This window comes from Amycolatopsis sp. GA6-003 (genome assembly GCF_046267895.1).
In the GTDB taxonomy this organism is placed as follows: domain Bacteria; phylum Actinomycetota; class Actinomycetes; order Mycobacteriales; family Pseudonocardiaceae; genus Amycolatopsis.
In genome coordinates this window covers 3,698,189-3,755,136 of record NZ_CP176499.1, presented here as the reverse complement: position 1 = coordinate 3,755,136, position 56,948 = coordinate 3,698,189, and the positions used below count along the sequence as shown (strand labels likewise).

General features: G+C 69.9%; 51 protein-coding genes and 1 pseudogene (2 of these 52 running past the window's edge). 36 read left to right on the top strand and 16 right to left on the bottom strand.

The annotated features are described in order from the left end of the window. Positions 1-464, top strand: partial view of a type I polyketide synthase gene (locus tag F9C12_RS16515; protein WP_409466474.1) — the 3' portion only. The gene continues 4,696 nt to the left of window position 1, outside the view; the window shows 464 of its 5,160 coding nt (coding positions 4,697-5,160); its start codon lies off the left edge, out of view; its stop codon occupies positions 462-464. Beyond that, positions 461-1,918 (top strand): FAD-dependent oxidoreductase, encoded by a 1,458-nt coding sequence (locus F9C12_RS16510; protein WP_409466473.1) that lies wholly within the window; start codon positions 461-463, stop codon positions 1,916-1,918. The genes F9C12_RS16515 and F9C12_RS16510 overlap by 4 nt, the downstream gene beginning before the upstream one ends. A 232-nt stretch (positions 1,919-2,150) precedes the next feature. Here F9C12_RS16510 and F9C12_RS16505 read toward each other — a convergent pair whose 3' ends face one another. Beyond that, positions 2,151-2,735 (bottom strand): dihydrofolate reductase family protein, encoded by a 585-nt coding sequence (locus F9C12_RS16505; protein WP_409466472.1) that lies wholly within the window; start codon positions 2,733-2,735, stop codon positions 2,151-2,153. Positions 2,736-2,806: 71 nt separating this feature from the next. Between F9C12_RS16505 and F9C12_RS16500 the strand changes: the two genes are divergently transcribed. From F9C12_RS16500 to F9C12_RS16445, 12 genes and pseudogenes are all read left to right on the top strand, one after another. Beyond that, positions 2,807-3,376, top strand: coding sequence for a TetR/AcrR family transcriptional regulator (locus F9C12_RS16500; RefSeq protein WP_409466471.1), 570 nt, complete (start codon positions 2,807-2,809; stop codon positions 3,374-3,376). Positions 3,377-3,423: 47 nt separating this feature from the next. Next, a complete protein-coding gene (locus F9C12_RS16495) occupies positions 3,424-3,828 on the top strand; it encodes a MerR family transcriptional regulator (protein WP_409466470.1) in 405 nt (134 codons plus the stop codon). 146 nt (positions 3,829-3,974) lie between these two features. Further along, positions 3,975-4,496 carry a YlcI/YnfO family protein gene (locus F9C12_RS16490; RefSeq protein WP_409466469.1) on the top strand — a complete coding sequence of 174 codons (522 nt, stop codon included), beginning with the start codon at positions 3,975-3,977 and terminating at the stop codon, positions 4,494-4,496. A gap of 76 nt (positions 4,497-4,572) precedes the next feature. Further along, complete coding sequence (locus tag F9C12_RS16485; protein ID WP_409466468.1) at positions 4,573-5,418, top strand: DUF4097 family beta strand repeat-containing protein; 846 nt, start codon at positions 4,573-4,575, stop codon at positions 5,416-5,418. A gap of 20 nt (positions 5,419-5,438) precedes the next feature. After that, entirely contained in the window at positions 5,439-6,398 is a 960-nt protein-coding gene (locus F9C12_RS16480; protein WP_409466467.1) for an ATP-binding cassette domain-containing protein, read from the top strand. Continuing rightward, positions 6,395-7,210 carry an ABC transporter permease gene (locus tag F9C12_RS16475; RefSeq protein ID WP_409466466.1) on the top strand — a complete coding sequence of 272 codons (816 nt, stop codon included), beginning with the start codon at positions 6,395-6,397 and terminating at the stop codon, positions 7,208-7,210. The genes F9C12_RS16480 and F9C12_RS16475 overlap by 4 nt, the downstream gene beginning before the upstream one ends. 14 nt (positions 7,211-7,224) lie before the next feature. Continuing rightward, positions 7,225-8,415, top strand: a complete 1,191-nt coding sequence (locus tag F9C12_RS16470; protein ID WP_409466465.1) for a cytochrome P450 — start codon at positions 7,225-7,227, stop codon at positions 8,413-8,415. A gap of 105 nt (positions 8,416-8,520) precedes the next feature. Then, complete coding sequence (locus F9C12_RS16465) at positions 8,521-8,955, top strand: AAC(3) family N-acetyltransferase (protein WP_409466464.1); 435 nt, start codon at positions 8,521-8,523, stop codon at positions 8,953-8,955. After that, positions 8,882-9,229 (top strand): AAC(3) family N-acetyltransferase, encoded by a 348-nt coding sequence (locus tag F9C12_RS16460; protein ID WP_409466463.1) that lies wholly within the window; start codon positions 8,882-8,884, stop codon positions 9,227-9,229. The genes F9C12_RS16465 and F9C12_RS16460 overlap by 74 nt, the downstream gene beginning before the upstream one ends. A gap of 24 nt (positions 9,230-9,253) precedes the next feature. Then, positions 9,254-10,273: pseudogene (locus F9C12_RS16455) on the top strand (type III PLP-dependent enzyme); the annotation flags it as partial. Between the two features lie 189 nt (positions 10,274-10,462). Then, complete coding sequence (speD, locus tag F9C12_RS16450; protein WP_409467020.1) at positions 10,463-10,774, top strand: adenosylmethionine decarboxylase; 312 nt, start codon at positions 10,463-10,465, stop codon at positions 10,772-10,774. Continuing rightward, positions 10,771-11,601, top strand: a complete 831-nt coding sequence (locus F9C12_RS16445) for a spermidine synthase (protein ID WP_409466462.1) — start codon at positions 10,771-10,773, stop codon at positions 11,599-11,601. Before speD ends, F9C12_RS16445 begins: the two co-directional genes overlap by 4 nt. 17 nt (positions 11,602-11,618) lie before the next feature. Here F9C12_RS16445 and F9C12_RS16440 read toward each other — a convergent pair whose 3' ends face one another. Then, positions 11,619-12,089 carry a MarR family winged helix-turn-helix transcriptional regulator gene (locus F9C12_RS16440; protein WP_409466461.1) on the bottom strand — a complete coding sequence of 157 codons (471 nt, stop codon included), beginning with the start codon at positions 12,087-12,089 and terminating at the stop codon, positions 11,619-11,621. A 62-nt stretch (positions 12,090-12,151) separates the two neighbouring features. Between F9C12_RS16440 and F9C12_RS16435 the strand changes: the two genes are divergently transcribed. From F9C12_RS16435 to F9C12_RS16425, 3 genes are all read left to right on the top strand, one after another. Continuing rightward, the gene (locus F9C12_RS16435; RefSeq protein ID WP_409466460.1) at positions 12,152-12,547 is read left to right on the top strand and encodes a cupin domain-containing protein; all 396 of its coding nucleotides are present in this window, start codon (positions 12,152-12,154) and stop codon (positions 12,545-12,547) included. 51 nt (positions 12,548-12,598) lie between these two features. Continuing rightward, on the top strand, positions 12,599-12,724 hold the full coding sequence (locus F9C12_RS16430) for a hypothetical protein (protein ID WP_409182841.1): 126 nt from the start codon (positions 12,599-12,601) through the stop codon (positions 12,722-12,724). Positions 12,725-12,841: 117 nt separating this feature from the next. Continuing rightward, a complete protein-coding gene (locus tag F9C12_RS16425) occupies positions 12,842-13,717 on the top strand; it encodes a nuclease (RefSeq protein ID WP_409182840.1) in 876 nt (291 codons plus the stop codon). On the opposite strand, the gene F9C12_RS16420 is transcribed toward F9C12_RS16425, so the two are convergent. Genes F9C12_RS16420 through F9C12_RS16410 form a run of 3 tightly spaced genes read right to left on the bottom strand, consistent with a single transcriptional unit; the run spans position 13,677 to position 16,184 of the window. Continuing rightward, positions 13,677-14,846 carry a GyrI-like domain-containing protein gene (locus F9C12_RS16420; protein WP_409466459.1) on the bottom strand — a complete coding sequence of 390 codons (1,170 nt, stop codon included), beginning with the start codon at positions 14,844-14,846 and terminating at the stop codon, positions 13,677-13,679. The two genes, F9C12_RS16425 and F9C12_RS16420, sit on opposite strands and share 41 nt — an antisense overlap. A gap of 15 nt (positions 14,847-14,861) precedes the next feature. Continuing rightward, entirely contained in the window at positions 14,862-15,629 is a 768-nt protein-coding gene (locus F9C12_RS16415) for a phosphotransferase family protein (protein ID WP_409466458.1), read from the bottom strand. 18 nt (positions 15,630-15,647) lie between these two features. Continuing rightward, a complete protein-coding gene (locus tag F9C12_RS16410; RefSeq protein WP_409182837.1) occupies positions 15,648-16,184 on the bottom strand; it encodes a M15 family metallopeptidase in 537 nt (178 codons plus the stop codon). Positions 16,185-16,272: 88 nt separating this feature from the next. Between F9C12_RS16410 and F9C12_RS16405 the strand changes: the two genes are divergently transcribed. Together F9C12_RS16405 and F9C12_RS16400 are read left to right on the top strand one after the other, a co-directional pair. Next, positions 16,273-16,947, top strand: coding sequence for a response regulator transcription factor (locus F9C12_RS16405; protein ID WP_409182836.1), 675 nt, complete (start codon positions 16,273-16,275; stop codon positions 16,945-16,947). Continuing rightward, on the top strand, positions 16,944-18,065 hold the full coding sequence (locus tag F9C12_RS16400) for a sensor histidine kinase (RefSeq protein ID WP_409466457.1): 1,122 nt from the start codon (positions 16,944-16,946) through the stop codon (positions 18,063-18,065). The genes F9C12_RS16405 and F9C12_RS16400 overlap by 4 nt, the downstream gene beginning before the upstream one ends. On the opposite strand, the gene F9C12_RS16395 is transcribed toward F9C12_RS16400, so the two are convergent. From F9C12_RS16395 to F9C12_RS16380, 4 genes are read right to left on the bottom strand one after another with little or no spacing between them, the layout of a single operon-like run. Continuing rightward, positions 18,015-19,112 (bottom strand): UDP-N-acetylglucosamine--N-acetylmuramyl-(pentapeptide) pyrophosphoryl-undecaprenol N-acetylglucosamine transferase, encoded by a 1,098-nt coding sequence (locus F9C12_RS16395; protein ID WP_409466456.1) that lies wholly within the window; start codon positions 19,110-19,112, stop codon positions 18,015-18,017. The two genes, F9C12_RS16400 and F9C12_RS16395, sit on opposite strands and share 51 nt — an antisense overlap. Continuing rightward, entirely contained in the window at positions 19,113-19,721 is a 609-nt protein-coding gene (vanX, locus tag F9C12_RS16390; protein ID WP_409466455.1) for a D-Ala-D-Ala dipeptidase VanX, read from the bottom strand. Continuing rightward, positions 19,718-20,755, bottom strand: coding sequence for a D-alanine--(R)-lactate ligase (gene vanA / locus F9C12_RS16385; RefSeq protein ID WP_409466454.1), 1,038 nt, complete (start codon positions 20,753-20,755; stop codon positions 19,718-19,720). Before vanA ends, vanX begins: the two co-directional genes overlap by 4 nt. Continuing rightward, positions 20,748-21,767, bottom strand: coding sequence for a D-isomer specific 2-hydroxyacid dehydrogenase family protein (locus F9C12_RS16380; protein WP_409466453.1), 1,020 nt, complete (start codon positions 21,765-21,767; stop codon positions 20,748-20,750). Before F9C12_RS16380 ends, vanA begins: the two co-directional genes overlap by 8 nt. 343 nt (positions 21,768-22,110) lie before the next feature. On the opposite strand from F9C12_RS16380, the gene F9C12_RS16375 reads away from it, so the two are divergent. Further along, entirely contained in the window at positions 22,111-25,926 is a 3,816-nt protein-coding gene (locus tag F9C12_RS16375) for a tetratricopeptide repeat protein (RefSeq protein WP_409466452.1), read from the top strand. A gap of 227 nt (positions 25,927-26,153) precedes the next feature. Beyond that, the gene (locus F9C12_RS16370; protein WP_409466451.1) at positions 26,154-26,897 is read left to right on the top strand and encodes a hypothetical protein; all 744 of its coding nucleotides are present in this window, start codon (positions 26,154-26,156) and stop codon (positions 26,895-26,897) included. Positions 26,898-26,986: 89 nt separating this feature from the next. Here the strand turns inward: F9C12_RS16370 and F9C12_RS16365 are convergent, their stop codons facing one another. Genes F9C12_RS16365 through F9C12_RS16355 form a run of 3 tightly spaced genes read right to left on the bottom strand, consistent with a single transcriptional unit; the run spans position 26,987 to position 29,399 of the window. Continuing rightward, positions 26,987-27,643, bottom strand: a complete 657-nt coding sequence (locus F9C12_RS16365; RefSeq protein ID WP_409182828.1) for a response regulator — start codon at positions 27,641-27,643, stop codon at positions 26,987-26,989. After that, a complete protein-coding gene (locus F9C12_RS16360; RefSeq protein ID WP_409182827.1) occupies positions 27,640-28,791 on the bottom strand; it encodes a sensor histidine kinase in 1,152 nt (383 codons plus the stop codon). Before F9C12_RS16360 ends, F9C12_RS16365 begins: the two co-directional genes overlap by 4 nt. Continuing rightward, a complete protein-coding gene (locus F9C12_RS16355) occupies positions 28,788-29,399 on the bottom strand; it encodes a DUF1453 domain-containing protein (RefSeq protein WP_409182826.1) in 612 nt (203 codons plus the stop codon). Before F9C12_RS16355 ends, F9C12_RS16360 begins: the two co-directional genes overlap by 4 nt. A gap of 224 nt (positions 29,400-29,623) precedes the next feature. Between F9C12_RS16355 and F9C12_RS16350 the strand changes: the two genes are divergently transcribed. After that, on the top strand, positions 29,624-30,247 hold the full coding sequence (locus tag F9C12_RS16350; RefSeq protein ID WP_409466450.1) for a VC0807 family protein: 624 nt from the start codon (positions 29,624-29,626) through the stop codon (positions 30,245-30,247). On the opposite strand, the gene F9C12_RS16345 is transcribed toward F9C12_RS16350, so the two are convergent. Further along, the gene (locus F9C12_RS16345; protein ID WP_409466449.1) at positions 30,232-30,687 is read right to left on the bottom strand and encodes a MarR family transcriptional regulator; all 456 of its coding nucleotides are present in this window, start codon (positions 30,685-30,687) and stop codon (positions 30,232-30,234) included. The two genes, F9C12_RS16350 and F9C12_RS16345, sit on opposite strands and share 16 nt — an antisense overlap. A 39-nt stretch (positions 30,688-30,726) precedes the next feature. On the opposite strand from F9C12_RS16345, the gene F9C12_RS16340 reads away from it, so the two are divergent. Then, positions 30,727-31,971, top strand: coding sequence for an FAD-dependent oxidoreductase (locus F9C12_RS16340; RefSeq protein ID WP_409466448.1), 1,245 nt, complete (start codon positions 30,727-30,729; stop codon positions 31,969-31,971). Here F9C12_RS16340 and F9C12_RS16335 read toward each other — a convergent pair. Together F9C12_RS16335 and F9C12_RS16330 are read right to left on the bottom strand one after the other, a co-directional pair. Next, entirely contained in the window at positions 31,938-32,546 is a 609-nt protein-coding gene (locus F9C12_RS16335; protein ID WP_409466447.1) for a CPBP family intramembrane glutamic endopeptidase, read from the bottom strand. The genes F9C12_RS16340 and F9C12_RS16335 overlap by 34 nt on opposite strands. Then, positions 32,543-33,439: an NAD(P)H-binding protein gene (locus F9C12_RS16330; protein ID WP_409466446.1), complete on the bottom strand. Its 897-nt coding sequence runs from the start codon at positions 33,437-33,439 to the stop codon at positions 32,543-32,545. Before F9C12_RS16330 ends, F9C12_RS16335 begins: the two co-directional genes overlap by 4 nt. A gap of 226 nt (positions 33,440-33,665) precedes the next feature. Here F9C12_RS16330 and F9C12_RS16325 point away from each other — a divergent pair, with 226 nt between their 5' ends. Genes F9C12_RS16325 through F9C12_RS16310 form a run of 4 tightly spaced genes read left to right on the top strand, consistent with a single transcriptional unit; the run spans position 33,666 to position 37,347 of the window. Beyond that, the gene (locus F9C12_RS16325; RefSeq protein WP_409182820.1) at positions 33,666-34,580 is read left to right on the top strand and encodes a 3-oxoacyl-[acyl-carrier-protein] synthase III C-terminal domain-containing protein; all 915 of its coding nucleotides are present in this window, start codon (positions 33,666-33,668) and stop codon (positions 34,578-34,580) included. Positions 34,581-34,592: 12 nt separating this feature from the next. Then, positions 34,593-35,879 carry a type III PLP-dependent enzyme gene (locus F9C12_RS16320; protein WP_409466445.1) on the top strand — a complete coding sequence of 429 codons (1,287 nt, stop codon included), beginning with the start codon at positions 34,593-34,595 and terminating at the stop codon, positions 35,877-35,879. Then, positions 35,879-36,661, top strand: a complete 783-nt coding sequence (locus F9C12_RS16315; RefSeq protein WP_409466444.1) for a hypothetical protein — start codon at positions 35,879-35,881, stop codon at positions 36,659-36,661. The genes F9C12_RS16320 and F9C12_RS16315 overlap by 1 nt, the downstream gene beginning before the upstream one ends. A gap of 41 nt (positions 36,662-36,702) precedes the next feature. Then, positions 36,703-37,347, top strand: a complete 645-nt coding sequence (locus tag F9C12_RS16310) for a LuxR C-terminal-related transcriptional regulator (RefSeq protein ID WP_409466443.1) — start codon at positions 36,703-36,705, stop codon at positions 37,345-37,347. Positions 37,348-37,598: 251 nt separating this feature from the next. Here F9C12_RS16310 and F9C12_RS16305 read toward each other — a convergent pair whose 3' ends face one another. Then, on the bottom strand, positions 37,599-38,870 hold the full coding sequence (locus tag F9C12_RS16305; protein WP_409182816.1) for a sensor histidine kinase: 1,272 nt from the start codon (positions 38,868-38,870) through the stop codon (positions 37,599-37,601). 138 nt (positions 38,871-39,008) lie between these two features. Between F9C12_RS16305 and F9C12_RS16300 the strand changes: the two genes are divergently transcribed. The 9 genes from F9C12_RS16300 to F9C12_RS16260 all read left to right on the top strand — a co-directional run. Then, positions 39,009-39,806 (top strand): ABC transporter ATP-binding protein, encoded by a 798-nt coding sequence (locus F9C12_RS16300; protein WP_409466442.1) that lies wholly within the window; start codon positions 39,009-39,011, stop codon positions 39,804-39,806. Beyond that, positions 39,806-42,379: an ABC transporter permease gene (locus F9C12_RS16295; RefSeq protein WP_409466441.1), complete on the top strand. Its 2,574-nt coding sequence runs from the start codon at positions 39,806-39,808 to the stop codon at positions 42,377-42,379. The genes F9C12_RS16300 and F9C12_RS16295 overlap by 1 nt, the downstream gene beginning before the upstream one ends. Positions 42,380-42,470: 91 nt before the next feature. Beyond that, positions 42,471-44,147, top strand: a complete 1,677-nt coding sequence (locus F9C12_RS16290; protein ID WP_409466440.1) for a phytoene desaturase family protein — start codon at positions 42,471-42,473, stop codon at positions 44,145-44,147. 26 nt (positions 44,148-44,173) lie between these two features. Further along, a complete protein-coding gene (locus tag F9C12_RS16285; protein ID WP_409182812.1) occupies positions 44,174-44,443 on the top strand; it encodes an acyl carrier protein in 270 nt (89 codons plus the stop codon). After that, on the top strand, positions 44,436-44,996 hold the full coding sequence (locus F9C12_RS16280; RefSeq protein WP_409466439.1) for a DUF2786 domain-containing protein: 561 nt from the start codon (positions 44,436-44,438) through the stop codon (positions 44,994-44,996). Before F9C12_RS16285 ends, F9C12_RS16280 begins: the two co-directional genes overlap by 8 nt. Continuing rightward, positions 44,993-46,213 carry an acyl-CoA dehydrogenase family protein gene (locus tag F9C12_RS16275; protein WP_409466438.1) on the top strand — a complete coding sequence of 407 codons (1,221 nt, stop codon included), beginning with the start codon at positions 44,993-44,995 and terminating at the stop codon, positions 46,211-46,213. Before F9C12_RS16280 ends, F9C12_RS16275 begins: the two co-directional genes overlap by 4 nt. After that, positions 46,204-47,184, top strand: a complete 981-nt coding sequence (sbnA, locus tag F9C12_RS16270) for a 2,3-diaminopropionate biosynthesis protein SbnA (RefSeq protein ID WP_409466437.1) — start codon at positions 46,204-46,206, stop codon at positions 47,182-47,184. Before F9C12_RS16275 ends, sbnA begins: the two co-directional genes overlap by 10 nt. Further along, positions 47,181-56,864, top strand: a complete 9,684-nt coding sequence (locus F9C12_RS16265; RefSeq protein WP_409466436.1) for an amino acid adenylation domain-containing protein — start codon at positions 47,181-47,183, stop codon at positions 56,862-56,864. The genes sbnA and F9C12_RS16265 overlap by 4 nt, the downstream gene beginning before the upstream one ends. A gap of 5 nt (positions 56,865-56,869) precedes the next feature. Then, positions 56,870-56,948: the 5' end (the start) of an ABC transporter permease gene (locus F9C12_RS16260; protein WP_409187095.1), read on the top strand. The gene runs 725 nt beyond the window's last position; 79 of the gene's 804 nt are visible here — the first part of the coding sequence; it begins with the start codon at positions 56,870-56,872; its stop codon lies off the right edge, out of view.

Below are 56,948 nucleotides of genomic sequence, written 5' to 3'. Positions count from 1 at the left end.
TGGTCGAAACGCTGGCCGCAGAGGTGGAGAAGACCGAAGGACCATTCGTCCTGGTCGGCTACTCGTCCGGCGGCCTCCTCGCCAACGCCGTAGCCGCCGCACTCAAGCGAACTCCGCTCGCGGTGGTCTTGCTCGACACCTTCGTCCTCGGCCCGGACCCGGCCGCGTGGTCCGGCGTCCTGGACGGAATGGCGACCCGCCTGGCCGAAACCGACCTGGCCGACGACACCCGGCTCACCGCGATGGGCGCATACCTCGACCTGGTGCGGACGTACTCCCCGGCGGAGATCGACGCCCCGGTCCTCCTGGCCCGGGCCACGACGGGCCCCCGCGCGGAATGGCCTGCCCCGCACCAGACGACGGACCTGGCCGGGGATCACTTCACGATTCTCGAAAACGCGGCCGACGACGCCGCGAAGGCGGTACACGAATGGTTGGAGAAGCTGGCGGTGGAAAAGTCATGACTGAGCGAACGACAGTCCTGGTCATCGGAGCCGGGCCGTGCGGGCTCGCGGTCGCGGCGGAGTTGGCGCGGCTCGACGTGCCGGTGACCGTCGTGGACGCCGCGCCCGAACCGGGTGCCGGATCCCGCGCGATCCTGTTGTGGCCGCCAGTGCTGGAGGTGCTGACCGAACTCGGCGTCGCCGATCGCGCGCGCGAGCAGGGGCTCGGTCCGGCGGCGTTGCACTACCACCTGCCGTCCGGCGTGGGCGCGCGCGTCGCGCTCAACGACGACAACCGGCCGCTCGTGCTTCCGCAGGAGAAGACGACCGCGTTGCTGGAACAGGCCGTGCACGACTTCGGCGGCACCGTCGAACGAGGCGTGCGCGTGACGAAAGTCGTGCCCGGGACGGAATCGGTGCTCGTCGCGGCCACCGCCGACGACGGCACCGCCCGCGAATTCGAGGCCGACTGGGTGATCGGCGCCGACGGTCACCGTAGCGAAGTGCGCAACCAACTCGACATCGCCTTCGACGGCGAGCACATCCCGGTCTCGTTCCTGCTGGCCGAAGGAACCCTCGAAGGCGACCTCCGCCGCGACGAGGTCCACTACTTCCTCAGCGACGCCGGCGTCCTGCTGCTGGCACCTCTGCCCGGTGGCGAATTCCGGATCTCGGGCGCCCTTCCGCCCGGCGCGAAGCCGGACGAACCGCAAGTACAACGCCTCCTGGACGAACGCGGCCCGGGCGGCCTGAAAGTCGCGTCGCTGCGGACCATCACGACTTTCTCCAGCGACGAACGCATCGCCGCCAACCTCCGCGCGGACCGCGTTTTCCTGGTCGGCGACGCCGCGCACGTGCACAGCCCGATCGGTGGGCAAGGCCTGAACCTGGGCATCCCCGACGGCCGCAACCTGGCGTGGAAACTGGCGGGCGTACACCACGGCCGCCTCGCCCCGGCGATCCTCGACACCTACGACCCGGAACGCCGCTCCGCGATCCAGCAAACCCTCCGCGCGACCGGCATGATGGCGCGGCAATCGGTGGCCGGCCCGGTCGCGCGCAAGGTGCGCAACCTGGCCTGGCGACTGGCCCAGTCGAGCGGGGTGCTGGAACGGAAATTCGCCCCCACCCTGGCCGGATGGCGTTCGGAATGCCCGAACCCGTTGCCCGGCAGCGGAAAACTCGCCGCCGCGCGCTCCTGGCCGCGCCCCGGAACCCGCGACCCGCGCTGGCAGCCGAAACCGGACCGGGACCTGGCCGGACAGTTCCAGCTCGTGACGTTCGGCCCGCCGAACAGCGAACTCGCCACCCGAGCCGCAGCCTTGGCGACCCGGATGCCGGGCACGGTGACCCACTTCAGCCTGGGCGGTTCGCGAGAGGGATTCGTGCTGCTGCGCCCAGACGCCTACGTCGCGGCGGCTGGCCCGGCGGAACTGTTCCCGGAGGTGGCTCGGTTGGTGCGGGATTTGGCTTAGTTCTGGCCCGATTGCTCCTGCTTGCCCCGGCCGTGGTGGGTGGTTAGCCGGATTCGTTCCCAGAGGCGGCGCGGCGGTGCGGGATTCCGCTCAACCCGGCTCCGGTTCAGCCCGGACGTCCGGGCGGCTGGCGCTGGTTCGGTGAGGCCGTTTCCGTGGGGCGCGATTGCTATGGGGGGGGCGGTTCTAGCCGAATGGCCTTCCTGCGCCTGGGCCCCGACGCGGCACCCGGCTACTTCCGCACCAGCCGGGTAGCCGTCACCCCATTGGGAAAGGCCGTTCGTTCCGCCACCGAGAACACCGTCGGATCGAACCCGCCCTCCACCATCGGGATTCCCGCGCCCGCCACGACCGGGTAGCTCTTCAGCACGATCTCGTCGATTTCCGGCAGCAGCGCCCCGGCCAGTTTGCCGCCGCCGCACAGCCAGATGTCTTTGCCGGTTTCCTCCTTCTTCAGGTCTCTCACCAGGCCGACCGGGTCGCCGGGGACGACGGTCACCGCTGGGTCGAGGTCCGGTTTCAGAGTGCTCGACACGACGTACTGCCGCAGGTGGGCATACGGACTCGGGATGGCCGGGTCGAGCTGGTGGGTCGCGCGGCCCATCAGGACGGTGTCGAACCGGCGGTTCGGGACGTCCGCGACACCGAAAGCCGCGCGGAAGGCCGTCGGGACGGTTTCCGGGTACAGCGTGTTCATGAATCCCATATAAGCGGCGGTCTGTTCGGCGTCGCCCTGCGGGAAGAAGTCGAACTCGCCCGCGGGGCCGGCGATGCGGCCGTCGAGGGTGACCGCGACGTAGTACACGAGCTTGCGCATCTAGTAACTCCATCTGTAGTACTATGGTTGAAGTAGTTTGAACCGTACAACTACAACTGGAGTGGTGTCAAATGGTGCGGAGGAACGACCAGCGGCGGGCGGCGCTCGTCGACGCGGCGATCGAGGTTCTGGCGCGCGAGGGGGCGCGCGGGCTGACGTTTCGCGCGGTCGACGGGGAGGCCGGCGTGCCCGCGGGCACCGCGTCGAACTACTTCGCCAACCGGGACGAGCTTTTCACCCAGGCCGGTGCTCGGGTGTACGAGCGGCTGCAGCCCGACGACGACTCGATCCCGCCGGCGCGCGGCGATCGGGAGTCGTACGCCCAGTTGATGCGCGAGCTGGTCAGCCGGGTCGCGGCGTTTCGCACGGGATATCTCGCGTTGCTGGAACTCCGGCTCGAGGCCACTCGGCGGCCGGAGTTGCGCAAGGTGCTGACGGAGCGGGTCCGCGCGGATGTCGACGCGAATGTCGCGTACCACGAAGCCTCCGGGCTGCCCGGCGACGCCACGGCGGTCAAGCTGCTGATCCTCGCGTTGAACTGGTTGATCGTCGAACAGCTGACGCTGCCGGATGTTTTCTCCGAGGCGGAGCGGGAGCAATTGATCACCGCGGCCGTCGAACGCATCGTCGCCGTTGAATAGGTTAGCCTAGCCTTGCTTCCGGTGGTCGAGGTGCGGTGCAATGAGGTATGGACCTGTACTCGATCGGCGAGGTGTCGGCGCGCTTCGACGTGCCGGTGTCGACGCTGCACTACTGGGAGAGCTGCGGCCTGATCGAGCCGCACCGCCGCTCCGGCTGGCGGTTCTACGACCAGGACCAGCTCTACCGGATCGCGCTGATCCGCGTCTGGCGCGAAACCGGCCACCTGAGTCTCGACGACATCGCGGTGCTGCTCAACGCACCCGGCCAGACCGGCGACTGGCGGAGCACGGTCGCCGCCCGGATCGAGGCGATCCAGGAGCAGGTGACGCGGCTGCTCGACGCGCAGTCGTACCTGCAGCACCTCGTGCGGTGCCAGCACGACGGGCCGCTGGACGAGTGCCCGCATTTCCGGGCCGGAATCGACCTGCCGGTCGCGAAGGCGGTCAAGTAGACCGGCAGTGGTGCCGTCTCGTGGCACCGGATTTCCTCCGTGGCACCACGCTATGACCTGGCCTTTTACTGTAGTCGGTGCCGAAGTGATGCCAAACTGAGCCACCATGGCTTGTGATGGTGCCAAGCGTGTGCCATAGTGGTGCCATGGACTTGACCACGTACGTAAGCAACCTCGGGCGGGAATTCGCGACGCTGGCCGAGGCCGGCGGCGAAGAGGGACGCGCGCTGGTCGAGCGGCTCACCGGATCGCTCGAATCGGCGATCCGGATGACCCTCCTGGACACCCTGTCCGGCGCCGTCGACGAGATCACCCGGGACCTCGCGCCCGGCTCGGTCGAACTGCGCCTGCGCGGCCGCGACCCGAACTTCGTCGTGACCGCGCCGCCCGCCGAACCCGCTCAGTCCGCCGCGCCCGCGGCCGAACCGGCGGCGGAGGCCGAACCGCTGTTCTCCGAGGACGGCCCGTCCGCGCGGATCAACGTGCGGCTGCCCGAACAGCTCAAGGCCGCGGTCGAGGAGGCCGCCGCCAAGGAGGGCCGTTCGGTCAACGCCTGGCTCGTCCGGGCGGCCACCGCGGCGCTGCAGCAGCGGCCCGAACGCGAACAGCGGTTCGAGACCCCCGGCGGCACGTTTTCCAAGCAGAGCTTTACCGGCTGGGTCCGGTAGCCCCGTTTTCCGCTAATTCCTTCACCCGTCTCTGACCTGCGGAGACGGCACACCCAATACCGATGTGGGGACAACCATGCCTGAATTCGCTACGCCCGACCCGATTTCCGTCACGCTCGAGCTCGGCGTCGGCCAGGTCCGGTTCGCCGCGAGCGACCGCGCCGACACGGTCGTCGACGTCCGCCCGACCGACGAGACGGACTCCTCCGACGTGAAGACCGCCAAGCAGGTCCGCGTCGACTACAGCAACGGCACGCTGCACATCACCGGCCCGAAGATGCGGGCGTTCGACTTCTCCCGCAAGACCCGTTCGGTCGACGTGACGGTCGAACTGCCTACCGGCTCGCGGATTTCCGCCGAGGTGCAGGCGGGGGCGTTCCAGAGCACCGGACAGCTCGGGCAGTCCCGGTTCAAGACCGCCGCCGGGAACGTCAGCCTCGACCGCACCGGCCCGCTGCGCGTCGACACCTCGGTCGGCCATGTCACGGTCGAGGGCGTCGCGGGCGACGCCGAGGTCGCCACCTCGTCCGGCAAGGTCCGGCTCGGCCCGGTCGACGGGACCGCCGTGGTCAAGAACTCCAACGGGGACACCACGATCGAGTCCGCGGCCGGTGACGTGCGGGTGCGCGCGGCCAACGGCGACATCACCGTCGAACACGCCGGCGCCGGGGTCGACGCGAAAACGTCCAACGGCGCCATCCGGCTCGGCGAGGTCGTCCGCGGTTCGGTCCTGCTCGAGAGCGCGATCGGCGACCTGCGGATCGGGATCGCCGAGGGCACCGCGGCCTGGCTCGACGTGAAGACCAACTTCGGCCACGTGCGCAACCAGCTCGAGACGTCGGCCAGCCCGGGCGAGTCCAAGGAGACCGTCGAGGTCCGCGGGCACACCGCGTTCGGCGAGATCGTCATCCACCGCTCCTGATCCCAGTTTTGGAGAAACCCATGTCCAGCAACCATTCCCGGCCTGCCATCGCCGCGACCGGACTCCGCAAATCCTTCGGGGACCACGTCGTGCTCGACGGCATCGACCTCACCGTCGCCCGCGGCACGGTCTTCTCGCTGCTCGGCGCGAACGGCGCGGGCAAGACCACCACGGTGAAGATTCTGTCCACATTGATCAATGCCGACGCCGGCGCGGCGCAGGTCGCCGGATACGACCTGGCCGCGGAGGCGGACGGGGTGCGCGCCTCGATCGGCGTCACCGGGCAGTTCTCCGCCGTCGACAATCTGCTGACCGGCGAGGAAAACCTGCTCCTGATGGCCGATCTGCACCACCTCGACCGGACCGCCCGGCGGCAGCGCACGGACGAACTGCTCGAACAGTTCGATCTCGTCGAAGCGGCCAAGAAACCGGTGTCGACCTACTCCGGCGGCATGCGGCGTCGTCTCGACCTCGCGCTGACGCTGGTCGGCAGCCCGCAGGTGATTTTCCTCGACGAGCCGACCACCGGCCTCGACCCGCGCAGCCGCCGGGCGATGTGGGAAATCGTGCGCAAGCTGGTGTCCGGCGGGGTCACGATTTTCCTTACTACGCAATACCTCGAAGAGGCCGACGAACTGGCCGACCGGATCGCGGTGCTCGACCACGGGCGGATTGTCGCCGAAGGCACCGCGGAAGAACTGAAGCGGCAAATTCCGGGCGGGCACGTTCAATTGCGTTTCGCAGAAGAGGCCGACCTCGTGGACGCCCAGCGTGCGCTGAGCGAGTCGTCGCGGCAGAACGACGCGCTGGTGCTGCGCGTGCCGAGCGACGGCAGTCTGCAGTCGCTCAAGGCGTTGATCGACCAGCTCGACGCGTTGTCGGTGAAGGTCGGCGAACTGTCCGTGCACACTCCCGATCTCGACGACGTTTTCCTTGCCCTCACTGGCAACTCGACTGACGAAAAGGTGACTTCCCGATGACTGCCCCCGCTCTCGCCCGACCGGACCTGCGCTTCCACCCGGTGCGCGATTCGCTGACCATGCTGCGCCGGAACCTCAAGCACATGCTCCGGTATCCGTCGCTGACGATCATGCTCGTCGGAATGCCGGTGGTGTTCCTGCTGCTGTTCGTTTATGTTTTCGGCGGCACCCTAGGCGCCGGACTAGGCGGGGCAGGCGGCGGCAGAGCCGAATACGCCAACTTCGTCGCGCCGACGATTCTGCTGATGACCATTACCGCCACCGTGCAGGGAACGGCGATTTCGGTGGCGATGGACTTGACCGAAGGGGTCATCGCCCGGTTCCGGACCATGCACATCGCGCGGGTTTCGGTGCTGACCGGGCACGTGCTCGGCAGTGTGCTGCAAGCGTTGTTCGGGCTCGTGGTGGTCACCGGGGTCGCGTTGCTGGTCGGGTTCCGGCCCGCCGCCGGGGTCGGTTCGTGGTTCGCCGCGGTCGGGTTCCTCGTGGTGGTGGCGCTCGCGCTGGTGTGGCTGTGCGTCGCGCTCGGACAGGTGAGCAAGAGCGTCGAATCGGCCAGCAACACGCCGATGCCGTTGCTGCTCCTGCCTTTCCTCGGCAGCGGATTCGTGCCGGCCGATTCGATGCCGGGCGCGCTGCGGTGGTTCGCCGAATACCAGCCGTTCACGCCGATCATCGAAACCCTGCGCGCGCTGCTGCTCGACCGGCCGCTCGGCAATCACCTGTGGTTCGCGCTCGGCTGGTGCGCCGTCATGGGCATCGGCGGCTATCTCTGGTCCAAGAAGCTTTTCAATCGCGAATACGCGCGCTGAAAGGGGTATGGGGGATGATGGACGAGGAGATCGTGCAAGGGGTTCCGACGGGGCGGGCGCCGGGTTGCCCGTTCGATCCGCCGCCTTCGCTGACCGCGGTGCGGGAGCGGGCCCCGCTGACGCGGATGGCGTTCCCGGACGGCCACGTCGGCTGGCTGGCCACCGGGCACGCGGAGGTCCGGGCGATTCTGGGGGACCAGCGGTTCAGCAACCGGTACGAATTGTGGCACTATCCGTTTCCCGGAATGGAGGAATACCCGGAACTGCCGCCGGCTCCGGTCGGGGACATGACGGGGATCGACGCGCCGGAGCACACGCGGTTCCGGAAGCTGCTGACGGGGAAGTTCACGGTCCGGCGGATGCGGTTGCTCAGCGATCGCGTGGCCGAGGTCGCGGAAGAGTACCTGGACGCGATGGAGAAAACCGGGCCCGGGGTCGATCTTCTCGAGGCCTATGCGTATCCGGTGCCCGCGGTGATGATTTGCGAATTGCTCGGGGTGCCTTATTCGGATCGGGCTTCTTTTCTCGGCGACGCGGCGGCGATCAGCGATGTTGATCTTTCCGAAGAGGAGAGGATGACTGCTTATGGACAGCTGCAGGAGTATGTGGCTTCGCTGGTGCCGGCTAAGCGGGCCACGCCCACGGACGACCTCTTCAGCGACCTGACCAGCAGCGATCTGACCGACGAGGAACTGGCCGGGCTGGGGACGTTCCTGCTGGCGGCCGGGCTCGACACGACGGCGAACATGCTGGCGCTGGGGACTTATGCGCTGTTGTGCCATCCCGAGCAGTGGGCGGTGGTCCGGGACGAACCGGCGGCCGCCGGCGGGGCGGTCGAGGAGCTGATGCGGTACCTGTCCGTCGCGCATACCGGAGTGCGGGCCGCGCTGGAGGACGTCGAGGTCGGCGGGCAGGTGATCCGGGCCGGGGAGACGGTGGTGCTGTCGGTGCAGGCGGCCAACCGGGATCCGCGGAAGTTCGCACGGCCGGACGAGCTGGACGTGCGGCGGTCGGCGGTGGGGCATGTCGGGTTTGGGCATGGGATTCATCAGTGTCTGGGGCAGCAGTTGGCGCGGGTGGAGATGACGGTGGCGTTGCCTGCGTTGGTACGGAGGTTTCCTCGGTTGCGGGTGGACGGGGAGGTGCGTTTGCGGCCTGAGTTGCAGAATATTTACGGGGTGCAGAGGTTGCCGGTTGCGTGGTGATTGTGGGTTGCGTTGTGGGTTGCTTGTGGTTCAGGGGACTCCCTCGCTTTTGATTGTTTAGCACTGGCTCGGCGCTATCAAGGGCGCCTTCGGCGTCGCTGCGCGATGGCCGCTGGCGCGTCCACCCTTGACAGCGCCGAGCCAGTGCTAACTGCGGCGGGGGCGAGGGGCGGGGGTGGAGTGGTCGTTTGTGGTGCGTTGGGTGGGAGGGTGGCGGTCGTGGGTGTGGTGGATGCGGATGTGGTGGGTGCGGGGGTTCGGGAGCTGGGGGTTTCTGGTGGGGTGGTGATTGTGCATTCGTCGTTGTCTGCGTTGGGGAGAGTTGAGGGTGGCGCGGATGCGGTGGTTCGGGGGTTGTTGAGGGCTGCGGGGACCGTCGTGGTGCCTGCGTTTACGCCGCAGGTGGCGGATCCGTTTCCGGACTACGTGGGGGCGGGGGACGCGTCGGCAGCCGCTGGCGTATGCGGTGGGGCCCGGGTCTCCGTTCGAGTGGCTGTATCGGGAGGAGGCGCTGATCGTGCTGCTCGGGGTCGGGCATGACCGGAACTCGTTCCTGCACTACGCCGAATCGCTCGTGCCGCGTCATCGGCGGAAGGTCCGGCGGTTTCCGTACCTGGTGGACGGCGAGCGGGTGTGGGTGCGGACCGACGACGTGGGGGACGACAACGGGCGCTTCTTTCCTCAGGTCGGGGCGGAATTCGAGGAGACGGGCGGGGTGCGGCGCGGGAAGATCGGCGGCGCGGACTGTCAGGTAATGGACTGTGTACCGTTCGTAGGGTTCGCGCGGCGGAGGCTGGCAGAGCTGCTGCGGTGAAACCGGCACCTATACTCGGGCGTTGTGACTGAAGGGTTCTCGCAGGTGCTAGGGCGCTGCCAGGCGTTCCTGGAGGAACGGCAGCCGCCGACGCCGTGTCTGGTCGTGGACCTCGACGTCGTGCGCGGGAATTGCGAGCGGCTCCGGCGGGTGCTGCCGGAAGCGCGGATGTACTACGCGGTCAAGGCCAATCCGGCGCCGGAGGTGGTGCGGGTCCTTCGGCAGGCTGGGGCGGGGTTCGATGTCGCGGGGCGCGAGGAGATCGAGTTGTGTCTCGCGCAAGGGGTGCGGCCGGAGTTGCTGTCCTATGGCAACACGGTGAAGAAGGCACGGGACATCGAATTCGCCCACCGGGCCGGGGTTCGGCGGTTTGCCTTTGACAGCTTGGCGGAGCTGGAGAAGATCGCGGAGTTCGCGCCGGGGGCGACTGTTTCGTGCCGGATCCTCGTGGACAGTCCTGGGTCGCAGACGCCGTTCGGGCGCAAGTTCGGATGCGACCCCGCGATGGCGGTCGAGTTGCTCGTGCGGGCCGCGGAGCTGGGGCTGGATCCGGAGGGGGTCGCGTTTCACGTGGGGTCGCAGCATGTCGACCCGCGGGCTTGGGAAGTCGGGATCGCGGCCGCGGGTGAGGTGACGCGTGCGGTGGCGGAGCGCGGGGTTTCCCTGCGGGGATTGAATATCGGCGGCGGGTTTCCGGTGGGCTATCGGACCGAGCCGCCGCCGTTGGCGGAGTATGCGGCGGTTATTCGCGAATCGGTGGGGCGGCATTTCGCGGTGGCGCCCGAGTTGTCGTACGAGCCGGGGCGGGCGGTGGTTGCCTCGGCGGGGGTGATTCGCAGCGAGGTGGTGCTGGTTTCGCGCAAAGCCGAGGCGGACGAGAAACGCTGGGTGTACCTCGACATCGGCCGGTACGGCGGGCTGGCCGAGACAGAAAACGAGGCGATCGCGTACCGGCTGGTCACCGCGCATGACGGCGGTCCGGACGGGCCGGTCGTGGTCGCGGGGCCGACCTGCGACGGGGACGACGTGCTTTATCAGCGCACGCCGTATCGGTTGCCGTTGGCGTTGCGGGCCGGGGATTACGTCGACATTCCGGACACCGGCGCGTATACGCAAAGTTATTCTTCGGTGTCGTTCAACGGGTTTTCGCCGTTGCGGTCGTACTTCGTCGGCGGGGAGGCCGGCGGGGTCGGGGAATTCGCCGGCCGGCACGTGCTGGCCGAGTTTTCCGGGATGTCCGCGGAGTTGCTCGACGATCCGGCGGTGTTGTGCGAGAGCCTGGAACGTGCGCTGGACAAGGCCGGCGCGACGGTGTGCGAAGTGACGTACAAGCAGTTCGAACCGCACGGGGTGACGGCGATGGCGTTGCTGTCGGAGTCGCACGCTTCGATTCACACGTATCCGGAGCGCGGGGCGGCGTTCGTGGACGTGTTCACCTGCGGGCGCAAGGCGGATCCGGAGCTGGCGGTTCAGATGCTGCGGGATTTGCTCGGCGCGAGCGTTTCCCGGGTCACCACTATCCACAGAGGACAGGAAGACAGTTGAACATCGAGGAACCGGTCGGCGCGGGGTTGCTGCGGCAGTGGCACGTTTCGGACGTGCTGGTCGACACGCGGACCGCCTACCAGCACCTGGTGATCGGCAAAACGGCGCAGGGGATTTCGCTGTTCTGCGACGACGAGCGGCAAAGCACCGAGTTCAGCCAGTTGGTATATCACGAGGCGTTGCTGGTCCCGGCACTGCTGCTGGCGTCCACTGTGGACCGCGTGCTGGTGGTCGGGTCCAGCGAAGGCGTGGTATGTCAGATCGCGGCCGAGGCGGGGGCTTCGGTCGACCACGTGGACATCGACGCCGAGGCGGTCCGGCTTTGCGCGGAACATCTTCCCTACGGGTACACGCCGGCTGAGCTGGCCCGGGCGGAGCGCGGCGAGGGGCCGGTCGGGGTGCACTATGCCGATGGGTGGGAGTACGTCCACGCTTGCGCCGAGAAGTACGACGTGGTGCTGGTGGATCTGCCGGACGAGCAGGACGACGTTGACGCGCAGCACAATCGGTTGTACGGCAAGGAATTCCTGGCGCGGTGCCGGTCGTTGCTGACGCCCGGGGGAGTAGTGGCGTACCAGGGCGGATGCCCGACGTTGTGGCGGAACTCCACGCTGGTGAAGTGCTGGCGGCGGTTCGAGGAAGTCTTCCCGGCGCCGGTCTACTTCGGGTCGCCGGAGCATGAGTGGGCGTTCTTCTTCGGCACGAACGGGGAAGCGTCGGTGGAGACGATGGTGGAGCGGCTGCCGAGGTTGGCATATCAACCGGTGTCGATTGACGCACCAACCCTGCGCGGGGCGACGGTGCCGCCGATCAGTCTTCGCCGATGAGGGCGCACCGCGGATGATCAGTGGCCGGAGAACCACCCCGGCAGGTCCAGGCGCGCGGACTCCGGGGAGGTGACCTTCCGCAGGTCGTCCTCCAGCGCGCGAAGCCGTCCGGCGCCCAGCGTTTCCGCCCATTCGGCCCGCAGCCGGTCGAAGATCCGGGCCGAGGCGGCCAGGCAGTCCAGGCCCCGGTCGGTCAGCCGCACCAGCATGCGGCGGCCGTCGCCGGGGTCGCGTTCCCGGTGGACGTACCCGAGCCGTTCCAAGGTATCGATCGTCTTGCCCGCGGCTTGTTTCGTGACCCCGAGCGTGCGGCCCAGTTCCACGGCGGTCGTGCCAGACGGGCCGATCGCCTGGAAGACGAAGCCGTGCATCGGACGCACGTCGGGGTGACCCTGCTTCGCCAGTTCGGCGTGCAGGCTGTCGATCAGGCTGCGGAAGCCGAACAGCAGGCGCAGCGGCAGCTCGTATCCGGGCGGATCGCTTGACATGGGTAGACAACCTCGTTGACTATATGGACAACCTGATTGTCTACCTTAACGGGGAGCGCAGCATGCCGGTAATCCGGGAGAGCCGTCGGACGGAGACGTCCAACGCGGTGATGACGACGCTGGCGTCGCCGACGCAAGGCGGCAGCCAGCAGGCGGTCTGGAGAGTGGAGATGGCGCCCGGCGCGGTCGGGCCGGTGCACACGTTCGACACCGAGCAGGTGTGGACGATTCTCGACGGCGGTGCGGAGGTCACGGTGAGCGGCGTCGTCGAGACTGTGGAGAAGGGGGAGACGGTGGTGCTGCCCGCCGACGCGGAGCGGCAGGTGCGGGCGGACGCGCGCAGCGGCATGGTGGCGATCGTGTGCGCGCCGGGGAGCACGCGGGTGTATCGGACGGGCGTGGTGCCTGCCTGCGCGACCGCCGACGGGGACAAGATTCTTCCGGACTGGGTGGCCTGAGCTGTGGCGGGCGTCACGGAATGTTCCGCGATCTTGAGCGCTACAACGGATATGTCTGCTCCCACCACGCCAGAAGAGTCCGCCTCGGTCGTTCCCGTTCTGGACGACTTCGACTTCCCGCTCGTCGACGGCGCCGCCTGCCGGATCGACGACCCGGACTGCGAAGCCTGCCAGTAACCGCGCACGCACGGAGGAATCCGGTGCGTGACAAGTGGTAACAACACGAGTGACCGGTCGGTGACGGCTCGGGAAACACGGTAACCGCCGGCCGGTCCGGCGGTTACCGTCGTTCTCGTGCCGTTGACATTGATCAAAGGTCAATTCCGGGTCGTCGGGGCCTCGCCGGACGGGGATTCGGTGCGGTTCTATCCCGATCGCGCCGACGCGTTTTCCGCCGCGCACCTGAGGGTGCGGACGAATTCCCGCGGCGGGGTGCAGTTGCGCCTCGACGGGATCGACGCGCTCGAAACGCATTACCGGCCGCGGGTCGCCGGGGCCGAGTTGTGGCGGCAGCCCCGGGAGCTGGCCGACGCCGCCGGGGCGGAACTGTTGCGGTACCTCGGTTTCACGAAGGTCGAGCGCGACGAAGGCGGCCGCGTTTCCACCAGCACGCCGGGGGAGACGAGCGGGCACATCCTGACCCGGTTCGCCGACAAGTACGGCCGCGCGGTCGCGTTCGCGTTTCCCGGGCAGCGCGCGGGGCGTTCCACGGACGGCGGATCCGTGCATCTTGATCCGAAAGCGCTGAAGGCGTCGGCGAATTTCCGTCTGCTCGAAACCGGGCTGGCATATCCGACGTTCTACTCCAAGCTGTACCCGGATCTCCGGCAGGCGATGGCCGACGCGGCGGTCGCGGCGCGCACCGCGGGCAAGGGCGTGTGGGAGCACGACGTGACCACCAGCGGGTTCCGGCTGACCAGCCGCGCTCAATTGCGCGACCAGGTGGTGCTGTTGCCGAAACTGTTCCGCCGGCTGGCCGATTACCTGAGCCTGGACGAGACCGGCGGGGTTTCGCTCGCCGGGTTCGCGGACTACGTCGACACCCGCGACGACCGGCTTTTCACCATTCCCGACGGGCACGCCACGGAACTCAGCACGCTCCTGTCGGTCCGGCGGCAGACCTTGAAGCTCACGATTCCGCCGGAGCAGATCGTGTTCCAAGAGGCTTGACCGGCTGCCGCAGGACGGTCTTCAGCTTGTCCGGCGCGGTGCGGCGCGGGTCGCTTAAATAAATCTCGTGATGGTCGCCGTTGAAGGTCAGGCCGTGCTCGGGAAGATATTCGTCGTGGAGCCGGTGCAGCGTCGGCGTTTCGTCGTCGTATGAGCCGAGGTGCAGAATCTGGACGCTGGCGCCTTCGGTCAACGTGCGCAGCCGGACTTCGGCGAGCGCCGGATTGTCCTTCTTCTTCGCGACGCTTTCGGCGGCTTCCCGGACCATCTCCTCGGTGACCCAGTCCGGCTGATTGATCAGCATCGTCCAGTCCCACTTCGCTTTGTCCCGGGCAACGAAGACGGCCGGGTCGTCGGCTCGCCACAGCCCTTCGAGAGGTCCGACGACGAAGTCCCGGCCGAGGTTTTTCTTGCTGGCGAACTTGATCGAGTACGCGATTCCGTACAGCGCTTCGACGGCGTTCTGGTACTCCGGCGCGGTGTTCGGGTCTCCGTGCCCGTCGACGGCGAGGTACTGCAGCGCGGGGACGTCCACGACGGTGAAGTCCTTGGACGACGGCGAGTACAGCGCGCGGTGGGCCTTCTTGACGTCGTACTTCTCCATCGCGGTCTCCTTGGCGAGGACGGTTTCGGTCCAGGTGAGGTCGGCCGTGAGCATCGCTTCGCTGTAGTCGAAGATCGCTGCCGCGGCGTCGGGGAGGGGTTCTTGGCGGGCGCGCGTCGCCTGGACTTCGGCGAGTTGTTCGCGGACCGCGGCTAATCGCGCGGTCAATCCGGAACGCACTTCCGCGTCCGGCAGGACCGGGCTGTTGGCCATGGCGATGAGGACGCGCGCGTGGACCGGCGTGAGTGCGGCGAGTGCTTCGCGGGTGGCGTCCGCGCAGAGTTCGACGCCGGCCGGGGTGGCTTGGAAGGTCGCCCGCGATTTTCCGGAGCGGGGAGCGCCGGTGGTTTCGATCAGGCCGCGCTTGGCCAGTTTGTCGAGGATGTAATAGATCGAGGAGAAGCCGAGCGCGGTCCACGCGCGGATGCCGCGGTCTTCGATCACCCGCTCCAGCTCGTAGCCGTGCCGGGGCTGCTCGACAAGCAGGCCGAGGACGGTCAGTTCGGCGTCGGTGAGGGCGGGCACCTCGCTATTCTAGTACTAGAATAGTTGGGCCTCCAAGACCGCGACCTCCGGCGCCGGGTCGAAGCCGTGTCCGACCAGCCAGTGGACGACCCGCAGGCTGCGCAGCGACCACCAGGCCCGGAGGACGTCGAGGTCGACGTCGGCACCGTAGCCGGCCAGGACGTCGGGGAGGTGTTCCTGGTGGGCGAGCGTCAGGGCGGCGAGGTCGAACAGCGCGTCGCCCTGGGCGGCTTCGGACCAGTCGAGGACGCCGGTCACCTCGTCGTTCTCGACGAAGATGTGCGCGACCTGAAAGTCGCCGTGGGTGAACGCCGGGGTCCACGGGCGCAGCGCGGCCTTGGCGATCTTGTGGTTGCGGGTGACCAGGTCGGCGGGGAGGACGTCGTTCGCGATCAGCCGCGCGCATTCGCGGTCGACGTTCTCGGCGAGTTCGTCGGGGTCCCAGCCAGGCGACGGCGGCAGCGGCGCCTCGTGCAGTTTCCGGGCGGCGGCGCCCGCGGCGGCCCAGGCCTCCGGCGACGCGGTCGACGGCTTGCCGGGGCGGCCGAGTTCGCGTCCGGGCAGGGCGGCGAGCGCGAGCACGGGCGGGTTGCGCCAGAGGATTTCCGGAGTCGGCACCGGGGCCAGCGCCATCGCCGCGACCTCGGCGTCGGCGCGCGCCTGATCGGTGTCGACCTTCAGGAACACGTCGCCGACGCGCAGGGTCGCGCGCTCGTGGTGGGCGACGATGATCTCGATCTCCTCCATGGCCGCGATTGTCACGAAGACGATCACGGAAGTCACCGGGTTTTCCGGCCCGGCTCACCCCCGCAGCCTCGGATCGTGCGAAGGGTCCGCGTACATCGGCGGACAGCCCTGGAGAACGGCTTCCGGCCGCAGTTCGTAATGCCACGGTTCGTTCCGGTAGATCTGGCACAGTCCATACGCGGCACCGTGTTCGGCAAGCCAGGCCGTGGCTTCGGAGGGGCCGAGGTCGATCGCGTTCCCCAAGACGTGCGCGGACCGGTCCGCGGTCGCTACCCAGCGAGCGGCTTCCCGCTCCGAGCCGTACTTGGCGATCGCTTTGCGGCGAAGCTGATTCTGATACTCCGGGGAACGCCAGCCGCTGTTGACGCGGAACTCGATGCCGTCCTCGGCGGCGTCCTTCGCCGCTCGGCGCAGCGCCTCCAGGAACACCGGGTCGAGATTGGCCACGGCCGGAATCTCGGCGAACACCGTCGTGCCGTGGGGGACGGCACCGTCCGCTTCGCTCAGTGCGCCACGACGGCGAAGCACCTGGCGGACGGTTCGCCGGAAGCCGGCGAGAGCCGGACGTCGTGCTGATTCGCTGCGGGTCATGGCGTTCAGCCAAGGCGAACCGGTGTTGCCAGCGCGTACGCGGTTTCGAATATGCCAGCGATACGCGCCTGCTCGTAGCATCGAGCCCATGCGGGTGCTGATCGTCGAGGACGAGCCCTACCTGGCCGAGGCCATCCGGGACGGGTTGCGGCTGGAAGCGATCGCGGCCGACCTCGCCGGGGACGGCGACACCGCGCTGGAAATGCTGAGCGTCAACGCGTACGACATGGCGGTGCTGGACCGGGACATCCCCGGTCCGTCGGGCGACGAGATCGCGAAACGCGTCGTCGCGTCCGGCAGCGGCATGCCGATCCTGATGCTGACCGCCGCCGACCGGCTCGACGACAAGGTCTCCGGGTTCGAACTCGGGGCCGACGACTACCTCACCAAACCGTTCGAGATGCGGGAACTGGTGCTCCGGCTGCGTGCGCTCGACCGCAGGCGCGCGTACAACCGGCCGCCGGTGCGGGAAATCGCGGGGCTGAAGCTGGACCCGTTCCGCCGCGAGGTCTACCGGGACGGCCGGTACGTCGCGCTGACCCGGAAGCAGTTCGCCGTGCTGGAGGTGCTCGTCGCGGCCGAGGGAGGGGTGGTCAGCGCCGAGGAACTGCTCGAGCGGGCCTGGGACGAGAACGCGGACCCGTTCACCAACGCCGTCCGCATCACGGTCTCGGCGCTGCGCAAACGGCTCGGCGAACCGTGGCTGGTCGCGACCGTGCCGGGGGTCGGCTACCGCATCGACGACGGATCGGACGGCGGATGATCCGCGAGCCCGGGATGAGCGTCCGGCTCAAACTGACCCTCAGCTACGCCGGATTTCTCCTGCTCGCCGGGACGCTGCTGCTCGGCGCGGTGGCCGTGTTCCTGCTGGACTACCAGAACCGGGCGCTGGAAGTGATGCCGGTGGTGATGGCGCCGTCCGGCCGCGACCTGATCAAGGACTTCGCGCCGGACGCGGCCGTCGTGATGCTGTTCCTGCTGGTCTTCGGCCTGCTGGGCGGCTGGGTCCTCGCCGGGCGCATGCTCGCCCCGCTGAACCGGATCACCGCCGCGACCCGGCGGGCCGCGACCGGGTCGCTGGCGCACCGGATCGAATTGGAAGGCCGCGACGACGAGTTCCGCGAACTCGCCGACAGCTTCGACGCCATGCTCGCCCGCCTCGACGCGCACGTCGCCGAACAGCGGAGATTCGCCGCCAACGCCTCCCACGAACTGCGCACCCCGCTGGCGATCACGCAGAGCCTGCTCGAAGTCGCCCGCGACGATCCGGACCGCGACGTCGGCGAACTCCACGAGCGGCTCCGCGTCGTGAACGCCCGGGCGATCGAACTCACCGAAGCGTTGCTGCTGCTCAGCCGCGCGGATCAGCGGTCGTTCACCCGGGAGCCGGTCGACCTGTCGCTGCTGGCGGAAGAAGCCGCCGAGACGCTGTTGCCGCTGGCCGAGAAGCACGGCGTGACCATCGAGACCTCGGGCGACATCACCGCCGTGCGCGGGTCTCGGGCGCTGTTGCTGCAGCTGACCACGAACCTGCTGCACAACGCCATCGTGCACAACCTGCCGGAAGGCGGGACCGTGCGGGTCCGCACCACCGCCAGCGCGACGTCGAGCACGCTCGTCGTGGAAAACACCGGCGAGGAAGTCAGCCCGGAGCGGATCTGGACGTTCACCGAGCCGTTCCAGCGCGGCACCGAGCGGGTCCGCCGGGACCACTCTGACCACGCGGGGGTCGGGCTCGGCCTGGCGATCGTGAAGAGCATCGCGCAGGCGCACGACGGGACGCTTTCGCTGGCGCCGGGCGCGACTGGCGGCCTTCGGGTGACGGTGCGGCTACCTGGCGGGTCGATGTCGTTCGGCGATGGCCAGGACGTGGCGCGCTAGGACGGTTCCGGCGTTGGGTGCTCCGGTCGCGGAGGCGCGGGCGGACATCGCCGTGATGCGGGCCGGGTCGGCGAGGATCGGGAGCAGGGCGGATTCGATCCAGGCCGGGGTGAGGTCGGCGTCGTGGACCAGCAGCGCGCCGCCGGCCGCGACGACCGGGCCGGCGTTCAGGCGTTGTTCGCCGCCGCGGTCGGGCAGCGGGACGAACGCGGCGGGGAGCCCGACGGCGGCCAGCTCGGCGCAGGTCATCGCGCCGGAACGGCAGAGCGCGAAATCGGCCGCGGCGTAGGCGTACTGCATTTCGTCGACGAACGGCAGGACCGCATACGACGGGTCGTCGGCTTCGACGGTGTGCTGCGGGCCGGTGAGGTGCAGGACTTGCACCCCGGCCGCCAGCAGCGCGGCAGCCGCGCCGGACGCGGCGGCGTTGATCGATTTGGCGCCTTGCGAACCGCCGGTGACCAGCAGCACCGGACCGTCGGGGCGGAGGCCGAACCGGCGGCGGGCTGCTTCGCGGGCTGCGGGACGGTCGAGTCCGGTGATCGCCGGACGCAGCGGGATCCCGATCGCGGTGCCGTGTTTCAACCGGACGTCCGGGGAGGCGGTGTACACGTGCGGGGTCAAAAGCGCGGCCAGGCGATTGGCCGCGCCGGGCCGGACGTTCGCCTCGTGGACGACGATCGGCAGCCGGCGTTGGCGGGCGGCCAGGTAGGCCGGGGCGGCGACGTAGCCGCCGAAGCCCACTACGACGTCCGCGCGGACCCGGTCGAGCACCGTCCCGGCGGCCCGGATCGCCTGGCGCAGCCGGGACGGGGTGTGCAGCAGGGCCCGGGTTGCCTTGCGCGGCAACGGGACCGGCGGGATGAGTTCGAGCGGGTAGCCGCGGGCCGGGATCAGCGTCGTGTCCAGGCCGCGGACGGTGCCGAGCGCGGTGATCTCGGCGGCGGGAGCCAGCTGTCGCAGTGCGTCGGCGAAGTTCAGCGCGGGTTCGATGTGCCCGGCTGAATGGCCTCCGGCGACGACGACGCGTGGTGGTTGAGCGTCCATTTAGGCGACGGGGAAATCGAAGTAGGTGTCTGGGTAGGGCTCGTCCTTCAGCGTGTAGTGCCACCACTCGGCTTCGTAGGCGGCGAAACCGCAGTCCTCCATGACGGAACGGAGATGCTGCCGGTTCGCTGCCTCGGCCGAGGGGAGGCCGGGCGCGCCGTGGTGGGAGACGACGTCCATCAGGTCGAAGCCGCCGCCCATGGGAACGAGTTCGCCGGTGTCCAGGTAGTACAGCGTCAAATCCACTGTGCTGCCACGGGTGTGCCCGGATTTGGCTGCCACGTAACCGTTTTCGAACATCTCCGTGCGATTGAGGTTCGGGTAGTGCTGACGCTTTGTCCGGCCGTCCTCCGGTTGTTTCGCCCAGCGGAGGAAGCAGTCCACGGCGCGCTGCGGCCGGTAGCCGTCCCAGATCAGCAGGCCGAAGCCCAGCGTCGCGGCCTTGTCCTGCGCGCTTTGCAGTGCGGCGCACAAGGCTTCGGTGCCGATGATCCGGTTCGCCAGGTAGCCGTCGACCGGTTTGCCGGTGAAGTTGTCCCAGGTGGCGTACTTGGCGTCCCAGCGGATCCCGGGCGCGGCCTCGTCGAGGTAGGCGAACCCGGGCTTCATCGGGGCGTCCCGGCCAACGCGAGCGACACCATCCGGTCGAGCAGTTCGGGGAACGACAGCCCAGCCGCCGCCATCATCCGCGGATAGCGGCTGTAGGAAGTCAGCCCGGGGAAGGTGTTGACCTCGTTGAGCATGGCGGTGCCGTCTTCCAGCAGGAACAGGTCGACGCGGGCGAGTCCTCGGCAGCCCAGCGCGCGGTAGATGGTCCGCGCGGTCGCCTGGACCCGGGCGCGGGCCTCGGCCGAGATGTCCGCGGGGACGAGGATGGTCGAGTTCTCGGAGCCGCTTTCCGGGTTGTCCTCCTGGTGGATCTTGAAGAACCCGTGCGACAGCCGGATCTGGTCCGGTTCGCCGACGATCAGGTCCGCGCCGTTGCCCAAGACCGCGCAGCCGACCTCGCTGCCTTCGACCGCTTCCTCGATCAGCACCTTGGAGTCGAACCGCGCCGCGTCCGCGATCGCGGCCGGCAGGTCCTCCTCGCGCGAGACCTTGGTGACCCCGAACGACGAACCGGACCGGGCCGGTTTCACGAAGACGGGGTAGGCGAACTTGCCCGCGTCGAGGTCCTCGTCCGCCCGGCCGGCCCAGAAGTTCGGCGTGGCGATGCCCGCGCTGTCGACCACCAGGTAGGCGAGGGATTTGTCCATGCACAGCGCGGAACTCTGCACGTCGCAGCCCGCGTACGGGATTCCGGACAGCTCCAGCAGGCCCTGCATCGCGCCGTCCTCGCCGAGTTTGCCGTGCAGCACCGGCAGCACCACGTCCAGCCGGACCGGTTCGTATCCGCCCCGGCCCTCGACCAGCAGCCCGTGGACGCTCCGGTCCGGCGACAGCATCGCCGGGCGGCCGCCGGCCTCCCACGCTTCGCCGGGGCCGTCGCACAGCTTCCAGGAACCGTCCTTGGCGATCCCGATCCAGTACGGCTCGTACTTTTCCGGGTCGAGGTGCTTCGCGACCTCGCGCGCGGATTTGACCGAGACGGGGTGTTCCTCGGAAATTCCGCCGAAGACGACGCCGACCTTGAGCTTAACCATGGTTTGTCCAGCTTTCGAAATTCAGGCAGTTGAGGAGACTGTTTTCGACCGCGTCGCGCAGTGCGTGGTCGGTGTAGTACGCGGTGTGCGGACTGATCAGCACGTTCGGCATTTTCTGCAGCCGCGCCAGTACGGTGTTTTCGATCGGTTTCCGGCGGCAGTCGGAGTAGAACATCCCTTCCTCGCCTTCGAGGACGTCCAAGGCCGCGCCGCCCAGCCTGCCGCTTTCCAGCGCGGACACCAGCGCTTCGGTGTCGATCAATCCGCCGCGCCCGGTGTTGACGACGATCGCCCCGGGTTTCATCTGCTCGATCCGCCGCCGGTCCAGGAGATGCCGGGTTTCCGGGGTGAGCGGCGGGTGCAGGGTGACGATGTCGCTCTGCCGCAGCAAATCGTCGAGGGAAACGTAATCGGCCGACGTCCGGGGGCGAAGGTCGTAAGCCAGCTTCTGCCCGCCGAAACCCCGCAGCCGGTCGATGACCGCCGCGCCGATCCGGCCGGTTCCGATGACGCCCACGGTGAGGTCTCGCAGTTCTTTTCCGGGACGATCGCTCAACCGGTAATCGTGGGCGTCGGTCCGCCGGATGAGGGATTTAGCGTTGCGGATCGCCATCAGCATCAGCATGAGCGTGAAGTCGGCGACGCTGTCCGGCGAGTACGCGACGTTTTCCACCGAAATCCCGATTTTCTCGGCGTATCCGACGTCGAGATGATTGCACCCGATGCTGCGCGTGGAGAGATACTCGACGCCGATCTCGCCGAGTGCGCGCAGGGTGGCGTTGGTGATCCGGGTTTTGTGGCTGACGCTGACGCACCGGCTCCCGGCGGCGAGTTCGACGGTGTCCTCGGACAGGGCCGCCGCGGTGACAGTCGGTGTCACCCCCAGGCGGGACACCGCCTCGCGGACCAGGGCGGCTTCGTCGGGCCCGCAGCCGTAGACGGTGATCCCGGGCGCCGGAACCAGCGAGCGGACCCGAAGGCCGGTGGTGCGTGCCGGTTCGCGGTAGGTCATGTCCGCCAGTCAAGGCCGCGGGATGTTGCCAGCACGTATGCGGTTTCCGATACACGGACGATATCTCCGCCCTCGGGAACGCGGAAAACCGCAGTGGCGGCGGCACTTCTCGGCGCGATAGCGACAAATCCGCGAGAACCACGACTGTTTTCGCAGCTTGGCCCCGGTCGGCCCGGCTCAGCCCGGCCCGATCGCGGTACCGGGCGGCTCTTGTCCATCGACAACGAGCCGTGCGACCGTTGAACCGACGGAGCGGCCTGCCCGGATTCTGCCGGTCGCTCGCGAAGGCGGGCCGGTGGCGGCTATGGGGGCGTGAAGGGCGGACGCGCAGGGGAGATCGGCAGTGACGGCGGTCGTGGCAGTGCATGTCCCGCGTCCGGCGGTTCTGGACGTCGTGTTCGTCCACGGGCTGGACGGCGATGCCCGCGCGTCGTGGCGCCGCGGCGGCGACGGGACGTTCTGGCCCAGGTGGCTGGCCGCCGATCTCGCCGGGGTCGCGGTGTGGACCGTGGGGTACGACGCCTGGTCGAGCGGATGGCGCGGCCGGTCGATGCCGGTGCCGGACCGGGCGGTCAACCTGATGGCGCAGCTGCAGAACGCCGGTCTCGGCGAGCGTCCGCTGTGCTTCGTCACGCACAGCATGGGCGGCCTGCTGGTGAAGGAGATCCTGCTGCACGCCGCCGAGAGCCGGACCGATTTCGCGTGCTTCGCGAAGGCGGCGAAGGGCGTCGTGTTCCTGGGCACGCCGCACACCGGTTCCGGGCTGACCAGGGCGGTGGACGCGCTGGGCGTGCTGTACCGGGGCACGCCCGCGGTCGAAGACCTGCGCCGCAACAGCGCGTATCTGCGGCAGCTCAACGACCGGTACCGGGATTGGGCCGACGAGACCGGGATCGCCAACCTGGTGTTCTTCGAAACGCGGCTGACCCGCCGGGTCCGGGTGGTGGACGAGGCGTCGGCCAATCCGGGCCTGCCGAGGGTCCGGCCGATTCCGGTCGATGCGGACCACGTGGGCATCTGCAAGCCCGCGGACCGCGATTCGCTCGTCTACGGGCAGGTCAAGCGGTTCGTCCTCGGCCTGCTGCCCGGACACGGGAACGGCCAGTCCCGCGCCGCGGCGGTGCACCGGACGATCCTCGTCGCCGACGTCGAAGGGTTCAGCGACCGGAGCCGGACGAACGGGAACCAGCTTTCCGTCCGCGACACGATGTACCAGACGCTGCGCCGGGCGTTCCGGCAAGCGGGCATCCCCTGGGAGGCGTGCTACCACGAGGACCGCGGCGACGGGGTGCTCGTGCTCGCTCCGCCGGAGGTGCCGAAAGCGGTCTTCACGGAAACGCTTCCCGGCGCGATCGTCGAGACGCTGGAGGTGCACAACCGGGTCGCCGACGCGGCAGAACAGCTCCGGCTGCGGCTCGCCGTGCACGGCGGCGAGGTGCATTACGACCAGCACGGCGTGACGTCGAACGCGGTCGTCCTCGCGTTTCGGCTGGTCGACTCGACCGCGTTGAAGTCCGCGCTGGCCGGGTCTTCGAGCGTTCTCGCGATGATGGTTTCGGAGTGGTTCTTCGACGAGGTCGTGCGGCACAGCCACGACAGCCGCGCGGAGACGTGGCGGCCCCTTCCGGTGTCGCTCAAGGGAAGCGAGACGACCGGCTGGGCGAGCCTGCCCGGCGACCCCTTCGGCGAACCGCCGTCCGTGGTCCCTCCGCCCGCCGACCCGCCGGTTCCGGCGCCGCGGCGCGAGCGGGAGAGCGCGAACGGCCGGCTGGCGAAACGCACGCTTCCCCGGGACGCGCCCGCGTTCACCGGCCGGACCGCGGAACTGAAGAAGGTGCTCAAGGAGATCGCCGACACGGTGCACACCGGCCGGATGGTCGCGATCCACGCGATCGACGGCATGGCCGGAGTCGGGAAAACCGCGCTCGCCGTGCACGCCGGGCACCTTCTCGCGGACCGGTTCCCGGACGGTCAGCTGTTCCTGCGGCTGCACGGGCACACCCCGGGGGAACGGCCGGTGGAAGCGGTGGACGCGCTCGCGTCGCTGCTGACCATGATCGGGGTGACCGCGCGGCAGATGCCGGCCGGGCTCGACGCCAGGGCGGCGCTGTGGCGCGACCGGCTGGCGGACAAGCGGGTGCTGCTGATCCTGGACGACGCGCTGAGCCACCAGCAGGTCGAACCGCTGCTTCCGGCGGCGAGCGGCTCGCTGGTGATCACCACCAGCCGCCGCCGGCTCACCGCGCTCGACGGGGCGGTTTCGGTGGCGCTGGACGTGCTGCCCGCCGAGGAGGCGTCCGCGTTGTTCGTGCGGTTGTCCGGCCGCGCGATCCGGCCCGAGGAGAGCGAAGCGGTCGAGCGCGTGGTGCGGTTGTGCGGATGGCTGCCGCTGGCGGTGACCCTGCTGGCCGGAAGGCTCCGTAGCCGTCCACAGTGGACTGTCAAGGACCTGGCGGACGAACTGGATTCGACGCACGACCGGCTCGGCCGGCTGCGGGCGGAGGACATCGAGGTGGCCGCCGCCTTCGACCTGTCCTACCGCGAACTCGGCCCCGGCCAGCAGCAGTTCTTCCGGCGCATCGGCCTGCACCCCGGCCCGGAACTGGACGCGCACGCGACCGCGGCGATGGCGGACCTTCCGGTGGCCGAGGCCGGCGCGCACCTCGGCGCCCTCTACGACGACCACATGCTCGAGGAGCCCGCTTTCGACCGCTACCGGCTGCACGACCTGATCCGCGAGTACTCCCGGAACCTCAGCGACGCCGACGACCCGCAGGAGAACGAGCGAGCCGTCAGCAGGCTTTTCGACTACTACTGCGACACCGCCGCCGACGCGGCCGTGCACATCGCCAAGGACGTGACCACCGACGGACTCCGCGAAAGCCGCCCGCCCCGGCGTCGCGGCGCACGCGGCACCCGGATGGGCAGCAGCGTCGAGGCGTGGCGGTGGATGCGGGTCGAGGCCGTCAACCTGCTCGCCTGCGCGGACCACGCCATCCGGCACGGCTGGCAGCACCAGGTCGTCGATCTGTCGGCGTGCCTGGCCAAGTTTCTTTACGTCGCCGGGCCTTGGGACCGGGCGTTGCGGCTGCATGATTCCGCGGTGCGCGCGGCGGAGCACCTCGGCGACGAGGCGGCGCGGGCGCATGCCCTGAACCACCTGGGGAGCGTGCAACGGCGGATCGGCGACTACCCGGCCGCCGCGGTCTCGCACGCCTCCGCGCTGGAGAGCTACACCAGGCTGCGGGACGAGGCAGGGCAGGCCTCCGCGCTCAGCCAACTCGGCGCGGTGCGGCGCTGTCTCGACAACTATCCCGGCGCGATCGAAATTTTCCAGCGGGTGCTCGAGATGGCGATCAAACTCGGCGACCGCAGCGGGGAAGCGCACGCCCGCAACGAACTCGGCATCCTGTACCTGGTCGGCGGCGATTACCGGGCCGCGGTCGGCTCGAACGAGCACGCGCTGAGCATTTACGAGGAACTGGGCGATCTCCTGGGACAGGCGGACGCCTGGAACGAACTGGGAGTCGCGCGGCGGGCACTCGGCGATTTCCCCGGCGCGGTCGAGGCGAACACCCGCGCCGTGAGCGGTTTCCGCAGACTCGGTGACGGCTTCCACGAATCGTTCGCGCTGAACAGCCTGGCCGTGGCCTGGCGGATGATCGGCGAACCGGGGAAGGCGGTCGAGGCGCATCACGAGGCGCTGGCGATCTCCCGCGCGCTGGGCGACCGGCTGGGCGAAGGATTCGGGCTGAACGAACTCGGTGCGGCACAACGTCTTCTCGGGCAGGTCGAGGCCGCGGAGAAGTGCCACGCCGAGGCGTTGGCCATCTTCACCGAACTGGGCAACCAGCTGGGCAAGGCCGAGACGCTCAACCACATGGGCGCGCTGCTGCTGGCGACCGGACAGGTGGAGGAGGCGGGCGCGCGGTACCGGAGGGCGCTGCCGCTGGCCCGGGAGGTGAACAGCCCGCTGGAGCAGGCCCAAGCATTGGCCGGGCTCGGCAGGTACGCGGTTTCGCGAGGCGATCGGGACGCGGCGCGGGAGCATTTGACCGCGGCGCTGGAGATCTTCGACCGCATCGGCTCGTCGGAAGCGGAGTCGGTTCGCGAATATTTGCGGTCGGCGGTGGATCGCCTTGACCTCAGCCCGAGTTGAGTTGCCGAGGTGGTATCCGTGACCGCGCGGGGCTGGCGGGGAAATGCGGTGGAGCCAGCGGAGGTCGGTGTGGTCGGATATCTCGATGGGGGAGCGGAGGGATTCGGCGCGCCGGGCGGAAGTCTTGGCTTTGCCGACGGTTCCCGCTTGGCATCACGCGCGGATCGTGCCGCCGCGGCGGGGGGGACGCGCGGATCTCGGAGTCCATCGGCCCGCTGGGCGAGTTGATGGCCGTGTGGTCGGACCGCGCGGCGGCGGTTTCGGGCGTGCGGGTGACGGTGCACGTTCCGGAGATGGCGGTCGCCGCGCGGATTCCGGATCTTCGGCTGGCACATCCGATGGTGCAACCGCTGCCGGGCGGTCGCGTCTTGGTTGCCGGGGCTCGGTGCGATTGGCGGCCGGAGCGCAACGCGATTGTCTACGACGCCGAGGGCGAAGCGGTGGCCGAGCAGACTTTCGGCGACGGAATCGGCCACGTGCAGGCCACCGGCAGCGGCGAGATCTGGGTCGGCTGCTTCGAGCGGAGCGGGCCGGTCCGGTTCTCGGCCGACTTGACTGAGGAATGGCGCTACCCCTGGTCTGCACAGATGGCGTGGGGCTATGTTCCGGACTGCTACGCGCTCAACGTCGACGGCGACACCGCGTGGGCGTGCTTCTACCCCGACTGGCCCATCGTCCGGATCCGCGCCGGTGGCGTGACCGGATGGCACAACGAAATCCGCAGCGCCACTGCTTTGGCAATACGGGGCTCCCGGATCGCGTTGTACGGCGGTTACGGGCCGGACCGGGATCGGCTGGTCGCCGGGGTCCTGGACGGCGACCGGCTCCGGGCGACCGGCGAGTACCGGCTCGTCCTCCCCGACGGGCAAGAAGTGCCGCGCGAGGCCCGGGTTTTCGGGCGGGGCGCGGATTTGCACGTCGTGACCCGGGACGACTGGTTCCGGCTCAGCCTCGAAGACCTGCCCGGGTAAGAAAATCCCGCCACCGCCGGAATGCCACCGACCCAGCACCAGCCAGTGGTCGATCGGGCTGGCTCTGGTCCGGGTGCTCGCGGCTTCGGTTAACGCGAGCGCAAGCCGTCCTGATGGTTCAACGCATAACGCACAGCGTCGGCACGGGAGTGGAACCCAGCCTTGGCGAAAAGATTGTTGATATGGGTCTTCACCGTAGCCTCGCTGATGACCAACCTCGCGGCGATTTCCGGATTCCGCAGGCCGTCGCCGATCAGGCCCAGGATTTCCCGTTCGCGGGCGGTCAGCCCGAGATCCGGTTCGGCGGGCCGGGCCGGTTTCGCGGCCAGTGCGAGCAGTCGTCGCTGCACCTCGGGCGAGAGCACGGTCTGGCCCTGTGCCGCGGTGCGCACCGCGTGCAGGATCGTGGTGCGGTCCGCTTCCTTGGTCAGATACCCGCTGGCCCCCGCCTGCAGGGCGGCCAGGATCGATTCGTCGTCGTCGAACGTGGTGAGCACGAGAACCGTGGTGTCCGGCTGGTTTTCGCGGATTCGCCCGGTCGCGCCGACCCCGTCCAGCACCGGCATGTTGAGGTCCATCAGCACCACGTCCGGGCTGTGCTCCCGCGCCGCCTGGACGGCTTCCGCGCCGTTGGTCGCGGTCGCGACGACGTCGACGTCCTCGGCGAGATCGAGCATGACCGCGAGCGCTTCGCGGACAGTCGCCTGGTCGTCGACGACAACGAGGGTGATCGGGCGGTCGGTCATCGGGGCAGCTCCAGTTCCACGGTCCAGCCGTCGCCGGCCGGGCCTGCTCGCAGGGTGCCGCCGAGCAGGGCGGCGCGTTCGCGCATGCCGACGAGCCCGACGCCGGAGCCGCCGGCCAGTTCGGCGCGGAGGGGTTCGGTCGCGGGCCCGTTGCGCACGGTCAGCTTTACCCGATCGGCGGTGAAGGCCAGCCGGAGGCTCCGGGACGCGCCCGGCGCGTGCTTCGCCGCGTTGGTCATCGCCTCCTGTGCCGCCCGGACCACGGTGTGCGTGGTTTCCGGGCCGACCTCGCCGGCCTCGCCTTCGATCGAGAACTCGGCTGAGGCGTGTTCGGCCAGCTGGCGCAACGTCTCGGGCAACGGCAAGGTGTCCTCGCGCAGCGCCTGCACCGCACGGCGGGTCTCGCTGATCGAGTCGACGGCGATGGCGCGTGCCTTGCGGACCGCGGCGGCTGCTTCCTCGTCGCGGCCGCTGTCGCGCAGGGCGTCGGCCAGGTCCAGCTGCAACGCGATCCCGGAAAGCGAATGGCCGAGGACGTCGTGGATCTCGCGCGCGATCCGGCCTCGTTCGACGAGCGCTGCCTCGCGGGCTTCGGACTCGCGGGCGCGCTGGGCCGATTCGGCGGCGCGCTGTGCGCTGCGGATGGCGTCGGCGCGGTCGCGATGCGAGATGCCGAAGGCGACCGGGAGGGCCACGGTCAGCGTCAGCCACACCGGCCATTGCACGAAGTCCGGCGAAAGCTGCCCGACCACCCAGGTCGTCCCGGCCGCGACGACGGCTCCGCAGGACGCGATGGTCACCGCGGCCCGGCGGGACGCCAGCTTGATCCCCGCGGCGGACGCGGCGACGAACGGGAACATCGCCGCGAACGTCGGATGCACCAGCGGCATGAGCAGCGAGCTGAACAGCAGGTACAGGCTCATCAGGGCGATCTGCAGGTTCCCGGCCAGCCGGGACCAGGGCAGCAGCGAGCCGAGCGCGGCGAGCGAGGTGAGAACGAACAGCGGCAAGGCCAATGGCCGGTACGCGATGGACGCGTCCGGCCACTGAACCGCGGTGCAGGCGATCGCGGTGAGGACGAGGACGGGCTGGATCAGCTCGTCCCGGTACTGCCCGAGAAGCGCGGGCGTCCGCTCCAGCGTCCTCATGGGACCAGGTTCCTCCTCGTCGGCCGGGCGTCGTCGGCGGCGGACTGAGTGTTCCATCCGGCCGGACGGCCGGTGAGGTTGCGCTGGAGGTTGTCCAGCAGCGGCGAGGTCTGCGCGGGCGCGCCGTCGCTGCCCTGGGCCCACATGACCTGGTGTCCGGCGCGCAGCGCGCGGTAGAGCACGACCAGCCCTTCGGCGAGGATGCCGACGCCCAGGGTGAGCAGCAGGCTGTTGGAGACACCGCCGGCGTCCTGCGGGTCGAACGCGTCGAGCGCGAGGTTCACGCCGACCTTGACCACGATGTTCGCCACCCACAGCCCGACGGTCACCGCGGTGTAGCGGACGAACGCGACCCCGTCGCGCTGAGAAATCCGCACCGTCGCTCCGCGCAGCGCGCCGAGGACGACGCTGATCGCCGCGGTCCCGACGAGGAACACCAGCGAGGCCGCGGTTTTCACCTCGCCGGACAGCGTGCTGAGCCCGACGATCGTCAGCACCGCGGGCAGGATGAGCATCTGCTTGGCCTGCGCGGGTTCGCCGATCACCCGCCGCACCATCAGGTAGCCGATCGCCGCCGCGATCAGGACGATTTCCACGGGTCCGCTCATGGGTGGTTCCTGCCTTTCGCTTGTGCTCCGATGCCGAGAAAACTACGGAGGAACGGCTTCGAAGTCGTGCGGTGCGCGGCGTATCCCCGGGTGGAGAAATCCCTCCACCCGAGCCCGGATTTCTCCACCCGGGATACGCCCGCGGCGGCAAGACGCCCGGTGAGGGCGACCGTAGCGTTTCTCCTCGAATCCCAGCAGCCGAGCCAAAAATCGGGGAGTACGGCATGACCACGCACGCCCGCACGATGATCACCACGCTGTTCCTGGACGTCGGCCTCTCCGTCGTCGCCTACTACGCGGCCAACCTGCTCGGCGCGAGCGCCTACGTGTCCCTGCTGATCGGCACGATCGTCGCCGGAGCGCGGACGGTCTGGGTCGCGGTGGCGCAGCGGCGGCTCGATCTGTTCTCGTCGTTCCTCATGCTGCTTTTCGGTCTGGGGCTCGGGTTGAGCTTCCTCACCGGCGATCCGCGCCTGTTGCTGGCGAAGGAATCGGTGACCACCTTCTGCGCCGGCGTGGCCTTGGTTGGCAGCTGCGTTCTCAACCGTCCGCTCGCGTACTACGCGGCGCGGCGCTTCGCGCATTCGGCGGGCGGCGAGCAACAGCGGGAATTCGAGGCCACCGCACATGATGCGACGTTGCGGCGGCGCTGGTACCAGCTCTCGCTGGTGTGGGGTCTTGGGCTGACCGCCGATTCCGTGCTTCGCATCGTGGGCGTGTACACGCTGCCGTTCGATACCGCGGCGGCTTGTTCGCAGGCGTTGCTGGTCGTCGCGTTCGCGGGGCTGATCGGGTGGACGCTGTTGACCCGGAAGCGGGGCGCGCAGCCGGTTCAGCGCCGGTCGTAGGCGCGCATCGCGGCCGCGACGTCGTCCAGGAAGGACAGGACAACCGGCACGTGCTCGGGTTCCAGCCGCTCGGTGATGGCTTCGAGGTCGGCGAGCAGCGGGCCCAGCGCGGTCCGGACGTCCTCGCGGGCGTGGCCGGTGGCCTCGAGGTGGACCCGCCGCCGGTCGGCCGGGTCGGCGCGGCGGGCCAGGTGCCCGGCGGCGGCGAGCCGGTCGACCAGCACGGTCGCCGACGCCGAGGTGATGCCGAGCCGGGCGCCCAGTTCGCCCGGCCCGATCGGCTCCGGGCTGGACACGACCTGGTCGAGCGCCTGCACGTCGGTGACCCGCAGCGACAGCCTGCGCGCCAGCGCCGCCTGCATGCCGCGGCCCGCTTGCAGCAGCCGCCGCACCGCCAGGGAGATCTCCCGCGCCGCCTGCTTGTCCGCCACGGGGCGCATAGTAGCTAGAAATTCTAACGGTGGGCTACACTGGGGCATATGGCTAGAAAATCTAGCGAACTCGCCCAGGGCAGTCCCGCTGGCGGAAGGACGGCCGGGGCGCCCGTGGTCGTCGTCGGCGGCGGTCCGGGCGGAATGGTGCTCGCCTACCTGCTCGGGCGGGCCGGAATCCCGGTCACGCTGCTGGAAGCGCACCAGGACTTCGACCGAGACTTCCGCGGCGATTCGCTGCACCCCTACACCCTCGAGTTGCTCGACTGGCTCGGCCTCGCCGACCGGCTGCTCGCGCTGCCGCACCACAAAGCCCGCTTCTTCCGGCTCCACACCCCGGCCGGGTCGATTACCACCGCCGACTACGGCAAGCTTTCCACTCCGTACAACTACGTCGCCCTCATGCCGCAGGCGCGTTTCCTCGATTTCCTCGCGACCGAAACCGCTGCGTTGCCCGCTGCGCACGTGCGCACCGGAGCCAAAGTCGTCGACCTGATCCGCGACGGCGACGGTCGCGTCACCGGCGTCCGCTACCGCGACGACACCGGAACCCACGACCAGCCCGCGACGCTCGTGGTGGGCGCGGACGGCCGGTTTTCCCGCATCCGCCGTCTCGCGGACGCTCCGGCCCGCTCGCTCGGCGCCACCACCGACCTGCTGTGGTTCCGGCTGCCGCACCGTCCCGAAGACCCGCCGGACGCCGACGTGGACCTTTTCTTCGGACGGGACCACTACGTCGGCCTGCTCGCCGGGACCAGCGGCTGGCAGGTCGGCTACAGCCTGCCCAAGGGCGGCTACGCCGAAGCCCGGGAGCAGGGCGTCGGTCCGATGAGGACATTCCTCGCCGAGCACGTGCCGTGGCTGGCCGACCGCGCCGATCTGCTGACCGACTTCGGCCAGGCGACCCTGCTGTCGGTCGACATTTCCCAGGTGGAGCGCTGGTGGCGGCCGGGGCTGCTGCTGATCGGCGACGCCGCGCACGTCATCTCGCCGGTCGGCGGCAACGGGATCCTCATGGCGGTCCAGGACGCCGTCGCCGCGGCCAACCATCTCGGGCGGGAGTTGTCCGACGCCGCGCTCGCGCGGATCCAAGCCGAACGCGAACCCGCGATCCGGCAGGTGCAGGCCCAGCAGGTCCGGCTCGAACAGCGGGCTGCCCGGGCGAGGGAACGCGGTCGTCCCGCCGCCCCGCCGTATCGGCTGCTGCGCCTGCTCACCGGCATCCCGGGGGCCCGCGCCCGGGCCGCCCGCGCCAATGCTTACGGACCGACTCCGCCGCTGCTGGAATCCTGAGGCGGGAACAGCCGCGGCAGGAAGCCGATCATCAAGGCGGACCAGGTCACGTGCGTCAGCATCGGCGCTCGCGCTCCGCCGCCCCAACGGCGTTGCAGCGTGAAGAGCGTTCCCATGGTCGCGGACGCCAGCACCAAAGCCGGATTCCGCGTCGCTGTCGTGGACAGCACGTACAGCACGGTCGAGTCTCGCGCGCCGAACGCGTCGTAAAGCGCGCCGCGGAAGAAAACCTCTTCCGCGACACCGGTTACGAGCGCCGTCGTCACCACGGTAGGCGTCGAGCCGTGGTGGGCATGGCCGAGCACGCCGGTGATTGCCCGGCGCAGCACCGGAATCCGGCGGGCGACCAGCGCACAGCCGTAAAACACCCCGAACGCGCCCGCGCCCACGAGCACTGGCTGCACGACGTCCGGCCGACCTCGGGACACCGGTCCGGCAGTGCGTGCTCCGGCGAACCAGGTCGCCGCCACCGAAGCGGTCAATGCGTGAAACCGGCGGGAACCCGGTTTGCTGGCCAAGGACGCGCCCAGCAGCCCGGACCCCGCCGCGGTCACCGCCGTCAGGAACGCTTTCACCTGGCCCGCCGCTGTCTCGCTCGTTCGCCGAGCGCCTGCAGCACGGCGTCGTCGTAGCCCATCGGCTCGAATTCGACGATCCGGCGGATCGCGTCGTCGCGGACGACGACCTCGTTGCCCATCGAATCGATCAGCGCGCGCCCGGTCGTGGCGTCGATGTCGGCGACCAGCGAAAGCCAGTAGGACGACAGCCGGGGCGTGAGCAGCGGGACCGGCACGATCGCCAGCATCCTGCCCTCCATGACCGCGACGCGCTGCAGCATGTCCCGGTAGGTCAGCACTTCCGGGCCGCCGATGTCGAACGTCGCGCCCGCGGTCTCCGGATGCTCCAGCACGCCGGTCAGGTAGCGGACGACGTCGGCGAGCGCGATCGGCTGGGTGCGCGTGCCGACCCAGCGCGGGGTGATCATCACCGGCAGGCGCTCGACGAGCTGGCGGGTGAGTTCCCACGACGTGCCGCCGTGCCCGATGACGATCCCCGCGCGCAGCACGGTCACCGGCACGCCGGTTTCGGCCAGCAGCCGTTCGACCTCGCGCCTGCTGGCCAGATGCTCCGACAGCGAGTCGCCGTCGTCGCCGAGCCCGCCGAGGTAGACGATCCGCCGCACGCCCGCGTCCGCCGAGGCCCGCGCGAAGGCCCGGGCGGCGGCGGCGTCGCGCTGCTGGAAATCGGTGCTGTCCAGGGAATGCACGAGGTAGTAGGCGACGTCGACGTTCTTGAGCGCGTCCCGCAGCGAACCGATGTCGGCGACGTCGCCGTAGACCGGCTCGCCCGCGCCGCGATAGTGGTCGGGGCGGCGGGTCATGGCGAGCACGTCGTGCCCGGCGTCTTTCAGCGCCGGGCACAACCGTCTGCCGACGAACCCGGAAGCTCCGGCGACGAGTACGCGCATGCTTTCGACGGTAGCCGGACGAGCGGAATCCCGCTGATCACCGCCGTCCGGGACGCTGCCGCTTGCCCCTCAGCCGGGTGAGCGACTGGCCCGGCTCGCCGCCGAGCCGGGCGTCCATTTCGGCGTCGACGGCCGCCGCGGTCGTGCGGGGGTGCGCGACCGGGTGAAAGCCGCGCGTCAGCGGCGCGTCAGTGCCGGTTGGGACGCTGTCGGGGTGACGTGCCTGATGTCTGTGTCCAGTTACCTGCCCGCCGCGGTGCCGATCGCGGCGCTGCAGGGCGCGCTTGGCCTCACCGACGCCCAGTTGCGCAGGCTGCATCGGATTTACGGGTTGTCCGAGGTCTGCCGGTCGCCCGAGTCCGAGGCCGAGATGCTGCTCGGCGCGGTCGCGAAGCTCGACGGGTTCGCCGGGGTCGAGGAGCGCGTCCGGTACGTGCTGCGGCCGAAGACCGTGCCCGCGGCGTCGCCGTATCCGTTCGATCCGCTGGCCGAGGTGCAGCAGCGGCTGGGATTGCGGCACGCGCTCGCCTTCACCGTCACCGACCACGCGTGCGCGTCCGGGTTGCTGGCGCTCGACCTCGCCGGCGCGCTGCTCGAACAGGACGGCGACCCGGACGCGCTGGCGCTGATTCTCGCCGGGGAGAAGGCATTCACCCCGGCCGCGCAGATCATCCCGGACGTCGCGATCATGGGCGAGGGGACCGCCGCGGTGCTGGTCGCCCCTGGCGGGCAACGGGATCGGCTGCTCGGGTACGCCACGACGACGCTCGGCGGTCCCGGCGGCGAGGTGATCACGAACGAAGAGCAGAACAAGGTCTTCCGGCAGATCTATCCGGACGCGCTGGGCGACGTCACCCGCGCCGCGCTCGAGGCCGCCGGGTGCGCGGCGGGCGAGCTCGCGCTCGTGCTTCCGCACAACGTCAACAAGGTTTCGTGGATCCGCGCGGCGGAGGCGATGGCCGTGCCGCGCAAACGGATCTTCCTCGGCAACGTCCCGCGCACCGGCCATTGCTTCTGCGCGGACCCGTTTCTCAACTACCACACCGCGATCCGGCTCGGGCTGCTGAACCCGGGCGAGCGCTACCTGATGGTTTCGGTCGGCCTCGGCTCGACGTTTTCCGCGATGGTCTTCGAACACTAGGAGCAGAACCTGATGAGTACGGAACTGGAGATCGAGGGCGTCGGGATCACCGAACTGGCGGACCGCTACGGCACTCCGCTGTTCGTCTACGACGGCGGCGAGCTGTCCGGCCGGATGGCCCGGCTGCGGCGGGAACTGCACGACCGGATGGAGGTCTTCTTCTCGCTCAAGTCGAATCCGAACGTGTCGATTCTGGCTGTGCTGCACGACAACGGGGCCCGCGCCGAGGTGTCGAGCCTCGCCGAACTGCGCACCGCGCGCCGGGCCGGAGTCGAGCCGGGGGACATCATTTTCCTCGGTCCCGGCAAGAGCCAGGCGGAACTCGAAGCCTGTCTGGACGAGGACATCGCCGCGATCGTCTGCGAATCCTTCGGGGAACTGGCGTTGATCGACCGGCTCGCCGCGGCGCGCGGAGTGCGGGCGCGGGTGGCGTTGCGGGTCAATCCGAGCTTCGCGGTCAAGGGCTCCGGGCTGACCATGGGCGGAAAGCCGCGGCAGTTCGGCATCGACGAGGAACAGCTGTTCGCCGCCGAAGACCTGGTTTCCCGGCACGCGCACGTGCGGATCATGGGTGTGCAGGTGTACATGGGCACGCGCATTCTCAGCGAGGAATCGGTGGTGGAGAACACCACTCGCATCTTCGCACTCGCCGAGCAGCTGTCCGCGCGGCTGGGCTTCGGGCTCGACCTGGTCGACGTCGGCGGCGGGCTCGGCGTGGCGTATTTCGACGGCGAACGCGACCTCGACCTCGAGCTGCTGACCTCGCGGCTCAACCCGGTGATCGACGAGTTCGCCACCCGGCATCCCGGCACCCGGCTGGTGATGGAGCTGGGCCGCTACCTCACCGCGATGAGCGGCACGTACGTCGTGCGGGTCCGCTACGTCAAAACCTCGCTGGGGCAGAACTTCGCGGTCGCCGACGGCGGCACCAACCACCACATGGCGGCGGTCGGCGTCGGCTCCTACGTCAAACGCGATTTCCCGATGCGGCTGCTCAACCGGATCGACGAACCGGCCACCGAAACCTGGCAGATCACCGGACCGCTGTGCACCCCGAACGACGTGCTGGGCAAGAAAATCCCGCTGCCGCCGGTGCGGCCCGGCGACCTGATCGGCGTGGAACGCTCCGGTGCCTACGGCCCGAGCGCCTCGCCGGTGCTGTTCCTCAGCCACGGCTATCCCGCCGAGGTGCTGGTCCACGATGGACAGTCCTATGTGATCAGCGAGCGGGACCAGCCGGAGGACCTGTTGCGCCGCCAGCACCTGCACCGATTGCCGGTTCCCGCGGTGGAGGGCTGATGTTCAGTGCCGGCGCTCCCGTCGCGGCCACGCGCACCTCGCCGTTCGCCGTGCTGCCGATGGGGTTGAAAATCGCGCTGCACCGGCGATTCGAGTCCGGCGCCGATCGGCTCGACGGTCCGATCATGACGCGGTACTTCACCGATCTGGCCGCCGGACACGACGTCGGCTACTCGCCGGACCTGGTCGCCACCGCACGTGGCAACACGTTCCTCACCCTGGCCCGGGAATTGCTGCACGGTCAGGTGAACGAGCCGATCGACCTGGTCGTCGTCGCCCACGACGGACCCGATTTCGACCCGCGCCTGTCCGCTCCGGTCAACCTGACCGCGGTGCTGCCGGGCGGCCCGATGACGTACTCGGTTTCCGGACAAGGCCCGCTCGCCGGTTTCCTCGCTCTGCGGGTCGCGGCCGGATACGTGCGCCGAAAGCCGATGCGGCGCGTGCTGATCCTCATCATGGAGCAGCGCGGAATGCCGTACGCCGGAGTACGGCCGCCAGCCGACGCGGCGGCCGCGCTGCTGTTCGAGACCGGAGCGGGCAGCACCCGGGTCGCGCTGCTGCCCGGAATCGACCCAGCCGACGCGCGGAGCGAGGCTGATCGGCTCGCCCCAGCGGACCGTTATGGACCCGGCCTGACCGGCGGACCGGTCGCGGAAGGACGTTCCGCCACCGCGCTGTGGGCCGGCCCGCCCGCGGTGCTCGCCGATTACGACCCGATGCGCGGAACTTTGGGAATGTGCGCCTTCGCCGGAGAAAACGAGCCGTCCGCGCCCCTATAATCGGGAGCGGAACTGCCGCGGCGAAGAAAAGGTGAAGCTCTGTGCGCGTGGTCATCGGCGAAGACCAGTTCCTGCTCCGCGACGGGCTGGTCCGGTTGCTCGAAGCGCACGGGATGACGATCGTCGCGGCGCTCGACAACGGCCCGGATCTGCTCGCCGCGCTGGTCACGGAGAAGCCGGACGTCGGCGTGGTCGACATCCGGCTTCCGCCGTCGTTCACCGACGAGGGCCTGCGCGCCGCGATCGAGGCGCGCCGCCAGGTGCCCGGGCTTCCGGTGCTGGTGCTGTCGCAGTACGTCGAACGCTTGTACGTCAACGAATTGCTGGCCGACGGCGCGGGCGCGGTCGGCTACCAGCTCAAGGACCGGGTGCTCGACGGCGACCACTTCGTCGACGTGCTGCGCGGGGTCGCCGCGGGCAACACGATGATGGACCCCGAGGTGGTGTCGCGGCTGTTCACGCACAACACGCGCGACCAGGCGCTGGAAAGCCTCACCCCGAGGGAGAACGAGGTGCTCCGGCTGATCGCCGAGGGCCGGTCCAACAGCAACATCGCCACCGAGCTGTACGTCACCGAAAAGGCGGTGTCCAAGCACATCAACAACATCCTGGCGAAACTGCAGCTGCCGGTGTCCGAGGACAGCAACCGCCGGGTGCAGGCGGTGCTCGCGTACCTGCGCCGCTGAGGCTCCGCCCCCATCGCCATGGTCCGTGGGGCGACGGGCGGGACCCGCAGCTGCTGCTGGGCGTGGCCGGTGCAGGACCGGCCCGGAGCCCGCCGCATCCTGGGACGGGATCCGGGCACGGTTTCCCTTGCTGGGGCTGGTGAACCCCACGGCCCATCGAAACCGAAGCAGCCCGCCGCCTAGCCCAAGACACCGACGAAACCACCCAGGTTCCACCACACCTTGTCCGAGTTCCCCTGCAAGCCCGGCGGTCAGCCGACCGGCAGGCAGGGGATTTCGATGACCACCGAGGTCGGTCCGCCGAGCGGGCTGAGCACGGTGAGGAATCCGTCCAGCGGCGCGAGCCTGCGTTCGAGTTCCCGCAGGCCGGTGCCCTTCGCCGGGTCCGCGCCGCCCTTGCCGTAGTCGGTGACCGTGATGGACAGCCGTCCGGCGGAATGGTGCACGTCGATTTTCCCGGAATCCGCGCCGGAATGCTTCATCGCGTTGTTGAGCACCTCGGAAACGGTGAAATACGCGGCCGTCTCGACGGCGGGCGCGAACCGGCCGGGGAGGTCGACGGTGGTCTCCATCTCGAGCGTCGCTTCCATCCCGAGTTCGCGGACCGCGTCGGCGAGCCCGCGGTCGACCAGCACCGGCGGCTGGATCCCGCGCACCAGGGCGCGCAGTTCCTGCAGGGCTTTCACCGAACTCGCCTTGGCCTCTTCCAGCAGGCTCTTCGCCGCTTCCGGCTGCCGTTCGGCGAGTTTCGCCGCCGCGTCGAGCGTCATGCCCATCGCGACCAGCCGGGCTTGCGCGCCGTCGTGCAGATTGCGTTCGATCCGGCGCAGTTCCAGCGCCTGGTGACCGACCGCGTCGTCCCGGGTGGTGGTGAGGTGCTGCACGCGCTGGGCGAGGACGGTGCTTTCGGACGGGGAAAGGAATTTGGCCGCCAGCGCCGCGTGCAGCTTCACCAGGTGCGGGGCGGCCCAGAGCGCGAGCGGGAAATGCAGCAGGCCCAGCACGACGGCGATCCAGGCGACCGCCGGATTGTCCACGGGCAGCGCGACATACCAATCGCCGAGCCACAGATCGTCCAGAACCGGGTAGAGCAGCGGCATCAGCAGCCCGCGCACGCCGTCGACGACGAGGGCCAGCGGGGCCAGCGTGAGCAGGCAGCCGATCGTGCAGTCGACCAGCAGCCAGGCGGTGTCCCGCCAGGTGGCGCGGTCGGCCAGCAACCGCGCGAACACCTGAAAGAACCGGGTGCCCTCGGGCAGCGGGAGATACGGTTCCGGCACCTCCCGTCCGGTCCAGGAACCGTGCAGTTTCCGCTGCAGATTGGCGACCGCGCGGACGGCGTAGACCACCGGGGGAATCAGGAACACCCCGACTCCCAGGCCCAGCAGCGAAGCAGCGCAGGCGAGGAGTGCGAAAAGCGCCACTTCGACCGGTGCGAGCAGGCCCAGCGCGGTGCTGTGCAGGACCGCGAGGCCGCCCCTCGCGAACCAGGGCGCCGGCTCGCGGGCATCGGTGGTGGGCATATCCCGATTATGTGCTGTTCCGGGCTTTCCCGGCAGGGGTGCTAGGACCCGTCCGGATCGAAGAGCTAGCACTATCGGAATCGGCCCCCGGCGCTCGTAGCTTTCTTCCATAGCCCGACGCGCCTGGGAGAGTGACCGATGTACCAGTCCGGACAGCCAAGCACGGATGCGGTGACGCTCCGCTCCGTCACCAAGTTCTACGGAGGGAACCGGGCCCGCGTCGTCGCACTCGACGGGATTTCCGTTTCGTTCTCCCGCGGCAGTTTCACCGCGGTGATGGGGCCGTCCGGTTCGGGCAAGAGCACGCTGCTGCACTGCGCGGCGGGTCTCGACCAGCCCGATTCCGGCACGGTCGTGCTGGCCGGCCAGGACCTCGGACGGCTCGACGAGGCGCAGCTGACCCGGATGCGCCGCGACCGCATCGGGTTCATTTTCCAGCAGTTCAACCTGCTGCCGTCGCTCGACGTGATCGACAACGTCACCCTTCCGCTGCGGCTGGCGGGCAAACGGGCGGATCCAGCGCTGGTGAACCGGGTCGTCGAGCAGGTCGGGCTCGGCGGACGGCGCGGGCACCGCCCCGGTGAATTGTCCGGCGGCCAACAACAGCGCGTGGCGATCGCCCGCGCGCTGGTCAGCCGTCCGCACGTGACGTTCGCCGACGAGCCGACCGGCGCGCTGGACACGACGTCGGCGAGCGAGATCCTGGACCTGCTGCGCACCGCGGTGCGGGCCGAGGGGCAGACCATCGTGATGGTGACGCACGATCCGGTCGCCGCTTCCTACGCCGACCGGGTGCTGTTCCTCGCCGACGGGCAGTTCGCCGGCGAGTTGCACGAACCGACCGTGGACGAGGTCGCGCGCGGGCTGACCGCGTTGAGCGCACGCACGGCGCGGCTCGGCCGCGACGGCCGGAACACTGTCGGGACGGTGCGCTGATGCTGCGCCTGGCTCTGAGCACGCTCCGGTTCCGCAAGGCCGGATTCACCGCGACGTTCGTCGCGCTGCTCGTCGGCACCGCGATCGTGATGGCGTGCGGCGGGCTCATGCAGACCGGGATCTCGCCGCGGGTGCCGCCGCAGCGGCTGGCCGAGGCCCCGGTGGTCGTCGCGGGCGACCAGCACTACAACCTGCCGCCGACGAACCCGGGCACCGAGGACGAGGACCACGAATCCGCGACACTGCCCGAACGGGTGCGCCTGGACGCGTCGCTCGGGGCCGCGATCGCGGCTGTGCCGGGCGTCGCGAAGGTCATTCCCGACGTGTCGATTCCGGCGACGCTGCCCGCCGATCCGGACGTGAAGCTGGTGCGCGGCACCGCGTTGGGGCACGACTGGGCGACCGCCGAGCTGGCCCCGTATTCGCTGACCGGCGGCCGGGCTCCGCAGCGCGGCGGCGAAGTCGTGCTCGACCAGCCGACGGCCGCGGCCACCGGGGTCGCGCCGGGCGGTGCGGTGCAGATTGCCGTGCGCGGCGGAGTCCGGTCCTTCCAGGTCGTCGGAATCGCGGCGGCGAGCGGGAAAATGGCTTCCGACGCGGTGTTCTTCTCCCACGAAGACGCGCTCGCGCTGACGCCCGCGACCGGCCAGGTCGACGCGTTCGCCGTGCTTCCCACGGCGGGCACCGACCCAGCCGCGCTGAGCACCCAGATCGCGAACGCGGTGCGAGACCAGCACGCGGTCGCGCTGACCGGCGTGGCCCGGGGGACGGCCGAGTTCGCCCAGGCGAGCGACGGCGGGGAAATCCTGGTGATCCTGGCCGGGGTGTTCGGCGGGCTGGCCGTGCAGGTGGCGTTGTTCGTGGTGGCCAGCACGCTGGGCCTGTCGGTGCAGCAGCGGCGGCGCGAGGTCGCGCTGCTGCGTGCGGTCGGCGCGACGCCTCAGCAGGTCAGCCGCATGATCACCGCGGAATCCATGGTGATCGGGGTGCTTGCGACGGTTTTGGCGGCCTTCCCGGGGGAATTGCTGGGGAATTGGCTGTTCGACCGGCTGTCCGGGTTCGGCGTCTTCGAACCGGTGCTGGCGTATCACCAGGACTGGATTCCGACCGCGGCGGGCGTGCTCGTCGGCCTGCTGTCCGCGTGGGGCGCGGGGTTCGTCGCGGCGCGGTACGCCGGGCGGACGCGTCCGGTGGAGGCGATGCAGGAAGCGGTCTCGCCGAAGCGCTGGCTGACGTCGTTCCGGCTCTGGTGGGGCATCGGCAGCCTGGTCGGCGGGGTGGCGCTGGCGTATCTGACGATCACCGTGATGGACGGGCCGCTCGCGGCCAGCACGGCCGGGCCGGCGGTCACGCTCGTCGCGGCGGCGGTCGCGCTGTTCGCGCCGGGGATCACCCGGGCGATGGTCGCGGTGCTGCGGGTTCCGGTGCGCGCGGTGAGCGGGCTGTCCGGCTATCTCGCGATGGCCAACGCCCGGGTGCGCTGGCTGCCGATGTCCGGTGCGGTCGTGCCGGTCATGCTCGCCACGACGCTGGCCGTGTTCATGCTCTACTTCCAGACCACGCAGGTGGAATCGGCGAAGCAGAAGTACGCGTCGAACCTGTCGGCAGACGCGGTGGTCACCTCGTCGACCGGCGACGTCAGCACGGGGTTGCTCGACAAGGTCCGCTCGCTGCCCGGGGTCGGCACCGCTTCGGCGTACGTGACCAGCAAGGGCTACAACGAGAAACCGTCCGACCCTGGCCAGGACGAGGACGGGCTCGCGCTGACCGGGGTCACCGGCGATGCGGTCGCGAAGACCCGGGCGGCGGAGGTCGCTGCCGGCTCGCTGGACGCCTTGCGGGGCAACACCATCGCGCTTCCGCTCGACCACGCGGATCGGCTGCGCGTCAAGGTCGGCGACGAGATCGGGCTGCGGCTCGGCGACGGGGCACAGGTGCGCCTGCGGGTAGTGGCGACGCTGCGGTCCGCGCCAGCGTTCGCGACCGCGTTGCTGCCCGCCGGCACGCTGGCTCCGCACACGACCGACGGGATCGCGTCGCAGGTGCTCGTCACCGCGGCGGCGGGAACGAGCGTCTCGCAGCTGATGAGCACGCTCGACGGGCTGGCGCAGTCCTCGCCCGGCGTGCAGGTCGCGAACCGGGACACGCTCACCGCGAAGTTCGTGCAGGAACAGGAAGCGAACGCCTGGGTCAACTACCTCGTGGTCGGCATGATCCTGCTCTACGCGGCGATCTCGGTGGTGAACACGCTCGTGCTCTCGACCGCGCACCGGCGGCGCGAGTTCGGGCTGCAGCGCCTCGCCGGGTCGAGCCGGGCGCAGGTGCTGGGCGTGATGGCCGTGGAGGGCATGGTCGTCGCGATCATCGGCGTGGTCCTCGGCACCGCCGTGGCGCTCGCCATGCTGGTCCCGTTCAGCCAGGCGGTGTCCGACAGCTGGCTGCCATTTGGTCCATTGTGGATTTATGCCGTGGTGGTCTTGCTCGCGGTCGTGGTAAGCATGGTCGCCACGCTCTTCCCGACGTGGCTCGCGGTGCGCGGAAAGACCTCGATCGCCATGCTCTCTCCTGAATAGGTGACCCCTGGGCGACCGCCCGCCGCTGACTGCCCCCAGCTGTCAGCGCGCGGTCAGCCCGGGGTCACCGCCCCGCCGTAGCGTCACCGGCATGAGTCCGAACGAGGCGGGAAGCCCTTCCTGGGACGCGATCGTGATCGGGTCCGGGATCGGCGGCCTCGTCTGCGCCGGCTACCTCGCCGCCTTCGGCCGCCGGGTCCTGGTGCTCGAACAGCACGACGTGGCGGGCGGCAACTGCCACATGTTCCGGCGGCGGCGCTCCTACGAGTTCGACATCGGCGTGCACTACCTCGGCGACTGCGGTCCCGGCGGGCTGCTCCCGTCGCTGCTGGCCGGGCTCGGCGTCGGGGACCGGGTGCGGTTCCGCCGCCTCGACCCGGACGGCTTCGACCGGATCGTGCTGCCGGGCGTGCGGCTCGACGTGCCGGAAGGCTGGTCCCGATACGGGGATCGGCTGCGGGCGGCGTTTCCGGCGGAGGCTCCGGGACTTCAGGAGTATCTGGCGATCTGCGGCGAGATCGCCGCGTCGGCCCGGTATCCGGCGAGCGCTCAGCCGGTATTGGGCGGTTCGGCCGCGGTGGTGCGCTGGAGCCGCCGCAGCCTGAGCCGGTTGTTCGACCATTGTGGACTCTCGACCGCCGCGCGCACCGTGCTGGCCGCGCAGTCCGGCAACTACGCGTCCTCCCCGGCGAACACCGTTGTCGCCGCGCACATTCGCATGCTTGACGACTACCTGACCGGCGGCGCGTACTACCCGGTGGGCGGGGGTCAGATGCTGGCCGCCGCGCTGGTGGAGCAACTCGAAACGCACGGCGGCCAGCTGCGCACCAAAGCTCGCGCCGCGCGGATTCTGATCGAGCACGGGCGCGCGGCCGGTGTCGAGCTGACGGACGGCGAAGTGCTGCGCGCGCCGCTGGTGGTGTCCAATGCGGACTATCGGCGCACGGTGCTGGAGTTGTGCGGTGGCCGGGAAAACCTCCCCGAAGGCGTCGTCCGCCGTACCGAGGACGCGGTCATGCGGCTGCCGCTGGTCACCAGTTATGCGGTGGTGGCCGCGGAATTGCCTGAAGCGTCCGAGGCCAACATCTGGTACTGGCCGAGCGGCGACGTCGAAAGTGCTTACGCCCGAACGGAAGCGGGCCAGTTCGACGAGCTGCCGTTCGTGTTCATCTCGTCCGCCTCGCACAAGGATCCCGGCAACCCCGCGGTCTGCCCGCCTGGGCACACGAACCTCCAGATCATGACCGCGTGCCCGCCCGGCTACGCGCAGTGGGGCGTGAGCGACGGGCCGGCGTCCGGGTTCCGCTACCGGCGTGTGGCCGAATATCACGCGGCTAAAGAGAAACTCGCCGCCCGCCTGCTCGACCGTGCCGAAGAGGTGCTCGGCCCGTTCCGGGACCGCATCGTCTACCTCGAATCGGCTACCCCGCTCACGCAGGAGCGCTACACCCTGGCCACCGGCGGAGCTGCGTACGGACTGCAGTCCTGGGGCCCGCACGGGCGGCGGCCGGATGTGCGGACCGCGGTCGAAGGACTGTTCGTCGCCGGACAGGACATCCACGGCGGGGGAGTCGTCGGTGCCGCGGTCGGCGGTGCGCAGTGCGCCGAAGCGATTCTCGACCGGCCGGTGCTGGCCGAAGCCTACGACGGCGCGGTCTTCGCCGACCGAGCCCTGCTGCCCGAACGCGGCCGCGACTGGGATCCGCTGCGGATTTCCCGCGGCCAGGCCCGCCGCGAGGCCCGCGGATTCGCGCCGACGGCGCGCTGAACCCTGTGGAAGGAAAAAGGAGAGCCATGACTGAGATCGCGCAGACCCTGACCGAGGACCGGGTCGTCGAGGGCATCACCGGCGCGCTGGGCACGGTGCTCGAACGGGACGTCGCCGACCTGTCCGCGGACACCCGGCTGTCCGACGCCGGCCTCGATTCGACCGGCGTGCTGGAGCTGCTGATGCAGCTCGAGGACACGTTCGGCATCGAGTTCGACACCGAGAACCTGGAAATGCAGCACTTCGAATCGGTGCGTTCGCTCGCCGCGTTCGTCATCGCGGAAATCCGTGCCTGACCCGGTGCGGTGGCAGGAGTGCCGGCGGGTCGCCCGGGAGCAGGGTGTCGCGCCCGCGCTCAAACTGCTGCCGACGGCGCAGCGGGCCGGCGCGATCGCGGCGGTCCCGGCGGGAGAACTGCCCGCCGGGACGGAAATCCTGCGGGAAGCCGATCTTCCCGGCGGCGCGGTCGTGTTCGCCCGGGGTCTGGCGGGAGCGCCCGCGGGCCCGGACCTGGTGTGGGTGCGGCTGGGGCTTTCGCAGTGGCTGCTCGACGAGTGCCTGCAGTACTTGGGCGAGCGGCGTTCGGGGGAGGAGTCCTTGCTGCGCAAGCAGATGATCCAGGACTGCCTCGCGACCGCGTTGACCGGGCAACTGGCGGTAGAAGCGGATCTGCTGGCGGACGGGAACCTGGCTCCCGCGCGAGTGCGGTATCTGCACCAGTGTCTGTCCGATGTGGATCGGAAACTGCTCGGATTGCTGGGAGCGAAGGGTTTCCTCGCGGGCGGGCCGGGCGAGGTCGCCGACGTCTCGGAGCTGCTCGCGAGCGTGCACGAAATGGGGACAACGTGACGGGCACGGTACTGACCGAACCCTTGCTGGCGCTACGGGAGCTGGCCGCGGAATGGGCAACCGACCTCCGTGCGGCCGGTGCGGTGCTCGACCGCGATCCCGAGGCCATCACCCAGTTCGCCGACCTGCCCGCGGTGCGCTGCATGGCGCAGCTGCTGGTCCCGGGGGAGTACGGTTCGGAGGGCATCAACGTCGCCGGGCACCGGTTCCACGGGATGACCGCGCTGGAACGGACGGTGCTGCTGGAGGAGTTCGCCCGGGGCGACGCGGGCGCGACACTCGCCGCACCGGGCGCGTCGATGTCCGGCGTCCTGATCGACGTGCTCGCCGACGACGAGCAGAAAGCCTGGTTCTACGGCAGGCTCCTCGACCGTCCAACGTGGACTTTCTTCGCGCTCACCGAACCCGACGTCGGCTCCGACGCGAACGCGCTCACCACCAGTCTCACGCCCGGACCGGACGGCGACTTCGTCCTGAATGGACGCAAGCGGTATGTCGGCAACGCTTCCCGGGCAGGCCTGGGCGTGGTTTTCGCCCGCACCGCGCCCGGCCCGCTCGGCGTACGGGCGGTCCTGCTGGACACCGCTTCCGCCGGCTTCCACGCCGAACCACTGGGCATGCTCGGCTTGCGCGGCGCCCGGTTCTGCGCGGTGGAGTTCGACGAGGTGCGGATCCCGGCGGACCGCGTGCTGGGCCGCCATCTTTCCCCGACCCGACGCGGAATGTGGGCCGCCACGTTGACGTTCAACCGGCTCCGGCCCGGTGTCGCGGCTATCGCGATCGGCATCGCGCGAGCCGCGCACGAGTACGTCCGCGCCGAAGGCGGCCTGCTCGCCGGCGGCGCGGCGGCCGAATGGGATCAGCTGGGCTACCGGATCGAGAGCGTCCGGAACCTCGTGCACCTCGCGGCGATGGAGGTGGACGCGGGCGGCAGCCGCGGCGGGCACCTGGCCTCGTCGGCCAAAGCCGAGGCGAGCCGGCTCGCCGAGGACGCGACCAGAGCGGCCTGCCGGTTCTTCGGACCGAGCGCGCGCTGGACGCATCCCTTGCTGGACAAGCTGATTCGCGACGCCCGCGGCGTCGAGTTCATGGAAGGCGCCGCGAACATCCAGAAACTCATCGTCTTCACCGGGCTGCTCGCCGGAAAAGCCGGCCGGGGCGAGTCGTTCCCGGCGCTGAGCGCCCCCTCGCGCACCGGAGGTTCGCCGTGCGGGTGATATCCGCCCCTCAGGAGTTCACCGTCCCGGATCTGTACGTCGACCTGCGCCGGTTCGTCGGCCGCGACCTGTTCGTCAAGTGCGAGGGGTTCAACTTCGCCGGGTCGATCAAGCTCAAGGCCGCGCTGGAAATCGTCGAACGCGCCGAACGGGACGGCACGCTGCGTCCCGGCCGGACGATCGTCGAGAGTTCCTCCGGGAACATCGGCGTGGCGCTCGCGATGGTCGCGGCCAGCCGGGGATACCGGTTCATCTGCGTCACCGACGACCACTGCACGCTGTCCGCGCGGCAGCTGATGCAGAACTACGGCGCCGAGGTGCGGGTGCTGACCGAACCGCATCCGGTCGACGGCCTGGTCGGCGCGCGGCAGCGGCTGGTGGAGAGCTTGTGCGCGGAGCACGAGGATTACGTCTGGCTCGACCAGCACACCAACCCGGGCAACTGGACCGCGCACTACCGGACCACCGGCCCGGAGATCCTGCGCATGTTCCCCGGCCTCGACGTGCTGTTCGTCGGCACCGGCACGGCCGGGACCCTGATGGGCTGCGCCCGGTACCTGCGCGAGGCGCGCCGGTCGATCCGCGTGGTGGCGGTGGACAGCGTCGGCTCGGTGAGCTTCGGCGGCCCGCCCGGACCGCGGCGGATTCCCGGGCTCGGTTCGGCGATCCGGCCGGCGCTGCTCGACGAGTCCTTGGTGGACGACGTGGTGCACGTCGAGGAAGCCGAAACCGTGGAGACGTGCCGGACGCTGGTGCGCCGCGGCTTCCTGTTCGGCGGTTCGACCGGCACCGTCGTCGCCGGATCGCTGTCCTGGCTCGCCCGCGAGGACCGCGACCTGACCGCCGTGGCGATTTCCCCGGACCTGGGCGACCACTACCTGGACACCGTCTACCGGGACCATTGGGCCGCCGACGCGTTCGGCCGCGTGCCCGGGCAGACCACCGACCGACTTTCCGAGGTGCCGCGATGACTGCTGTCGAGACGAGCCTGCCCCTGTCCACGGCCCAGACCGACGTCTGGTTCGACGAGCAGCTGTCCGGAGGCGGCCTTGCCTACGCGATGGCCGACTACCTGGACATCTCCGGCGACCTGGACGTGGCCGTGTTCACCGAAGCGTTCCGCCTGCTCACCGAGGAGGCCGAGTGCTTCCGCGCCCGCTTCTTCGAGGTGGACGGCGAACCGCGCCAGGTGGTCGAACCGCTCGCCGAATTGCCAGTCCGCTTCCTCGACCTGTCCAGCGAACCGGACCCCGAGGCGGCCGCGCTCGCGTGGATGCACGAGGACCTGGCCCGGCCGTTCTCGGTCACTGATTTCCCGCTGTTCCGCGCGGCTCTGCTCACGCTGGGCCCGCGCCGGCGCTTCTGGTATCTCACCACCCACCATCTGGTGGGCGACGGGTTCAGCGCCGCGATCTGCCACCGCCGGATGGGCGAGCTGTACACCGCGGTGCGGACCGGCAAGGAGCCCGCGGGCCGTCCGCTGCCGCCGTTCCGGGACCTGCTGGAATCCGAACTCGCCTACCAGAACTCCACGCACCTTCGCCGCGACCGCGAGTTCTGGAGCAATCACTTCCGCACCGTCCCGGACCTGATCAGCCTGTCCGGCAAGGAACCCGCACCGGCGCGCGGCTTCCTGCGCCGCACCCTCGCCCTGCCCGCCGACGCGGCCGCCGCGGCACGCAAGGCGGTGGCGGAGGCCGGGGTGACCCTGCCGACCTTCCTGCTCGCCGCGATGGCCGCCTACACCGAACGCCTCTCCGGGATCCAAGACCTGATGCTGACCGTTCCGGTCGCCGCCCGCGCGGGGGTCCGGACCCGGACGATTCCCGGGATGATGGCGAACTACCTGCCGTTGAAAATGCGGGTCACGCCCGCGATGACCCGGCAGCTGCTGCTGAAGCAGGCTTCCCGGGAACTCGCTCGCACGCTCAAGCACCAGCGCTACCACGTCAACCAGATCCGCCGCGACATCGGCGTGCGCAGCGACGAGCGGCGGCCGTTCGGCGGTCCCTTCGTCAACGTGCTGCCCGCCGACCCCGGGCTGCGGCTGGGCGACTGCGTGACCCGGGTGCGGAACCTGTCCACCGGGATCACCAACGACCTGTCGATCACCGTCCTCGACGAACCCGGCGGCGGGATCGAACTGCACCTCAACGGCAACCCCGACCTGTACGACGAGTCCGGAGTGGACACTCATCTGCACCGGTTCGCCGGATTCCTGGACCGCTTCGCGCGCGCCGATCCGGACGCGCCGCTCGCGCACGTCGACGTGGTCGATCCGCGCGAGCGGGCGGAACTGCTCGCCGCCGGGCTGGGCGCTGTCGGCCCGGTGGGTGCGGGCGTGGTGGAGCGGGTGCGCGCCCAGGATCCGGACGCGGTCGCGGTGGTCGACGCGGCCGGTTCAGTGCGTTATGCGGACTTGGTCGGAATGGCCTCGGCGTTGTCGCGGCGGTTGCCCGCCGGACGCGTGGTCGGCGTGCTCGCTGGACCGGGAAGTGGCTTCATCTCGGCGGTTCTCGGTGTGCTGGGCGCCGGTGGTGCTTATGTGCCGTTGGATCCGACGCTGCCGTTGGCCCGGTTGCGCGATCTGGTGGCGGACAGCGGTGCGGCCTGCGTGATCGCGGCTCCGGAATTCCGGGACGTCGCCGCGGAACTGGCGGTGGACGTCGTGGAGCTGGACGGCACGGTGGACACCGAACTGGCCCCGGTCGTCGGCGCGGACGACGACGTGGCGTATGTGATCTTCACTTCCGGGTCCACCGGCCGCCCCAAGGGCGCGATGGTGTCCCGGCTCGGGATGATGAACCACTTGCTGGCGAAGGTGGAGGACCTGTCGCTGGAGCCGTCGGACGTGCTGGTGCAGAACGCGCCGCTGACGTTCGACGTGTCGGTGTGGCAGATGCTCGCGCCGCTGGTGGTCGGCGGTCAGGTCCGCGTGGTGGACCGGCGGGTCGCGGCGGATCCGGAAGCGTTGTTCGGGCTGGGCATGTCCGTGCTGGAGGTCGTGCCGTCGTTGCTGCGGGCGGCGTTGGACTTCTGGGACGCCGGCGGGGCGCCGGACCTGACCGGGTTGCGGTGGCTGGTCGTGACCGGCGAGGCATTGCCGCCGGACCTGTGCGTGCGCTGGTTCGGGTACTTCCCGGAGATCCCGCTGGTGAACGCCTATGGCCCGACCGAATGCTCGGACGACGTGACGCACGCGGTTCTGTCCAGTGTGGACGATGTCCGTGGGTTGCGGACGCCGATCGGTCTTCCGGTGCGGAACACGCGGCTGTACGTGCTGAGCGACGAGTTGCGTCCCGTTCCCGCGGGCGCCGCGGGCGAACTGTATGTCGGCGGTTTGGTGGTCGGCCGTGGTTACGTGGGCGATCCGGGCAAGACGGGTTCGGTGTTCGTCGCGGATCCGTTCGGCGAGCCGGGCACCCGGATGTACCGGACTGGCGACCGGGTGGTGCGCCGCTCCGACGGGGCGCTGGAGTTCATCGAGCGCCGCGACTTCCAGGTCAAGATCCGCGGCCACCGCATCGAACTCGGCGAGATCGAGGCGACCCTGCGCGAGCTGCCGGAGATCGCGGACGCGGTCGTGGTGGTGTGCTCCGACGCCGCTGGCACCAAACGGCTCGCCGGGTACCTGGTCGGAACGGGGCCGGTGGACATCCCTTCCGTGCGCAGCGAACTGCAGCAGCGGCTGCCGGACTACCTGGTGCCGCCCGCGATGGTCGTGCTCGACGCGCTGCCGTTGACCGTGCACGGAAAGGTCGACCGGGACGCGCTGCCCGAGCCCGATTTCGCCGCCGAAGCAGTCGGCCGGGCGCCGCGCAACGCCGTCGAGGCCATCCTGTGCGACGTGCTCGCCGAGGTGCTGACGGTGCCGAAGGTCTACATCGACGACAACTTCTTCGCCCTCGGCGGCGACAGCGTCAGCTCGATCCAGGTGGTCAGCCGCGCGCGCAAGGCCGGGCTCGTCATCACCCCGCGCGACCTGCTGGAAGCGCGCACCCCGGCGGCGATCGCAGAGAACGCGGTCCCGGTGGGGGAGGAGGTTGCCCTCCAAACCACCGCCTTGATCGAACTCGCCCCGGGAGAGCTGGACGAGCTGCGGGCCGGGCCGGTCGAGGAAGTGCTTCCGCTGGCACCGTTGCAGCAAGGCATGCTCTTCCACGCCGAACTCGACACCGAGGGCGTGGATTTCTATGCGGTACAAGCAATCGCCGATCTTGAAGGGCCGCTGGACACCACTGCGGTCCGGGATGCCTGCGCCACGTTGCTGACCCGCCACACCGCCCTGCGCGGATATTTCCGCCGGCGTCGCAACGGGGAGCCGGTGCAACTGGTCGCCGAATCGGTCGAGCTGCCGTGGACCGAAATCGACCTCACCGGGCTCCCGGAGGAGGACCGCGAGGCAGAGCTGCGGCGGCTAGTCGAGCAGGACCGGTTGCGCCGCTTCGACCTCGCGCGGCCGCCGCTGGTCCGGTTCACGCTGATCCGGGTCGCCGCCGAGCGGTACCGGTTCCTCTGGAGCGCACACCACATCGCCACCGACGGCTGGTCGGTCCCCATCCTCATCGACGAGCTGGCGAAGCTGTACGCAGGCGGCGCGCGGACGGAACTGCCCGCGGTGCCGCAGATGCGGGACTACCTGGCCTGGCTGTCCCGGCAAGACCAGGAAGCCGGACGGAAAGCCTGGCAAGACCTGCTGGAGGGCCTGCCCGGACCGACCCGCGTCGCCCCAGATCTTCCTGCAGCCGAGACCCTACCCGCGACAGTCGAGTTAACACTGTCCGAAAGCGACACTGCGCACCTCTACGCGTGGGCGCGCGAACACGAACTGACGGTCAGCACGATCGTGCAGGCGTGCTGGGCGATTCTGGTCGGCCGGCTGGCCGGGCAGCAGGACGTGGTCTTCGGCGCGGTGGCTTCCGGACGCCCCGCCGAACTGCCGGGCGTCGAAACGATGGTCGGCATGTTCGTGAACACCGTGCCGGTCCGGGCCCGCCTCGACCCGGCCCGCCCGGTCCGCGAGCTGCTCGCCGAACTGGGATCTCAACAAGCCGCGATGGTGTCTTACCAGCACATCGGGCAGGCACAACTGAGCGGAGCCATCCCGGACAGCGGAGAACTCTTCGACACCGCAGTGGTGTTCGAGAACGTCCCCGCCGGCGATGGCGGACCGCTGGTGAAACTTGGCGAGGACGTCCGCGTGGTCGACGCGGTGACGCTCGATTCGCGGCACTACCCGCTCAGCCTCGTGGTGGAACCGCACGCCTCCCTGGCCTTCCGCTTCGACTACCTCCGCGAAGCCTTCGGCGACGACCGCGTCCGCGAGCTGGCGCAGCAGTTCCGGGCGCTGCTCGACACGGTGCTCGGCGATCCGGACCGCCCGCTGGGCCGGATCGACGTGGTGGCCGAGCCAGCGGAGACCTTCCTGCTGGGCGCGACCGGCCCGATCGGCGCGGGCGTGGTCGAACGGGTCCGCGCGCAGGCCCCGGACGCGGTCGCGGTGGTCGATGACTCCGGTTCGGTGAGCTACGCCGAGCTGGTCGGATTGGCCTCGGCACTCTCGCGGCGGCTGCCGCAAGGCCGGGTAGCGGGGGTGCTCGCCGGTCCCGGGATCGGCTTCATCTCGGCGGTCCTCGGCGTCCTTGGCGCAGGTGGCGCCTACGTACCGCTGGATCCGACGCTGCCGCTCGCCCGGCTGAGAGGGCTGGTGGAAGACAGCGGCGCGGCCTGCGTGATCGCGGCTCCGGAATTCCGGGAGATCGCGGACAGCCTGCCGGTAGCGGTCGTGGAGTTGGACGGCGCCGTGGACGCCGAGCTGGCCCCGGTCGTCGGCGCGGACGACGACGTGGCGTATTTGATCTTCACGTCCGGGTCCACCGGCCGCCCCAAGGGCGCGATGGTGTCCCGCCGCGGGATGGTCAACCACCTGCTGGCCAAGGTGGAAGACCTGTCGCTGGAGCCGCCGGACGTGCTGGTGCAGAACGCGCCGCTGACCTTCGACGTGTCGGTCTGGCAGATGCTGGCCCCGCTGCTGGTCGGCGCGCAAGTCCGGGCGGTGAGCCGGGAGACGGCCGCCGATCCGGACGCGCTGTTCGGTCTGGGCATGTCGGTGCTGGAAGTCGTGCCGTCGTTGCTTCGTGCCGCGCTGGACTTCTGGGACGCGGGCAGCCCGCCGGACCTGACCGGGTTGCGGTGGCTGGTCGTGACCGGCGAGGCGTTGCCGCCGGACCTGTGCGTGCGCTGGTTCGCGTACTTCCCCGACATCCCGATGATGAACGCCTACGGGCCGACCGAATGCTCCGACGACGTGACCCACGCCGTTCTGTCCAGTGTGGACGATGTACCGGGCCTGCGGGTGCCGATCGGCCTTCCGGTGCGGAACACCCGGCTGTACGTGCTGGGCGACGAGTTGCGTCCGGTCCCGCCAGGTGCCGCCGGCGAGCTGTACGTCGGCGGTTTGGTGGTCGGCCGCGGTTACGTCGGCGATCCGGCCAAGACCGGCTCGGTGTTCGTGGCGGACCCCTTCGGCGAGCCGGGAACGCGGATGTACCGCACCGGCGACCGCGTCGTGTGCCGGGCCGACGGGGCGCTGGAGTTCATCGAGCGCCGCGACTTCCAGGTCAAGATCCGCGGCCACCGCATCGAACTCGGCGAAATCGAAGCCGGTCTGCTCGCGCAGGAATCGGTCACCGACGCGGTGGTGGTCGTGCAAGGTTCCGACGCGGCCAACCGGCACCTCGTCGGCTACGTCGCGGGAACCGCCCGCCCCGAAGAACTGCACGCCCAGCTGGCCGAACTGCTGCCCGCGTACATGGTGCCCAGCGCGATCGTCGTACTCGACCGGCTCCCGCTGACGCCGCACGGCAAGGTGGACCGCAAGGCCCTGCCCGCCCCGGAACACCTGATGGGCCAAGAGAAACGCGGCCCGCGCACCCCGGTCGAGGAACAACTGACCCGGCTCTACGCCGAGGTGCTGGGAGTCGCCGAAGCCGGAATCGACGACGACTTCTTCGCCCTCGGCGGCCATTCCCTCCTGGCCACCGCGCTGGTCAGCCGGATCCGGTCGGAACTGAACGTCGAACTGCCGCTGCGGGATCTGTTCGAGGCCCGCACCGTCGCCGCGCTGGCCGGACGGCTCGCGTCGGCCGGCCAGGCGCGCGCGGCGTTCCGCAAGCTGGACCGTCCCGATCCGCTGCCGCTGTCGTACGCCCAGCAGCGCATGTGGTTCCTCAACCGGCTCGAAGGCGAACACGGCGGCTACACCATCCCCCTCGCCGTGCGGCTTTCCGGAGAACTGGACCGCTCCGCGCTCGCCGCAGCCGTCGACGACCTGACCGCACGCCACGAAATCCTGCGCACGGTCTTCCCGGACACCGACGGCGTGCCGTTCCAACGCGTGCTCGACGCGGGAGAGCCGCTGCGCCTCGCCCCGCTGCCGGAGGACCTCGCCGCCACGCTGGCCGGGGAAGTCGCCCGCGGCTTCGATCTGTCCGCCGACCTCCCGTTGTGCAGCAAGCTGTTCGGTCCCGACCAGAACGGCGACCACGTACTCCTGCTGGTCCTGCACCACATCGCCGGAGACGCCTGGTCGGTCGACGTGCTCGCCCGAGACCTCGCTACCGCCTACGAGGCCCGGCGGTCCGGCAAGAGTCCACAGTGGACCGAACTGCCCGCCCAGTACGCGGACTACTCGGTCTGGCAGCACTCCCTGCTGGACGACCCCCAGGACGGCGAATCCGCCCGCCTGCTGAAGCACTGGCGGGAGACGCTCGCCGGAATGCCCGGCGAACTGGCGCTGCCGGTCGACCTGCCGCGCCGCGCGTCCGCCAGCTACCACGGCGGGACCATCGAGTTCGCCGTCCCGTCCGCCGTGCATCGCGGTCTCTCGCGGCTCGCTCACGAGCAGGGTGCGAGCCTGTTCATGGTCGTCCAAGCCGCACTGGCCACGCTGCTCACCCGGCTCGGCGCGGGAACAGATATCCCGCTCGGCAGCCTGGTCGCCGGCCGTCCGGACGAAGCCTTGCACGACCTCGTCGGCTTCTTCGTCAACACGCTGGTCCTGCGCACCGACACCAGCGGCGACCCGAGCTTCGCCGAACTGGTCGCGCGAGTCCGCGACGCCGACCTCGCCGCTTACGCCCACCAGGAACTGCCCTTCGAACGGCTGCTGGAGGCAACGCAACCGGCCCGGTCGATGTCGCGGCAGCCGTTGTTCGGGGTGCTGCTGTCCTTCTACGACGTGCCGCCCTCCGAAGTCAGCCTCGGCAGCCTGACCGCGCGCCCCGAACTGCTCGCCCCGACGCACAAGAAGTTCAAGTTCGACCTGACCTTCCAGCTGGGCCAGCACAAGGGCGAACGCGGTCTGGAAGGCACGCTCGAATACAACGCCGACGCCTTCACCGCGGAAACCGCGCACCTGCTCGTGGACCGGTTGACCCTCCTCCTGACGGCCGCCGCCGAGGCCCCCGGACAGTCGTTGAGCCGGATCGACCTGCGCACTTCCGCCGAGCGGGCCACCCCAGCCGAGCCGTCGCTCGAGGTTCCCGACGGCTTGCTGGCCCCGGGAGACGTCGGCCTGCGCGAACAAGCCAACCGCGTCGCCCGGGCGTTGCTGGCCCAAGGCGCGGGGCCGGGGGAGACGGTGCTCGTCGACCTGCCCCCGGGCCGCGACCGCTGGGCAGCGATCTTCGCCGTCCTCGCCATCGGCGCGGCCTGGACGCCCGCAGACGGCCCGTCTCGCTATACCGTGCCCGCGGACGTTTCCGGATTCGCCGACACCGACCTCACGGTCTCGGTGTCTGGCGCGGAGTTGGCCTATCGCGGAGAAGCGGTCTTCAGCCGGGATGCCTTGGCCGCGACCATCGCCGCGCTGCTGACCGAATTGCCGCTCACGGCCAGCGACCGCGTCCTGGCCCCGGACACCGAATTCGCGCTGCCGGTCGTGCTCGCCGCGTTGCACGTCGGCGCGGTGGTGACCGTCGCCCCCGCCGCGGAGATCGCGGAACTCGCCTCGTCGGCGGACCCGAGCGTCGTCGTCCTGACCCCGAACATCGCGAAAATGCTGGCACTGCGACCGGGCACCCGGGTGCTGAACTTCGGCGAGGAATTCCTCGACGGAGCACTCAACTGCGAGGGAACCGCGGCGTCCGGCTGGCTCTCGCTGGTCAACGGACGCCCGTTCGCGCACAGCCGCGCCGACGTCCTCGACCAGCAACTGCAGCCGGTGCCGCGCGGTGGCCGAGGAGAGCTGTACTTGGCTGGCGCACCGTCCGGTCGCCCCGCCCGTCTCCGCTTGGACGGAACCATCGAAGTGCTCCGCGAGGCCCAGGTACGCGGCTTCGCGATCCCGCTCGGCCAAATCGAAGCGGCCCTGCACCGTCAGCCCTCGGTGGCCGCAGCTGCCGTAATCGCCGAGGACGACGCACTGCTCGCCTACGTGGTCCCGCAATGGGAACGCGGCGTCGACCCGCTGGCCCTGCGCGAAGCACTCGCGGCCGAACTCCCCGATTACCTGATCCCGAGCGCCTTCGCGGAACTCGACACCATCCCGGTCGCTCCGGACGGCACGCTGGACCGCTCCGCCCTGCCCACCCCCACCGCACCGCCGAGCCAGGACCCGGGCGAATCCGTCGAACTGCTGCGGGCCGCGTTCGCGGAAACCCTTGGCCTCGCCGAGATCGACGTCCGGACCGGGTTCTTCGAACTGGGCGGCAACAGCCTGCAGTCCGTCCGGCTGGTCGCGCTGGCCCGCCGAGCCGGACTCCGGCTGACAGTCGCCGACGTCCTGACCCACGGCAGCGTCGAACGCCTGGCCGCACTCGCCGAACGAGCCGAACCGGATCTCGCGGACCTGCCCGACCCGTTCGCCCCGCTCCTGCCGATCCGCCCGACCGGGACGAAACCGCCGCTGTTCTGCCTGCACGCCGGGCTCGGCCTGAGCCTGCCCTACCTCGGCCTGGCCGCGCACCTGCCCGGCCGTCCGGTCTACGGCCTGCAATCGCCCGGAATCAGCGGCGCCGAGCAGTTCCCGGACTCGGTCGAACAGGTCGCCGAGGACTACCTGAACCGCCTCCGCCGCGTCCAGCCGCACGGCCCGTACCACCTGCTCGGCTGGTCCTACGGCGGTCTGCTGGCCTTCGAACTCGCCGTACGCCTGGAGTCCGAAGGAGAACCGGTCGGCTCGCTGTCCATTTTGGACAGCTACCCACCGGACGGAGCCGAACCAGCGCCGTCCCGGCACGAGCTGCTCGTCGACTTCCTGGAACACGTGGGCTTCCACGACACCGCCGCCGGTGCCGAGCTGACCCCAGCCGACGTCATCGCCGTGCTGCGGCAGGGGGACAGCAGGCTGGCCGACATCGGCGAGGAACGCATGACCCGCGTCCTCGCCGTGATGGACAACAACGCCGCGCTGGCCCACCGGTACCGCCCGGCGAGATTCAGCGGCGCGCTCGAGCTGTTCGTCGCGGCCGAGGGACTGACCGATGCCGAGGTGGCCGAACGAGTGCGCCGCTGGGCGCCGCACGTGGCGGGCCCGGTGCGAGCGAACCGGATCGAGTGCGGCCACGAATACCTGATGGACCCGCGACCACAGGCCGAGGTCGGCGCCGTGGTGGCCGAAACGCTGGCGAGCAACGAGGAGTCGCAGTGACCGCAATGACCACCCCGGCGCACCCTCCGCGGGCAGCGGCGTTCGTCGAAACCTTCGCACTGGCCGGACGCCGGTTGACCCACC

Coding starts and splice junctions, on each gene's coding strand:
- F9C12_RS16510 (WP_409466473.1), top strand. CDS start 461: ATGACTGAGCGAACGACAGTCCTGGTCATCGGAGCCGGGCCGTGCGGG.
- F9C12_RS16505 (WP_409466472.1), bottom strand. CDS start 2,735: ATGCGCAAGCTCGTGTACTACGTCGCGGTCACCCTCGACGGCCGCATC.
- F9C12_RS16500 (WP_409466471.1), top strand. CDS start 2,807: ATGGTGCGGAGGAACGACCAGCGGCGGGCGGCGCTCGTCGACGCGGCG.
- F9C12_RS16495 (WP_409466470.1), top strand. CDS start 3,424: ATGGACCTGTACTCGATCGGCGAGGTGTCGGCGCGCTTCGACGTGCCG.
- F9C12_RS16490 (WP_409466469.1), top strand. CDS start 3,975: ATGGACTTGACCACGTACGTAAGCAACCTCGGGCGGGAATTCGCGACG.
- F9C12_RS16485 (WP_409466468.1), top strand. CDS start 4,573: ATGCCTGAATTCGCTACGCCCGACCCGATTTCCGTCACGCTCGAGCTC.
- F9C12_RS16480 (WP_409466467.1), top strand. CDS start 5,439: ATGTCCAGCAACCATTCCCGGCCTGCCATCGCCGCGACCGGACTCCGC.
- F9C12_RS16475 (WP_409466466.1), top strand. CDS start 6,395: ATGACTGCCCCCGCTCTCGCCCGACCGGACCTGCGCTTCCACCCGGTG.
- F9C12_RS16470 (WP_409466465.1), top strand. CDS start 7,225: ATGATGGACGAGGAGATCGTGCAAGGGGTTCCGACGGGGCGGGCGCCG.
- F9C12_RS16465 (WP_409466464.1), top strand. CDS start 8,521: ATGGCCGCTGGCGCGTCCACCCTTGACAGCGCCGAGCCAGTGCTAACT.
- speD (WP_409467020.1), top strand. CDS start 10,463: ATGTCCGCGGAGTTGCTCGACGATCCGGCGGTGTTGTGCGAGAGCCTG.
- F9C12_RS16440 (WP_409466461.1), bottom strand. CDS start 12,089: ATGTCAAGCGATCCGCCCGGATACGAGCTGCCGCTGCGCCTGCTGTTC.
- F9C12_RS16435 (WP_409466460.1), top strand. CDS start 12,152: ATGCCGGTAATCCGGGAGAGCCGTCGGACGGAGACGTCCAACGCGGTG.
- F9C12_RS16430 (WP_409182841.1), top strand. CDS start 12,599: ATGTCTGCTCCCACCACGCCAGAAGAGTCCGCCTCGGTCGTTCCCGTT.
- F9C12_RS16410 (WP_409182837.1), bottom strand. CDS start 16,184: ATGACCCGCAGCGAATCAGCACGACGTCCGGCTCTCGCCGGCTTCCGG.
- F9C12_RS16405 (WP_409182836.1), top strand. CDS start 16,273: ATGCGGGTGCTGATCGTCGAGGACGAGCCCTACCTGGCCGAGGCCATC.
- F9C12_RS16400 (WP_409466457.1), top strand. CDS start 16,944: ATGATCCGCGAGCCCGGGATGAGCGTCCGGCTCAAACTGACCCTCAGC.
- F9C12_RS16395 (WP_409466456.1), bottom strand. CDS start 19,112: ATGGACGCTCAACCACCACGCGTCGTCGTCGCCGGAGGCCATTCAGCC.
- vanX (WP_409466455.1), bottom strand. CDS start 19,721: ATGAAGCCCGGGTTCGCCTACCTCGACGAGGCCGCGCCCGGGATCCGC.
- vanA (WP_409466454.1), bottom strand. CDS start 20,755: ATGGTTAAGCTCAAGGTCGGCGTCGTCTTCGGCGGAATTTCCGAGGAA.
- F9C12_RS16380 (WP_409466453.1), bottom strand. CDS start 21,767: ATGACCTACCGCGAACCGGCACGCACCACCGGCCTTCGGGTCCGCTCG.
- F9C12_RS16370 (WP_409466451.1), top strand. CDS start 26,154: ATGGCCGTGTGGTCGGACCGCGCGGCGGCGGTTTCGGGCGTGCGGGTG.
- F9C12_RS16365 (WP_409182828.1), bottom strand. CDS start 27,643: ATGACCGACCGCCCGATCACCCTCGTTGTCGTCGACGACCAGGCGACT.
- F9C12_RS16360 (WP_409182827.1), bottom strand. CDS start 28,791: ATGAGGACGCTGGAGCGGACGCCCGCGCTTCTCGGGCAGTACCGGGAC.
- F9C12_RS16355 (WP_409182826.1), bottom strand. CDS start 29,399: ATGAGCGGACCCGTGGAAATCGTCCTGATCGCGGCGGCGATCGGCTAC.
- F9C12_RS16350 (WP_409466450.1), top strand. CDS start 29,624: ATGACCACGCACGCCCGCACGATGATCACCACGCTGTTCCTGGACGTC.
- F9C12_RS16345 (WP_409466449.1), bottom strand. CDS start 30,687: ATGCGCCCCGTGGCGGACAAGCAGGCGGCGCGGGAGATCTCCCTGGCG.
- F9C12_RS16340 (WP_409466448.1), top strand. CDS start 30,727: ATGGCTAGAAAATCTAGCGAACTCGCCCAGGGCAGTCCCGCTGGCGGA.
- F9C12_RS16330 (WP_409466446.1), bottom strand. CDS start 33,439: ATGCGCGTACTCGTCGCCGGAGCTTCCGGGTTCGTCGGCAGACGGTTG.
- F9C12_RS16325 (WP_409182820.1), top strand. CDS start 33,666: ATGTCTGTGTCCAGTTACCTGCCCGCCGCGGTGCCGATCGCGGCGCTG.
- F9C12_RS16320 (WP_409466445.1), top strand. CDS start 34,593: ATGAGTACGGAACTGGAGATCGAGGGCGTCGGGATCACCGAACTGGCG.
- F9C12_RS16315 (WP_409466444.1), top strand. CDS start 35,879: ATGTTCAGTGCCGGCGCTCCCGTCGCGGCCACGCGCACCTCGCCGTTC.
- F9C12_RS16305 (WP_409182816.1), bottom strand. CDS start 38,870: ATGCCCACCACCGATGCCCGCGAGCCGGCGCCCTGGTTCGCGAGGGGC.
- F9C12_RS16300 (WP_409466442.1), top strand. CDS start 39,009: ATGTACCAGTCCGGACAGCCAAGCACGGATGCGGTGACGCTCCGCTCC.
- F9C12_RS16295 (WP_409466441.1), top strand. CDS start 39,806: ATGCTGCGCCTGGCTCTGAGCACGCTCCGGTTCCGCAAGGCCGGATTC.
- F9C12_RS16290 (WP_409466440.1), top strand. CDS start 42,471: ATGAGTCCGAACGAGGCGGGAAGCCCTTCCTGGGACGCGATCGTGATC.
- F9C12_RS16285 (WP_409182812.1), top strand. CDS start 44,174: ATGACTGAGATCGCGCAGACCCTGACCGAGGACCGGGTCGTCGAGGGC.
- F9C12_RS16265 (WP_409466436.1), top strand. CDS start 47,181: ATGACTGCTGTCGAGACGAGCCTGCCCCTGTCCACGGCCCAGACCGAC.